The sequence below is a fragment of the Legionella rowbothamii genome (assembly GCF_900639985.1).
Classification (GTDB): Bacteria; Pseudomonadota; Gammaproteobacteria; order Legionellales; family Legionellaceae; genus Legionella; species Legionella rowbothamii.
This window is the reverse complement of the sequence record NZ_CAAAIM010000013.1, coordinates 1-45,245: the sequence shown is the minus strand read 5'-3', so window position 1 is coordinate 45,245 and position 45,245 is coordinate 1. Positions and strand designations below refer to the sequence as shown.

The following is a 45,245-nucleotide window of genomic DNA, read 5'->3' as shown; positions in this document are numbered from 1 at the left end:
ATTGTTCCAATTAAACCACTAGGCCCATAACCCCAGTCTTTACTGTAATTCCACCGAGGAAGACCACCTATAAGGAGTAAAATTAACAGAATTATCAATACCGTACTTAACATAGTAACCTCCAAAGATAGGGTTGATTGCTCCTGAGGAGCAATCAACTTATAGTTATATTTGGTAATATTGAGTGATTGTTTGTGTCACATTACGATCGGCGAAATTGGGCCAGTGGTCTTTATCAAATCCTGGGGCATTTTTTAGACGTTCTTTATCAATGTTTAAAATAAAGCAATCGTCCTGTGTATCGTAGGAAAATGCATTCCAAGGGACTGCAAAAAATTTATTTCCAAAACCCAGGAATCCCCCAAAATCTAAAACCAGATAATTAACTTGCCCTGATATTTTATCGAGGACAACCTCGTTAATATCGCCAATATCTTCTCCAGAAGTATTCTGAACTTTGACGCCAGTTATTTCACTGGCTTTTACTACATTACGATTTTCCATTTTTAATCCTCCATGATGGCATCCATTGGGGTTAGTCTTTTGCTTCGCATGTTATTTTGGTGCAATCTCGGCAGTTTTTAGCAGCAAAATCAAAACTGGATGCGGCTGAATTATGGCTTTTTTCCATTTGTTCATCGGCAGCCTTATCCGAGGCGACATCACTGCTACTTGCGTTGGTGGTGCATACCCAATTTGTGGTCATATCTGTGGTTGACGCCGCAAAGACGGTGGAAGTACCGAGTACAAGCAAAACCATTAGTAATTTTTTCATTTATTGCTCCTTAATAAGTAGAATTATTTGTCCTGAAAATCTTTAACTACTTTCTCTACTTCCTCTTTGGTGTAGCCATAATGTTTTTGTAATTTCCCATAGAGCTCTTGATGATTTCCTTCAATTTCTTTGTAATCATCATCTGTAAGCTTACCCCAGGCTTGTTTCATTTTGCCTTTTACCTCTTCCCACTTTCCTTGAAAGATATCCTTGTTCATAATAAATACTCCTTTGGGTTTGTGAGACAAATAAGTTTCGTGCATAGCAATAGCACTGCTCATATATTTAGAATATGCGCGCAAATAACCACACAAGAATGAGAATGCTAATCGGGACACCTAATAACCAGGCAATGATATATTTCATGACTTCCTCCATGAGCATCATAAAATGTAATGTAAGTATAGGGCAAATTTTTTACTCTTGCTATTTTTGTCTTCTCAGGACAAATAAATTACGAAGTCTCACCCACACTGAAAATGTCCTCCGTGTAAGATAAACTCGCTAGGGGCAAGTCGGTTCGGGTTCTTTAGGAACCCCAAAACTAAAAACCAATCATTTTTTATTTTGATCTCTAAGTTTCCAAGTTTCAGTCAGTATTAGAGCTAACGGACCATAATTCCACATAAATCTATTTTCTGGTAACATTACATTTTTTAGTCAAAAATTATTATATATGGAGCATATGTGCCATTATTTACCTCCAAAGATCTCGTGCCCTTGGCTAAAAGTAATGTAGGTTTAAGACTCACAGGGAATACAAATGAGGCTAAATTAGGTGGATTAGGCGATGCAATACCGTTATCTCATCTAGGTGGAGCTAAAGATATTATAGAATTTGTAACGTTGTCTCTTCTTCCTGAACCGCTAAAAGACCAAATGGAGAATATCTATAATCGATACAAGGAAATTGAGATCTACTCAAATGATTGTATGCCTCGACTGATACTACATTATGCTGCAAAGAATAATATTGGCGATGCCAAGGAACGGTTATCTTATCAAAAATATGATGTAATCACAGCGTTTTATTTTAAATTGGAACTTATGTCGATTGAGTCTGAAGCTAAAAAGCTAGTTTCTTTTTATACCGCCACATCAACGACAGCTCCTCTAGAAGTTATTACAAGCAAATGTCCTTATTTAGCCCAAGAATTAGCTCATAATTTTAATGAAAAATTTCTGTTACGCTTGAAGATAAATTGGGATGCATATGCAACTAGTGATGACATGGATTATCTATTTTTATCAGACAATTTTCAGGTCCGAAACTATGGCGAAGGCTACGATTTTAATAATTATCCTTTGGGAAAAGTAGGCCGCCATCAATTTGATGCTGCAAATGTTGTAGAGCAGGTAATGTTTTTAGGTGGTGAAAATCGTACTCCTAATGCTGAAAAGACATTAGCTCAACGTATTTTTAATTCTATAAAAAGTATCATGAAAAATGATTTATATAATTCATTACATCAGCTTCATCAAAATATCGAAACAAAATTATCACAACATCTAGACTATCCTATTGATTTTAAAAAGGCTTGTAATGAGATGATTGCGTTAGTTGCTAAATTACAAGAAAATGAACAGCTTTCATCTGAAGAGGCGATTGATTTGATGAAAAGGACAGAAAGCTTAATTGATAATCCAGCAGAATATAAAACATTTCTTACTGCAGCGAAAGATTATCGTATGGTTTCTGGAGGAGAATTATCAGCATATATGATGTTGATTGCTGGTTGGGCTGCTAAGATTATGACAATAAACTGTATTGGCGATGCTTGGATTCAGCTTGCAACTGAAAAGCTTGAGTTAATCTCAACATCTCAAGAACTTGCTAATGTCAGCCAATCCTACTCAACCAGTCTATAAGATAGGCTTGTTTTTCTAATTTGGATTTATGGGTTGAATTTGTGAAATGCGGTCAACTCTCATTGTCAGTGGTTGTATTTGATCCGCCGAACCCAATTAGCGAAATTTTAGTTTTTATAGAATACAGAGGTATAATAGCTGCAAATAAAATATCGAAATATTCGGTTAAAAGCCAACCACGGCAAGCTCAAACGCCTGAGAAAACTCGTTCGAAGATTTGAAATCATGGGCATGTTTCAAAAAGGACCGTTCACTATTTGAATGTATAGAACACGTTCCGAAGTATCTCATCAATGAACAATTCCGCTTATACAGTTGAGATCTGCCCAAATCTTAAATTTTTGTGAATTGAGTCTTTATTGCAAAGGAACCATTGTAAGGCATATCGAGTTTGTTGTAATCGCGTCGGTAAGCATCAATAAATTCTTTATCATCATGCGTCAGTGTTACAGGATATTTTGCGTAGGGCTGGTATGGCTCATTAGTAAAAAATCAACTAGCATGAGGCCTCATAAAACGCTCGTTTGTTAAGAAGAAAATTTTATTGGCTTAATAGCAATGCAAGTGTATCATCTACCCATCTTATGAAACAAAGTATTATTTTCCCGATTTATCATCAAATTATGATGAAAATAACATGCCAAAATTAGTAGGATATGCTCGTGTTAGCACGAATGACCAGGATGTTCAATTGCAACGTGCAGCAGCAGGTTGCGCTAAAAATAAAATATTCATCGACAGAATTTCTGGAGTACGCACTGAGCGGCCTGGATTAGATAAATGTAGAGCTGAATTGAACGCTGGTGACACTTTATGGGTGTAGCGATTAGATCGATTGGGTCACTCCATGGCGCATTTAGTTATTTTAGTTGAAGATTTAGGAAAAAAAGGCATTGGATTTCGATCGCTCTGCGATGGTGCTATAGATACAACTACCGCTTCAGAAGAGCTAATTTTTAATATTTTTTCTTCTCTAGCTCAATTTGAACGCCGCCTAATGCAGGAAAGAACAAAGGCTGGATTAGTAGCTGCAGGCGCCAGTTTTTATCGATACATAACTCTATGAAAAAATTTATTGTTCAGATTTTACTTTATGCCGCTTTTGGTTTTCTAACAATGCCAATCTGGGCTAAGACTACAGAAACTGAAACGACTTCAATTTCTTTACCCTATCCTACGATGACAGGCCCACTTGTTGCCAATTCTAATCCATTTGATATTGAGGCTGGTTCTCTGGGAAAGATTTATATCAACGGCGTCATAAGCGGCCTTGGCCTGTCGCAGAATAATCCTGTAAGGCGAAATCCAAATTCACTGCTCGATGTAGATAATGTCCAGCTATTTATCCAGAATAACAAAGGTTTGCTGCAGTTTTATGTTCAGGCAGGTGGATATTCTTTGCCAGCTCTAGGCACTCCTTATTTGCGCATGGACGATATGACTCGCGATTTTTTTGGCCCCGTTCCAATAGCTTTTATTAAATTAGCTCCTAGTGATAATTTTTCGATAATGGCGGGCAAATTATTCACTCTCATCGGCAATGAAAATAACTTTACCTTCCAAAATTTTAATATTGAGCGGGGCCTACTATGGAATCAGACTAATGATCTTAATCGTGGCGTGCAAATGAATTACACCCATGGGGCCTTCAGTGGCTCAGTTGCTTTAAGCGATGGTTTTTATTCCGGACAGCTTAACTGGCTCTCTGGGTTGGTGACCTATACTATTAATTCAAAACATAGCTTAAGCGTAGTAGCTTCCGGCAACATCAAACATGACAAGGTATCCAGTCTTGTGACTCCACTGGCACAGAATAACAGTCAAATTTATGACTTAATCTATTCTTATAATTTCGGACGATTGACGGTAAGCCCTACATTACAATTTACTCATGTCCCCAAAGATCCAAGCGTCGGTCTACTGGACTTCGCATCGACTTATGGCGTTGCTCTAGCGACAAAATTTGCTTTCAATACCTATTGGAGCATCGCTGGTCGTGCCGAATATATTGATACAGCAGGGGGAACCAATGTAGCTTATGGTCATGGGAGTAACGCTTGGTCGCTAACACTAACACCAACTTATCAGCGAGGAATCTTTTTTGCACGCGGTGAAGCTTCCCTCGTGCAGGCAAACAATATTACTGCGGGCTCGGCCTTTGGTCTGGAGGGTATAAAACGCTCACAAGAGCGGTTGCTTATTGAATCAGGTGTATTGTTCTAGCATTCGCCTAAATTATAGTCTTCCGTATATATATATTTAGCACATAAAAAATGTATTTGGCTCAAGTTCCTTTGCTTTTTATTCTAGCCAAGAAACCCATCTCACTTCATTTGAGTGATTTCCTAAAAAACAATATACAGGGGAAATACAGGCTTTCTAAACGATCACTCTGCAATATCTTTCAACGCAAAGTTTATTTTGATACATTTCTTGAGCTTAGGAAGATCTTTAAAATTGAGAGGAGTAAACAGCAATGAAATTTATTGGCAAAGCAAACGATGTCACCCTTGAGTTGAAAGAACTTGATATTTCAAATACTGATAAAATTCAAAATTTGCTTAATATAGCCGCGGATGAGGCGATAATTTGTGCGGTGAATAGGAGTGGGTTGGAGGGTAGAACGGAGCTCTATGTATGCGAATCCATGGAAGATATGCAGGAATTTGAAAATAAATTAAATTTAGGTGAAGTTATAGAGGTGAGGTGGTATACCGCAAAGAAAAATCCAACGCCAATTTCCAAAGTCGATATTTCTGGGTTAGATAAAGGGGCGATTCTAGTCGCGTTAGTTAATAATGCCAAAACAAGCCGGAGCGTAAGCTATATTTTGTCTCAATTTTCTTCTCAGGATTTAAAGGATTCATTTACTATCAACGAAGCAAATGAATTATTGAAAAAAAATAAACGCATCGATTATGTAGGTCCAGTGGGTATAAAAATGAATTTTGAGGAAGACACTCTGTTTGTTAAAGAATATGATAAAAGGCATTGCCTTCCCGGCAGCAAATGTTTAAGCGCTTATGAAGTCATAAACAAGTTAAGAAATGACGCTCAACCAGCTGAGACAATTTTAAATCAATTTTCTTTTTTGAGTTTATCTAATAAAACTAAAACTCAAAAACCAGACTCTACTGCTAATACAAACGAGTTTGGATTTAAAAAAGGATTTTTAAATTGATTTAAATGAAGCAAATGTTTCGTTGAGATGCCTTTAGGTCTGATAAATTTTAAAAATGATATAAGAGAGAGGGCCGGTTTCTCTCTCAAATAGCCCCATTAAGTCTGATTAATCAGAATGAAATTGCCATGTGGTTTGTTGTAGCATACAATGCTTCCCCAAACTCCAAGCACTTCCTTTGTTTTGGCCATGACATAGGCCTTTTTTCCTTTATAGACGTTATTTTCTTTAGCTCGAGTAATGCCTTATAGTTGGTTGTTCTCGGCGTAAATTTGTTTCAAACTCAGCAAATACACCCACGATATCCAGAAACATTTTTCCATTTTAAACTAATTCCGTTTTTGCAACAGAGCCAACAAATTCATTTAATTATCTATTGTTATGTTTGCCATATAATAAATAGCTTCTTTTATCGCTTTGTCAGAGCAATTTTTATGCGGTATATCAGCTTCTTTACATAAACCTCCATGAGGCATTAATCCTTTTCCAATACTTGCTTTATAGAATAAATAATCCATTGCTGTTTTGAATTGTTCTGGGTGGTCTTTCAATTCCATTTCAGCTTTATTAAATCTGATACTCCAGGCTTTTTTATCAAAGGCAGCAGGAGCATGCATCCCTTTAGCAAAGGGAGGAGCATGGCAAGTTTTGCATGTTATTTCATAGGTCTGCTTACCCAAATCACTGGCTATCAAGGGCGTAGTAAATGCAATCAGAAGAATAAATAGTCTATTTTTCATTCTATGTCCTTTAGAAAAAGTAATATGACCTATAAAATCGGAGCTAGTTTTCAATTCTAACATTTTGCTGCGGAAAAATCTTATTGGATTTTCTTTCATATTATGAATTAAGATGCAGAATATAATTCGCTGATTCACGAAGTATTTATGAAAATTTCTTTTTTTAGCACACAAAGATATCAACGGCCCATTTTTGATCAAGTAAATCAACTCCATCATCATGAAATTAATTATTATGGTTTCGATCTGAATTCAGAAAATATCGGGGCAGTTCCTCCAACAGATGTGGTATGCTGTTTTGTGAATGATTTCATTAATAGGCGAGGTGTGCAGCTAATCACTTTACCCTCGGCAGGATATAACTACATTAGAGAATATAAATAACTTTGAGAAAAAACAGGCCCAATTTATTTGGTCATGACAACATTATAAAATCTAGATTTTTATGAACAGCATAGCGAACAAAATTGATCATTTAATAAATGAAGCTAAATTATACCTTAATGAGACTCAATCTTTATTAAGTAAACTTTTGCAAGTAACAACTGATAGTGACGATGACGGCTCTTCTGATGAAGATGTAATACTCAAAATTCAATTAACGCTGCAATATCGTTTAAGCTGCGAAGATGCTTTGAGCTTTTTATTAAGTCTTGATCATAATTTGTTGTATTATCTTGGAATTCAACCGCAGCAGTCAGCTAAAATGAATATAGATCGATTAGCCTATGCAGTAGGCAATGAAGATTTAAAACAGATCCTAAATATTTTAGCCATATTAACTGGTTATCTGTCTAAAATTATTGAGCGATATAAAAATACCCATACTTCTTTTGCATTACGGGATAGACGGTCTCAAAAACATCACCTTATAACAAAAGAATTCTCCAGACTACTGGACAAACAAAATCAGTTTTTAGACGTAGTACACAAGCTTGATTCGGAAATGGAACAGATTATAAAATTACAAGCGGGAGAGCCTATTTTGGATTACATTGCGGCCTTAAGGGGACCTATTTCACATTTTCACCAAGCCATCATGAATGGTCTTGAGCAGGGAAAACAGCTCTACCTCCAAGTAAATAAAAAACCTTTGCTTGACTACCAACTCAATAATTTGCTTAAAGAAACCGAACAAGTACTTCACCTAATGCCTAGTGTCTATAACCCAAACCCCAATTACTCTATTAAACAGTTTGATAACCCAGGAACATCTGAACAATTAGAAAAACGTGCTGCCGCAAAACGATTACGGCCTTTTTTTGGATAACTAATTTATACTTCTTAATGACTTGAAAATAGATTGTCCGCTTCATTTATTGGGTTGAATTAATTTTTTTATGGAGCTAAAAAAGAACAACTATTTACCTTTTCCTAAAGACATTAAATCAAATGTTAGAACATTTTTTTAAAGAATCGACTGATAGGCATGGGCTCCACAGCTGCGGATATTAAGGAAGAAAAAGATAAATTTATCGTTGTTGCAGACATTTCTGGGATGAATAAAGAAGATATCAAAGTTTCATTAACCAATACTGTATTAACTATTCATGGTCAAAGGCACTTTGAAAAGTCTGAGAATGAAGACACTTATTCATGCATGGAGAGAGTGTAAGGACAATTATATCGTCGTTTTAGCCTGCCTCAATCTGTTGATGAATCAAAAATTGAGGCTCTTATAAACATGGAGTTCTTAACGTTTGTAATTCCTAAAAAAGAATCAAATGTTGAAAAACAAATCGAGGTAAAAATATCATAATTGAAAGGTCATCTTAAGGATGACCTTAGTTACTTCGCTAAGCTTGCGTTTTGAGTATGAACTACCTTGGAGTCCCATTTCCATGTTCTAATTTCCGGTAAGTCTTGCCCATGTTGCCTTATGTAGCTCTCGTGCTCCAATAATTTTAATTTAATGTGCTCAATTAGTTTTTGCTCTTTGTAACCTGTGGCAGGTAAACAATTAAGAACATCGAGAACCAAGTGAAAGCGGTCTAATTTGTTTAATACAGTCATATCAAAAGGGGTGGTGATTGTACCCTCTTCTCTATATCCTCTGACATGTATGTTTCTGTGATTTGACCGATTACTGGTCAATCGATGAATGAGCCATGGATATCCATGATATGCAAAAATGATGGGTTTATCCTCAAGAAACAAACAATTGTACTCTTCATCATTTAATCCATGTGGGTGTTCATAATCGGGTTGCAATTTCATTAAATCAACGACATTAATAACACGAATTTTTATATCGGGTAATTCAGCACGTAAAATAGAAACTGCAGCTAATGTTTCAAGAGTAGGAACATCTCCTGCACAAGCCATAATGACATCAGGAGATTTTCCATTATTGTGACTTGCCCATTCCCAAACACCTATTCCATTGGCACAATGTTGCTTTGCTTCATCGAAGGAAAGCCATTGTGGTGCTGGATGTTTTCCTGCAATGACTACATTGACGTAATGTTTACTCTGTAAACAATGATGCATGATAGATAATAAACAATTTGCATCCGGTGGAAGGTAGACGCGAATTATTTCTGCTTTCTTATTAATTACATGATCAATAAACCCTGGATCTTGGTGAGAAAATCCATTGTGGTCTTGCCGCCAAACATGAGAGGTCAGCAAGTAATTAAGGGAAGCGATTTTTTTACGCCAAGGAATAGATGATGTAACTTTTAACCATTTGGCATGTTGGTTAAACATAGAACTAATAATGTGGATGAAGGCTTCATAACAGTTAAAAAGACCATGGCGACCAGTTAATAAGTATCCCTCCAACCACCCCTCACATTGATGCTCACTTAATACTTCCAGTACTCTGCCTTGTGTGGATAAAAAATTGTCATTAGGCAGAGTTTGAGTATCCCATTGACGTTTGGTCGCTTCAAATACCGCTTCTAAGCCATTGGATATGGTTTCGTCTGGTCCAAATACACGGAAATTGTTTGAATTTAACCGAATTATATCCCTCAAGTATGCCCCAAAAACACGTGTATCACCTATTCCTTGCATGCCGCGTTCTGAGATTGTTACAGAATAATCACCTGGATCAGGTAAATTAAGTGTCTTTAATAACAAACCACCATTAGTATGAGGATTAGCACTCATCCGCTTTTCATTCTCAGGGGCAATAACTCTTAACTCATTGAATAATTTACCCTGCTCATCAAATAAAACTTCGGGTTGATAACTTTTAAGCCATTGTTCCAAGATTTTTAAATGCCCCATGTCACTAGAGCAATTAGAAACGGGTACTTGATGAGAACGAAAGGTTCCTTCAATCTGGACCCCATCTACCATCTTAGGAGCCGTCCAACCCTTAGGAGTCTTTAAAATAATCATGGGCCAACGTGGGCGTTGCGTACTCTTATTAGAACGCGCATCATATTGAATAAGTTTAATCTGCTCGATGACTTGCTCAAGAATGGAAGCCATCTTCTCATGCATCACGTGAGGATCATCTCCCTCCACCCAATACGGGGTCCAACCATAGCCATAAAACAATTGTTCCAGCTCTTCATTCGTAATACGAGCCAAGATGGTTGGATTCGCTATTTTATATCCATTTAAGTGAAGAATGGGTAATACCACTCCGTCGGTTACTGGACATATAAATTTATTGGAATGCCATGCGGTTGAAAGAGCCCCGGTTTCTGCTTCCCCATCTCCAATAACACAAGCAACAAATAAATCTGGATTATCAAATACAGCCCCAAAAGCATGACTTAAAGAGTAACCTAATTCACCCCCTTCATGGATAGAGCCTGGGCATTCTGGGGATGCATGGCTTGGAATCCCGCCTGGGAATGAAAATTGAGCAAATAACTTGCGTACCCCTTCTTCGTCTTGGGTAATTTCAGGATATAGCTCACTATATGTGCCTTCAAGGTATGCATTCGCTACAACTGCAGGACCACCATGGCCTGGTCCTGAAATGTACATCATGTTTAAATCATATTTTTTTATAATATGATTTAAGTGGGCATAAATAAAATTTTGACCTGGAGTGGTTCCCCAATGGCCTAATAATCTGGGCTTAATATCTGAAAAAACTAACTCGCGCTTAAGTAGTGGATTATCACGCAAATAAATTTGACCTACTGATAAGTAATTAGCTGCACGCCAATACCTATCTATCTTGTTAAGAACATCTTGGGCAAGCATTTCTTTCTCATTTTAAAATAGGTACACCTAATTTGAATAGGTATTATATAGAACTCATAATTTGCTTAAAATACTAATGTGAATAAATTAAAGAAGTGGGCAATTATGGCTAATAATGCAGACAGTATGCTAGATTTTTAATCTAGGTTCATTAAGTATAATTCTAATTATCTTCTAAGTCATGATTTACAATCTAATCAAAGTCTTATTTTCGAATGTGATTTCTTAACAGGTAATATTCCAAAGCTCCCGCTAGAGAGTGCACATGAGGCCTTATTGGCTGAATCAGATAAACCGTAAATGGAATATGATAGCCGTTTGCCTTTATTTTTACAGGAGGTGTCGGAGAAAATTCCATTTTGGTTCGAGAAAATATTCAAAAATATCTTTCATTTTTACCGCCCTTGAGACCACGTTATAAACCAATGAAGAGTGGATTATGGCAAAACACGCGCTCAAACCTCTTAAGTCAATATCCAAGTTGGATCGATGTTCTTATTTTTGTTACATTAGCATCCAAATCATCTCAAGGGTAATTATGAATCACGAACAATCAAAATTCCTTCCAACAATAGGCGTCTATCTAGGATCCCACATGGGAAGCAATCCATCTTTTAAAAATGCCATAATCTCTTTAGGGAAAGGAGTTGCTGAACGTGGATATACTGTAGTCTATGGTGGAGGTGGGACAGGATTAATGGGACTCCTTGCTGAAACTGTTAAATTATATGGTGGAACCGTTATCGGGATAACTACTGAGCACCTTGCTGAAATAGAAAAACCCTGTGACTTTCTAGATGAATTGCATGTAGTGGGTTCAATGTACGAACGAAAACGTTTAATTCATGAAAAATCATCGCAGTTGATAACGATGCCAGGAGGAATAGGCACATTTGATGAGCTATTCGAAACATGGTGTGCTATAAAAATAGGCGTGATTAAAAAACCGTTTGGACTGATTAATATAGATGGATATTTTAACTCCATGATTGAATTTGTTTCTTCTTGTACTAACTATGATTTTTTAAACGAACAAGATATAAAAATTCCGACTATCTATGACGAGGTTTCCTCATACATAAACTATTTAGAAGAAGAGCGCAAAAGTAAATTTATCGAAGCCCACATCAGTAATAAACAAAATAATGATAGAAGACATCCAGTAGCTGTTTAAATCTTACATCCAGGATAGGGCGTCAAAAGGAGGGCCTCTCCTGTAGGTAGTTCTCTGTGTAACAATCTGCAAACGAGCAAGATTTGAACTAGCCAATTGCAAAGCAGGTTAATGCCTAACTCGGTTGGCCGTTCCCTTACTCCCCAAGCCCAATATATAAAAAATTTATTTTCCTTGAGCTTGAAGAGGTATCAATTGATTCATACTGCTTAAGCTATGAAGGGAAATCGAGTGGGCAAGTGCGTATTGGCGGAGCCACTTATTATCTATGGCGTGCTGTGGATGATGAGGGTTATGAACTGGATGTGTTTCTGCAAAAGCGACGTAATAAAAAGGCGGCCATCCGCTTTCTGTCTCGTCTATTGAACACCTATCCAAAGCCTCGGGTGATTGTAATCGATAAGCTCAGGAGCTCCACAAAACTAATTCGTCAGATGGGCAAAGGAGTCGAGCATCGCTCGCATAAAGGGCTTAATAATCGGGTTGAAAATGCTCATCAACCCACACGCAGAAAAGAAAAGTGCCTCATTCGTTTCAAATCACCTGCAGGGGCACAAACCGTCATCGCGCTCATGGGGGAAACGCGTAATCTCTTTGCTGTGGCCGTCGGGCGCTATACCCATTCAGCCTCTCATGGAAGAGACCAATTTCAAAAGGCCAAAGAAATTTGGTGGTCTGCTGCAACCGAGATTCTTTGCGCCTGAAATTAGGCTCCGGCTCCTTTTTACATCACTAATAGTTTACTTGACGGTGCCATACGAAATTATCGTTGAATAAACATCTATTGTGAGCTAATATTTTACACTTTGATTTTTGGATTACATCGATGAGATTAACTAGACAGCAAAACAAAAAGACTGGAAACCAAGTTGCTCCTTTCAATTCATTAATAATGCGAATGGAAGGGTGCAATATAAAAGCAGATGCTGATAAACGCACTTACATTTTCTACAGCAAACAGTTAAAAGACAAAGGGCTGGATGAGGTCACCTCGTTATTGACTGAGATGCTGGATAAGCATATTTTCCCTAATACGGTAATTCTAAATCAACTCATTAAACGCCTGTCTCAATTACATAAACCTCAGTATTCTTTGCTGGTACATAAGATGGCTGTAACCAAGGGCTTGGCTGATGCCATTACCTACAACAGCACCATCGATACGATTGCCAAGAGCAAGGAGCCGGATGCCGCGCGGGCGGTGCAGTTACTGCAGGAAGCCAAGAAGGCAAACTTGGCTGATGCCATTACCTACAACAGCACCCTAGAGGCGATTGCCAAGAGTAAGGAGCCGGATGCCCAGCGGGCAGTGCAGTTACTGCAGGAAGCCAAGAAGGCACACTTGGCTGATGCCATTACCTACAACAGCACCTTAGATGCGATTGCCAAGAGTAAGGAGCCGGATGCCCAGCGGGCAGTGCAGTTACTGCAGGAAGCCAAGAAGGCACACTTGGCTGATGCCATTACCTACAACAGCACCTTAGATGCGATTGCCAAGAGTAAGGAGCCGGATGCCGAGCGGGCGGTGCAGTTACTGCAGGAAGCCAAGCAGGCACACTTGGCTGATGCCATTACCTACAACAGCACCTTAGATGCGATTGCCAAGAGTAAGGAGCCGGATGCCGAGCGGGCGGTGCAGTTACTGCAGGAAGCCAAGCAGGCACACTTGGCTGATGCCATTACCTACGCCAGTACCTTAGATGCGATTGCCAAGAGTAAGGAGCCGGATGCGCAGCGTGCGGTGCAGTTACTGCAGGAAGCCAAGAAGGCAAACTTGGCTGATGCCATTACCTACAACAGCGCCATCGATGCGATTGCCAAGAGTAAGGCGCCGGATGCCGAGCGGGCGGTGCAGTTACTGCAGGAAGCCAAGAAGGCAAACTGGGCTGATGCCATTACCTACAACAGCACCCTAGAGGCGATTGCCAAGAGCAAGGAGCCGGATGTCGAGCGGGCGGTGCAGTTACTGCAGGAAGCCAAGAAGGCAAACTTGGCTGATGCCATTACCTACAACAGCACCATCGATGCGATTGCCAAGAGAAAGGAGCCGAATGCCGAGCGGGCGATGCAGTTACTGCAGGAAGCCAAGAAGGCAAACTTGGCCAATGCCATTACCTACAACAGCACCATCGATGCGATTGCCAAGAGTAAGGAGCCGAATGCCGAGCGGGCGATGCAGTTACTGCAGGAAGCCAAGCAGGCAAACTGGGCTGATGCCATTACCTACGCCAACACCATCGATGCAATTGCCAAGAGTAAGGAGCCGGACGCCGAGCGGGCGGTGCAGTTACTGCAGGAAGCCAAGCAGGCAAACTTGGCCAATGCCATTACCTACAACAGCACCTTAGATGCGATTGCCAAGAGTAAGGAGCCGGATGCCCAGCGGGCGGTGCAGTTACTGCAGGAAGCCAAGAAGGCAAACTGGGCTGATGCCATTACCTACGCCAGCACCATCGATGCGATTGCCAAGAGTAAGGAGCCGGATACCGAGCGGGCGGTGCAGTTACTGCAGGAAGCCAAGAAGGCAAACTTGGCTGATGCCATTACCTACGCCAGCACCATCGATGCGATTGCCAAGAGTAAGCAGCCGGATGCCGAACTGGCAGAAGTCTTGATTAATGAGGCCATAGAGCAATTTAAGCTGGGTGATATGAAGAAGGGGGCAAGACTAAACTTGCATGGAATGTCATTTGGCATGGTCTATTTCGGACTCAAAAGTCGTGTGCAGCAGGAGATGAAGGCAACGGACTCTATTTCAGCGCTTACTTTAATCTATGGGAAAGGGCTGCATAGTAGTTGTTCAGGGGAAGAGATTCATCCGGTCAAACAGGCCGTATTGCGCGTGGTCGATGAACTCTCAGACCAAGGGGTTTCTGGTCAAGAAAATAGAACTAATCAGGGGGTATTTAAGCTGTCTATTCAACCCCGCCAGGTTCAATCCAATACCTTCAACCCCAACCATTTTTTTGCTCCAGGACTCAATCCGCATTCCAAACCCTTTGTATTTAAATCCCTGGGTGGTACACAACCTCGGTTTTAGGCATCTCCCTGGAGTAATACTGCAAGAGCCCGGAGCTCGGGCTCTCTTTTTTCTTTACTTCACCTGCGACTGCCGTCATGCTTTCGCGTCTTTTTTAACTATCCGGGGTTTCGGCCAGCAATTTACCATTTTGGCGGGTCTAGAGCTAACTCTATGAATCCAAACATTTTTTATTCAGACCAAAAATTACGATTTTATTCAAAAACAACCCACGTTTAGCCTAAAAATTAGTCGCATAATAGGTTGTATGTGAATAAATAAGAGGTTTTCTCTTGTATTATGTGAAACAACTAGCCTAATTAACGCAGGGGTTGATTATCCGCTTAATACATACAGTTAGGTTACGATTAAGCCTGAGTAGTTAATATCAGTATCTCTTTTTTATGGGCAAAATAAAGTCATTTGTTATTCACATAATATGCCACCGGCTAAAATGGTAACTTGCTGCCCGAAACCCCGAGTAGAATACAAGCGCTTAGTGTAGCACGGAACACGACAAGTCGCAGGCCTGTGCGCCTACGGCGCCTTGATATTCAGTAGACATAAAACAGACTTTGAGCATGGGGTTAAGAGCATAATTTCAAAAATGACTTGCTTTGCAGGTTTTTGCAAAGCTAAGTCAAAAGAAAAGGAACGCACGGGTTAAAAGGTTAACGCTCGAGAACATCTAACCCCAAACCCATTGGACTTAACCAGAGTGAGAAACTGATGGCTGCCACTACTAGTGAAGGATTCATACCACGCGCCGTTCTGCGGATTGTTCGCATACTCGGTGGAACTCCAGTAATTGCCTGCAAGGCAATCTGCGCCAGTAGGAGGAGAACACGAAATACTGGGGGTTGCTGAGCTTGGGTCTCCAAGCAAGAATGCAAGACTGGCCACCATGCTTTGTTCTCCAGTAAGACACGTGGTAAAAACATTCACCGCATCCATTTCACAAACAGCAGGCAAATACCAATCGGAATATGCATTAATGGTTGCCGTGCATAAGCCCGCAGCATAATATGTTCGGTTTGTTGGTCCAGCAGAAAGCGTATAAGGACTGCCACCAATACCATAACCTGTTTTATAAGCATCATAAAGTGCTAAAATATTACCGCTATTGCACTGCCCCTCGCTTGCTCCATTACAAATAGCAAACGCACTTGATGCCGGAAAGGGAAAAAAGCTTGTATTGGAGTACGTTGCGTTGTACGTTGTTTGTGCGTTGGCATATGAATCGTTTGGCGTAGAACTGTCAGCGATTAATGGAATAATATCATTACTGCCGTTTGCGCTTGCCCCCCCGCTTCCATTGGAACTCCAAATAATACTCGTGGCTTGAGGGCCGGAACTAATATAAGGTGCGGCTTGGTCTACCAATGATGCCACTTTACCGGCAATGTTGCTTGTAGTGGTGGTCGTGTCATCTATCGAATAAATAAAACCACCTTGATACAGACAGCCATAGCTCAATACCACAACATCGCTCGTTACAGCGGTGGTAACATTAGTGGCACTAACTGTAATGGTATCAGGTGTTGGCGCAATCCCTGTGTTGCAGTTGGAGGTGGGGTTAGCGCCTGGCGTAACTGTAATCGTGCATGTAGCACCTGCAGCCAGAGTAGAACCACAAGTTGATGATGCCGTAGTTGCAGGTGTTCCCCCCGGCCAAGTCGGGTAGGTAATGTTTAAGCCTATAGCATCATTTATTCCGGTATTTTGAATTGTAATCTGTCTTGGATTTCCAGTTAATGCCGGATTGAGTGTTGTGTCGTTAACTGAGAGAGCTAAAGTTGATGGCGTAGCACTCAATGTTGTTTGTCCTGGTTGACATTGCACTGCATTAATGTTGAAAAACGTTGTATTTGTATTTGTTCCTTTGACCACTACATTAGGTACTAGAAATGGACTGGTTGCACTGGAAATAAAGGAGATAGTGCAACTTGCTTTTGGATTTAATATTTGTGGGCAACTATTATTTTGAGACACAAAACTTATGAAGTTTGTATCGGTAGATGATGCGGTTATGTTTTTGGCGCTGATTAGGGAGTTATTGGTCACGGTAATGAAGCCAGGGGGATTCAAACAAGTAAGGCTACTGATATTTACGGTGCATTTTTGCACAAAGTTAGAACAGGCCACCGCACTGTGCTCCTCAGACTTTAGCGCGATCTCTGCAATATGAACTGAATTATTTTTTGGTGGTATTTCTATCAAAAGTGATTTTCCAGCGGAGGCTTGTTGCGCAAGCAGCAACAATGCCAATAATCCTTTTTTTAACATGATAACTTCCTTAGTTGAATGTTGTTTTACTACTAAAGAAAACTGTAACAAAGGAATAATTTAAAGACAAAATAAAGCGTAAGAACTCTATAGATATTTTCCAGATATGGTAAATAGGTTGATTAAATCCAGTATGGATATTGATGGCATCGTCAATTTAACTTTTGCACTAGCCTGTATTTTATTTAGAGGCCGAGCGTGATGTTGGAAAATAAGCCTAAAAGATACCGTTACCCCGCACAGCTTATCAGCATTGCAGTGTGGAGTTACCATCGATTTAATGACAGCTATCGAGATGTTTTGGAGCGCTTATTATATCGAGGGATTGACGTCAGTTACGAGACGATACGTCAATGGTGCATTAAAGTTGGTACCCAGTTTAAGAGTGTCATTAAGAAAAGAGCGCCCAGACGCTCGGATAAATGGCATTTGGATGAGCAGCAAGTGCGTATTCGCGGAGCCACTTATTATGAGTGTGTTCATTTAACTTTGGGGCTTAGATAAGCAATGAGGTGACACAGTTAAATGAACACACTCAATAGAAAGTATATTTGAAGTTACTGTATCAGTTGTTGTGGTTAAATCTAACTATGTCACCTCTTTTATTTGTACAAATTATAATAAATTCAAAGAGGTGACATAGTTATTTAAACACTACCTTCAACTGCCAGGAGAAAATTTGGTATCTTCTTCCGACGCAGGCTCCTCATTCTTGGGGCGCTGAGAGATAAATAGCTTATATTCTTTAGCAACGCCTTTTCCAAATGTATCTGCATGAGTATTAAATAGCTCATTAGGCCACTTTTTTGTTGCCCACATGACTAGAACCCCAGGTAAAACACCAGTGGCTATCGTTGCAGCAACTACAGCAATTCCCAAAACGAATTTAGCAGCAGAACGGGTGTTATCATTTTTAATAGACTGCAGATTATCCTCTTCATTTAATTTTTGATAAAAGTTATCAATGCAATCAAAAGACAGATAATATATACTCTCTAATTTTGCCTTTAACTCCTTCGCTAAAGCATAATTTTTATGTTCAGAATTTAACGTACTCAGATAGGTTGTGGTTAGGTCTTGTAATCGTGCGCGAATTTTTTGGCATTGTGGCTCTGCCGTAACTTTCTTTAAATCCTGATACACTTTCTCTATACGATCTGTGAGGTAAGTGAAATATTTCTCTTCTGTATGATTATTTTTACCTAATAATAATCGATCCTCAAGCGAATAGTCGAGATGTTTCAAGGAAGATAAACACTCTTCTAACGTACTTTTCACTTTCGCTGTCTGTGTTGACGAGTTTTCCAATTCTCGCTTAACCTGTTCGATATTTTTTTTAACTGCGGCATCAAGCGCAGTATACAAAGACATTTTTTTATCGAATAACTCAGTTATATTTGCATTATCTAAGCATGTAGTTGCTTGTTTGATTGTTTCAGCGATTGCATTTTTCTCTTCTGGAGTTAGAGCAAGCTCTTGTACCTTTAATAATATCTGTGATAGGGATTGAATCTCTTGGGTTAAGGCCTTAAGTTTGTATTGTTCTATCTCTAAGGCTCGTTCTACACTTACAGGCTGGGTATTTTCACCTAAGATTGGATCGAGCAGTTCATCTAAACTAGCTTTTATATCGTAGCTTTGCATAACGATAGTTTTTAAATGTGGGTCATCTTTTTTTAATGTCATCATTTCTGCATGGTTGAAACCATGACAACCATCCTCGCCATTTATTAATCTTAAGGTATTAATACAACCCTCTTTAACGATTGCTGTTATCTCGTTTACCGAATGCCCATCTAATACTGAGGGCTTATCAAAAATGACTGGCGGTAGTCCTGCGTGCATGAGGCAAAAACACAACATAGTATTTACAAACGTACGGCTATTTCCATCTGGAAAAGGATGAAGTTGTTCACAGCGCTGAATGTAATCCACTATGGTGTGAATCACTTCATCTACATTCCCTTCATTTTTAACTGCTTCAAACTGCTTAATAAAGTTCTGGGTATAACCTTCCATTATCTGAGCGTAGTTATTATCCTCTACATCTAAGTCGTTCCCACTAGTGCGAAAAAAACCGCCTCCAAAACGAAGCGTGGTGTAAAATCGATCTATTTCTTCTTCTGTATACGATTGATTAAGGCAGTCTTCTTTATTGACAAAGTCTAATTGTCGTGAGTTTGGATTTAAAGTATAGCGATAAGCGGTCTCTAGTGGATCGGCACTGCGTTGTAACAATTGTTTTAAGCCTTCTTTAGACATATTATTTTGGCTCATTCCAAAACCACCTGAACCATCCATGCAACCTGCATACACAGCATCGTAAAATCCGTCATTTTTATGCATGATTCGAAAATGAATTTTTTTAAGCAATTCGTTAGGAATCTCCAATGCCTTCTGCTCTTGGCCTATTCCATGTTGAATAGGGGCTAGCAAACCTTGTAGCGCTTTTAGTATTTCATTTTCATTATTCCTTGAGCCATTCTCAGTTTCATAGCGCCGATCATAACGCATCGGTCCTTCTTCATGCTTCAATTTGTCCCCATCCACATACAGACGATAGAGTTGTTCTGTAGGGATGTTTCTAAGATGTGTTAAGCCTTGTTGAAAATTACCGAGCTGTAATTTAGGTTCTGTATTTTGAGGTTGAGTTTGAGGTGCCATATTTTATGTCTCTGTCAAATAAGTAAAAAGTTACCTTAGGAATAAATGCAGCTTACCTAGATGTTTAATTTGCGCTCTTAATGAGCAAAATATAACACATATGGTTGTTATTTTCCATGTATTTGGAAAAAACAATTTAATCCAAATGTTTATTAATGAAAAAGAAAAGAGCCTTTGAACTCGAAATGGACTGCATGAAGTATAGTGGTAATTTGTTAATTTAGGGGTTTTATCAGTTCTGTTGTGGTGGATAATTGCTCTGATATTAATCTTATTAGAGTGTAAAAAATATTAAATTTACCCCGTGCAATTCCACTCTCAATAATCCTTTAAATAGTAATTCAATATGAGCGACTCTTACTTTTTGATTTTGCATCACAGCGCAAGTTGCGGAGTCTTAGGCCGAAATACACACTATTATAATATAAAATTATAATATAAATTTTGAAATTTTTATTAGGAGATCTTAAATGTTTACTCTATTTAGTGTTAAAAATGATACCGTACAAACCATTGTAACGAGACTTACTGCTAATGATCCTTCTTTAGAAGTAGTTAAATGCGGTCAGCTTCGTTTAGATTCAGAATCTTCAAGAGAGATATTCAGTGCTCTTAAATATAGTACTCATGTTAAAAAACTCGAATTTCTTGGTAATAACTCGAAAGGGGCTATTAAATTTTTAGGAGAATCGATAAGAAGGCATCAATCTCTAGAAGAAATCTATTTGGGAACTAACGGGTTAGATGATGAAGATTTTTTTTACCTTTTAAATTCTCTAAAAGAAAATCTCTCTTCCGTTCAATTATTGGACGTTAATACTAATGAGGGAATAACCGATGTAAGCGCCTTTCATATTGCCGAATTGATAGGAAAATCTACTCGTATTAAAAAAATGGATATTTCCTTTACTAGCATTACAGACAAGGGGTTACAAGAAATTTTAGATACACTAGAAAAAAGTCCTGAATCTTCTCTATTGGAATTATGTGAACCAGATATTCTTAACTATGGACTTCTTACACAAAATGAACATCTTACTCAAAAATTAAGTGATTTTTTTAGTACAAAGAAAAATAGTATGAACACGAATATCATCTAATTTGATGAAAAATATGGCCCAAGCCTCATTGCCAGTTTGGGCTTGGTAACACCCACTATTTTTATGAAGCTTTTAAAAATGGATTAGTGTAGATAATTCAGACTTAAATGACCACGTCACGGTGCTCTGGTGGGCTGTGGGAAATAAGCAATGGGCCTTGGTCAGCGAGCTGCTTAAACTCCCAGGGGTTAATGTTAACGCAAGCCCTGACGAAGGGGCTGACAAAGGCAAAACAGTGCTAGCGATTCTCGCCGAAGCAGGCCAGTGGGAGCTGGTGTTTTTTGTTTTGGAATCAAGAGCTGCTGCAGAAATATTGGATGACTCCATTACTAAGCCCTACCAGGAAAATAAAGACTCTATTTTAGCGATGGCCTTTCGTGAGTTCGAGCCAACAATAAGAGAACGGTGTCTATTTGATTTGTGGGTAAGAGATTTGCTCAAAGGACCACCGCAAATGTTGAATCAGGAAGAGCTTGAGCAAAGGCTTATGGCGCAATTAGACACCATCATGAATCCATAGCGGCAGTTTTTAATGACTCGTATTTAAGCCGTTTTAATCAGCCAAATTACCTGATGAATTACGTTTAATGATTGCCGACCTTGCTGTAATTAATGCGCATCCCTTTTTGCCTCACTATGCACCAAAGTTAAATGAGAGCTTGATAATCGACATTTGCCGTAGAAATCCTCCTGAACAAATAAAAATAGAAGCTGAAGCCCTGGTCTTTCATCGCGACATTTGTCATAAAGTTGCCACCTTAGCTTTGAGTAAATGGCGACAATGTCAATCAAGAGAATTTCAGAACAGGTTGATAGCTGAGGCTTAAAGGTAAATGGAAAACAGTTAGGTTGCATTGCAACAATTACGCAAGACAACAGCCCACTCAAAATATTTTATGTTAAGACCTATTCGAATGGTACATCTAGTGAAGATAGATTCTCCAAAAAATCCAAACCACGACTTAACGAATTACTCATTTATAAAACTTTAGAATATACTGGATTTGGACCAAAATGCCAGTTTATATCACAAGAGAATGATTATTTCGTAGCCACACAAGATCTGAAATACTCTAAAAAACCACAGATGGAAACAAACAATTTACGTTATTTAGTGAAGAGGTTCCTAAAAAACGTATGGACAAATTAGTAAAAGATCTAATCTCTCTAAGCTTGATTTGTCGTATTATGGGACTTTCTGATTTGCATGCAGAAAATATTGGCTACTCATGTTCAATATTAGATAGTGAACAAGGTGGTGAAAAGCGCAAAGTGTACCTTTTCGACTTTTGCCCACCGGAACAATTTGACTCTGCACTCGGTGCACAAATCGTAGCATATAAAGAAGAGCTTTTAATTTGGAGAAATATGTCTGTCTTACACCCATCATGGAGAAATATCCGCAATTCCCATACGTAAAAGATTTACCAGGAAATTTTAGTTTCTTCTTGGAGGAAGCTATTTCAACTTTACAGATCGGGCAAAGCAATCGACCGTTAAAATTGAATTTTATGGACTCATTATGTCGAGCCAAGGAAGAGGTTCTCAGTATCAATCATTATACCAATGATGAAAGAGATGCTCTAGTTAACTATTTTAATTTAATACAAAATAATTTTATAAATTTAGGTTCTTTTTTAATAGAATTAAATGCCATCGCTCTACAGCAAGATATATAGAGAAAGCGGCTCGCATTTATAATTGCATTGACCCGAATTGATCATCAAAAGTGGGATTACAATCTTTCAGGCTCCGTTGCAAAAACGAACAGTAGTTTATACGTCTAGCTAAAACTATTAACTGAGATCTCAAATGCGCTCAATGAAACCTGCCGCATTTAAATGGCGTCATTTTCATGGTGAAGTAATATTGCACTGTGTGCGTTGGTAGTGTAAATACGGGATTAGTTACAGGGATTTGGAAGAAATGATGGCAGAGCGTGGTCTTTCTATAGAGCACACTACGCTTTATCGCTGGGTTCAATATTATGCCCCGGAATTAAAAAAACGACTGGAGTGGCGTAAGAAACGCTATGCTAGTCGCTGGCACCTTAATGAAACATATATCAAGATAAAAGGTGAATGGAAATACCTGTATCGAGCAATGGATGAACAAGGCAATACGATTGATTTTTACCTTTCCCACCACAGGAATGCGAAAGCTGCGAAACGCTTCCTGAAGAAGCTACTCAAATCGAACCCAACCTGTGATGTCAGTGTGATCAATACCGATAAAAATCCAGCCTATGGCCAGGCCATTAAAGAACTAAAGCAGGAAGGAAATCTGGCCTATCATGTAAGCCATCTGCAGATAAAATACCGCAATAATCGGCTTGAAACAGACCACGGAAAGCTTAAGGGTCTTATCAATCCGGTCAGAGGGTTTCACTCCATGAAAACTGCTTATGCAACCATCAGGGGCTTTGAAATTATGCGCCTGTTTAAAAAAGGACAGTTCAATATCTGGATGTATGGCAATCGGACTGCGGTCTCATTTATTAATGAACAATTTGGAATCTATAGCTGAGATCTATCCAGAAGCTTTATTTTTGTACAGGGTTTTGTTTTTGCAACGGAGCCAAATTTCGTACCTTTTTGAAGACCTCTCCTTAAAAATACCCCGCAAAAAAAGAGACATTGTGACCAATTCAAAGATAGCAAAGGAAATCCATTGAATCTATTATCATTGGGCATTACGCCTAACGCGGCATATAACCCCCAAAAAGGATTTTTCAATGTGAGGGGGTGGGGTTAAAAAATAGACAATTAGATCTTGTATGGTTATAATGCGACATTTTAAAGCCAATGTGAGAATAAAATGATTATAAATGAGGTACCTTTCACACCAATTCAATATAAGGTCTATAACCTTATTAACGGAAACGAGCATGCACAAGTCGAAAAATATCGTGAGGAAAATGTAATCTCGGCAGTTGAAATTGCAAGACTATATATGATAGCAAATAATCTCAAAAAAGTTGAGGAATACCGCACTCAGCACAATATTTCAGTGAATACAATAGCTCAGTGGTATGCCAAGGTCGGCCATCACGAAAAAGTCGAGGAGTACCGCAGCCAGTATGGGGCCTCTCTAACCTCTATTATCCAAGGATATATTAGAGCAAAAAAATACGATAAGGTCGAAGAATACCGCGCTCAGCACAATATTTCAGTGAATACAATAGTTTATTGGTATGCCCAGGTCGGCAATCACGAAAAAGTCGAGGAGTACCGCAGCCAGTATGGGGCCTCTCTAAACTCTATTATCCAAGGATACATTAATGCAAAAAATTACGATAAGGTCGAAGAATACCGCGCTCAGCACAATATTTCAGTGAATACAATAGTTTATTGGTATGCCCAGGTCGGCAATCACGAAAAAGTCGAGGAGTACCGCACTCAGCACAATATTTCAGTGAATACAATAGTTCATTGGTATGCCCAGCTCGGCAATCACGAAAAAGTCGAGGAGTACCGCAGCCAGTATGGGGCCTCTCTAAACGATATTATCCAAGGATACATTAATGCAAAAAATTACGATAAGGTCGAAGAATACCGCGCTGCGCACAATATTTCAGAGCATGACATAGCTGTTGGGTATGCCATTATCGGCAATCACGAAAAAGTCGAGGAGTACCGCAGTCAATATGGGGCCTCTCTAAACCATATTATCCAAGGATACATTAATGCAAAAAATTACGATAAGGTCGAAGAATACCGCGCTGTGCACAATATTTCAGAGCATGACATAGCTCGTTGGTATGCCCTGGTCGGCAATCACGAAAAAGTCGAGGAGTACCGAAGCCAGTATGGGGCATCTCCAAGTTTTATTATCCAAGGATATATTAAAGCAAAAAATTACGATAAGGTCGAAGAATACCGCACTCGTTATAATGCTTCGGTAAATGAAATTGCATGTGGATACGCTGCTGCAAATAACCACAAAAAAGTAGAGGAATACTTCACTCAACATCATGCCTCAGCCGAGACGATAATCAAAGGCTATACATTCACAAATAACCAAGAAAAAGTTAAAGAGTACCAAAGCCGGGCTAATGTACACGCAGAAAGCCAAATAAAAGGCGGTATTCATTCAAAATATATAGCAGGTCCACTTTCTCGCCTGCCCCAACCTTTGCATTCATCTACAACACCTCCTCGTCCTGTCACCGAGTGTTCTTTTGAGCAAATCAGTAACCTTCCCTCCATGAGCTTTTCCCATAATATTACAACTATTGATCTCAACATTAAGACGCTTGAGGCGTCTTTTATCACGTTAAACCAAACCACGCCCGAGGTTGTGCAGTGGACATTTATTTGTGCTGGCAGAAAAACTAATGCGCTTATTCCGCTTCCCCACAACAAAGGAGGCTGTGTATTAATTTGTACCGAGGACGAATCTAAAGAATTAAAACCTTATGTATCCCCAAACCTTCATTTGCTGGTTATTAAACGCCTTGATAGCAAGTATTATGGACACTATGAGTCATTGGGAAGCATTACCGCACGGCGTATTGCACTATTCCTGTATGCTCATCATTTCAAGCTTGAGGAATTCGTTATGCTGGATGACAACATCCAAAAAATATCATGGAACCCCAGCTTAATTAACGGAAATACCTGGGATGACGCCTTTACTTTTTTACAAACTGAGCTCGGCCCAAAAGGTTGCATCAGTGTTGCTACGATGAACGGACGTTCTAAAAATACCGGGGAACTTGGCTCCAAGTTATTTATGATTAATATGAAGCTCATCCGTGAAGTACTTATCGATAATGAAGACATTTTTTTATTATTTCCAGATGCTTCTCATGGAGCAGCGTGGGGAGAAGACTATTATTTTCAAATTTTTCTCCACCATCTGCTGAAAGAAAAAAAGTGTCCTGGCTATGAAATAATGCCAACTGCCAATATTGGCCTTTTTCGCTCCCAGAAAAACAAAAATGCATTTGCTGCCACGGGTAAAAAAGCGGAAAAAATTAATGGCATCGCCTTTATAGATGGAATCACTGAACAATTGTTGGAACTTGTAGAAAAAACTAAGGTTACATTTAATGGACTTATTGAGAGCAACTATAAAAGATATGCACAACAAGCAGAGTTTATCCAAAATACCGATCTTTTAAGCCTCCATGCACAAGCAAATAATCGCTTAAGGACATCCACGGTTACCGCATCAGCTTCTGAAAATAATGGCCAGAATTTTAAAGAACGGTTTTACACATTAATTAATGAATACGATTTTAACACCAGTGTGCTACGCCCCTATCAAGTAGAAGCGGTGCATAACGTTCCTATACTCGATAAACCCGTCTCCCGCCTCGTAATGGCCACCGGAAGTGGAAAAAGTATTATTCAAGCCACCTTAGCCCTTTTTGCCTACCATGCGTCCGCACCCAATCAACATGTATTTATTATCACGCCCCAGATCGATCTGGTTATTCAGTTTTATGAGGATTTAATGAAATATAATCAGTCTTTGACTGATAAACATAATTCGCTAAGTATACCTGCTCAAGCAATAGTGACTGTTTCCAGCCATGCTCAGAGCTTAAGTGCCAAATCCCTATTAACAAATAATCATTTCAGACAACAAAGATCAATTACTATCTGTTGTGCGGACAGTTTCTCCAAGCTCATGGAAGAGAAAGATGGCGCTTTAGTACGTAGTGCCTCATTAATTCTTCTGGATGAATATCATGAGTATGCATCTATGGTAGAAAAGGTACGTAAGCTGGGTGGCCCACAACTTATCGCCAGCAGCGCCACTCCTCCCAAAGATGATATTATAAAAGATACCGTCTATTCCTTTACTTTGGAAGATGCACTGAATGGTGAGTTTCATGCAGGAATTATTACAGGCAAATTTAATCGAGATTACTCCACAGAAAACGTGAAGTATGTAATCAAATGCTTACCACAGATCCTAAAGACTGAATATCATCCAGGATTTGGAGATAGTGGTCCTTTAGCGAAAAGTAAAGGAATTATTTATCTCGAATCGATTGAATTGTGTGACTATGTTAAAAAAGTGCTTGATCAACAGGGTATTACCGCATACGCCATTCATAGCAGCAATGGTTTAGCCTCGACGGAGGTAAAAAACTTTATTGCGAGTACGAATCCGGGCGTTTTACTTGCGGTAAGAAAACTACGCTTTGGTTTTGACTGCCCAGATCTGGCCTGGCAAATCATTGCTCGTAAACCGTCGCAAAAAGAACCGCAAAAAGATATTGAGCAAATGCTCGGGCGAGTAATCAGGCGCTATGAGGACAAGATTGGTTATGTGTTAACTTTTAACGACATTTATAAAAAGTATCTTAGTCCATTAATTAGCAAACAAAACAAAGTTCTGGCCGTTGAGCCTGATTTTTTAGCCCATGACTTGCTATATCGAATTAATGCGCTAGGTTTTTGTCAAGTAATTGATATGGATGTCGAAGCACCACCGGAATCAACGTCCATAGGATTTTTCTCAACGCGCAAGAGAAAGCATGAAGAAGACCGCGAAGAAGACTTTGTTCGCCTCCGAAAAAGAAGTCGACGGTAATAATCTCCTGCTTGCAGGAATTAGTACAAAACACGAACCAGCCAGCTAATAGAATAGCTGCTGGTTCCTAAATAAGTGCTCATGCAACTGCAACAAGGATTATGCCAAGGCAGCTGTCATCACATTGGTGATCACTCCACACCCCACAATGCTTATAATCTCTCCAGGATAGCAGTATCTTTTCGGCTTCTTTGATAGCATTTTTTCATTCGGTAACTAAACTTCAGTGAGCTCAAAATTTAGTTGAGGAGGCTCGCTCTGCCTCTAAATAAAATACAGTCTAGCGCAATAGTTTAGTTGACGGTGCCCTAGCCAGAAATCAAGATTGCGGTCTGGTTATTTAATGCAGAGAGCAAAATAGATAACCGGTCATAGTGGTAGAGTTCGAAAGCGGGTAGTTCTTTGTTCTCAAAGGGCGTCGAGTTCGAATTAAGAGTTTGTCTATTAACTACCTTCAATTTCTTTTGGGATGATTGAATCATTAAGGTGGAATTATAAGCGCGAAATCATTTTGCTTTTACGCCTCGCTTCCGCTGCGCGTAAAAAAATACGCGCTATTTTTCGCGCTATTCGCTCTTCTAAAACCAAATTCTCCTCGGAGTTTTGCTTCTTTTCATTGCTCCACCATTTTTGAAAGGTACCTTTCCATAAGTTCGTTCAAATCACTTTAATAGGGTGTGGCCAATAAATAGGCAGGCGCGTAAGCCTAGTATTGCAATGATGATGTGCTCTAAATGGTATGTTTTTAAAAAAAGGTGCCAGGCATTTTTTAATTGTTCCGCGTGAATGGGCTCCCCACCATACTCCATTGGGCTCTGTTGCAAAAAAAGCATTGATTCAAAAAAACTTGTATTTTGGGCAGATCTCAGCCGTATAGACCAAACTGCTCATTAATGAATGATACTTCAGTTCGGGTACCATACATCCATGATCCTCTTATAAAGATTACGGTAAAATCAGGGGGCCCGCATATAGCTTCGCTCACATTCTTTAAAAAGTCAGAACAAGGCTGAATTTTATAACCTGTTGCCAAAGCGCCTTAACATATGCTCGATTTCGATACGATTAACCCGCTTTTTTTCCTTGGCCTCGCTCATACCACCCGAATCCAGAGTCACGGTTTTACCTTGATAAATACAACCACAATAAATCGTTTCGAATGATTCTGAAATAATTGCTGCACTATTTTTTAGACTGAGCAAACGAACTGGGTGACTCAGCCCATACCAATTTGACTTAGACACAGTAGGCTATAGGGCATCGTCAAGTTAACTTAGTGCTAAAATTAATGCTCTGGAATCATCCTTTATAGTAGCCTATAAATCCAATTGATTACAATATGGGCTGGCGGTATAATTATTAGCTCATATAGTTTACGGAGGTTCATTTTGCACACAAATAGTCTTTATCGAGTGATCGAAGCAGGGTTAAACTTTACGACTATCTCTAATGTAGTAAATGTGGTTCAGAAGAAGAATAAAGATTTTTATATTTTTGAATTAGGGGTTACCCAGGACATCCAAGTTGGGAAGTATAAACTTTCTGCGCATCATATTAGCGCCTATAAGGATCATGAATTTGGCATAAATTCGGATAGTCAGTATCATTACACCGCTTATTTCACAGATGAGCAACATCATGAATATTGTCTCCATGCTTATTATTCATCCAATGACGCATTAATCGTTAAGCCCCTACTCTCAAAGAAAGTGGGTGAGCAATACGAGATTATAAATTCCGACGACCTTGAAGTGGAATTTAAACATATTGCTAATCTATATGTTCGAGACTGGGTTAGTTCAGTGCGTAACTCCCAGAAACAGTTAATTGCCAAACTTAAAAAAGAGTATGAGCAATGTGATGCTTACTCCACGGCATTATCAATTGATTTTCAACAAAATAAAGAAGCCTATTTAGACTCTTTAGATGGACAAATTAAGAAATTGGAAGAACAAATGCTCTACGTTAATGATCCACATCCTTTAAAAAGAACAGGACAACTTTTAAAAGATATCATGGATTCAATTAGTAATAACGTTCAAACCGAGGATGATTTGGAAATACCAGTCAACGAAGAGCCTCCACACGAACCAGATGATATCATCAGGTTTTTCTCGGCATCAGCCCAGAAAAAAAGCAAAGTCCCGCAGAAAAAGCTTACTTTTCCTCACGAACTTACAAAATTACAACAGGCTTTTGAAAAACTACCTGTAATCGATCAAGAATTAATAAATGCTTTACCGGAACTTTATAGAGAAATTTTAACACTGCAACTCTATTTACATACTTACAAAACTTCCTATGAAGAGATCAAGCAACTTCAATCACTCACCAAACAAGTTGAATCAGCAGGTCATAAACTACTAGAAAGAGTGTTATTACGTAACGAGTTTACAGCGGTTCGTCAGTTAAATGTATTTCATAATAATGTCTCTAAAAGCATTATTAATCTTGCTTTAACGCAAAGACCCTTGTTGTTGGATTGTTTACTTGAAGAGCGCATTCTTCCTTCAGATTTTAGTAATTTTACTGTTTCAAAGCAGGAGTATAAATCCTTTTTAGATTACTGTTTTAAAAATGCGAGTAATAAGACTACTAATTTATTTGAGGTGATCATTAAGCATAATCCTTTATTATTGCTTGATAGAGATGCCAATCAATTACCCTATGCGGCAACCCTCCTTCTCCAACAAGAAAACCATGTATTCTGGAGGGTATTAGAAAAACATAGTGCAAAAACCATTGAGAATACTGCGTTTTTAAGAAGGCTTAATCAAATTATATTACAACAGAGTAACCAAGCTAATTGCCCCAAGAAAATCTGTTCGCAAATTAACAAATTAGTGAGTGAAAATCTTCAGCGTATTAAGAAACTGGAAAAAAAACCAATGTTTGACTCCCTAGTCCAAATTGCTCGTGCAAAAGTTCAGACAAAAACAAAGAAGAAAATAAACGGTCTGGTGTCTAGATTAGAGAATGAAAAGAAAAAAATAGATTCTATGTTTGCTGATTCAATCGAAGAATTAGAGAAGCAAATTATTCAAGAAACCGAAGAGATTGATCGGCTAGAGAATTTATTTCGGATAGGCTCACACAATAAAAATCGCCGCCACACAAAGGACCATCAAGAAGCTTTCAATTTTAACGTTAGGTTCTAAAATAAGTAGCGAGCTATATAGTTCCTCCCACGGTCAAGTCCATGGGAGGCAGCAATTTATTTTATTATTTTAATTAGTGATTTTGCGTACACATCGTACACCCATTGGAAAACTCCTATTAGCATTAAATTGGGTATCCCCACTAGCTAGCAATGTTTGTGGCATCGTCTAAGAGAAAGCGCGAAGAAGATTTTGCCCCCCCGAAAAATAATCCGACAGTAATAATCTCCTGCTTGCAGGAATTAGTACAAAACACGAACCAGCCAGCTGATAGAATAGCTGCTGGTTCCTAAATAAGTGCTCATGCAACTGTATCAAGGATTATGCCAAGGGAGCTGTCATCACATCGGTGATAACTTCACATCCCCATGCTGATAATCTCTACAAGATAGCAGTATCTTTTTGGCTTCTTTGATAGCATTTTTTCATTCGGTAACTAAACTTCAGTGTAGCTCAAAATTTAGTCGAGGAGGCTCGCTCTGCCTCTAAATAATACAGTCTAGCGCAAAAGTTTAGTTGACGGTGCCCTAGCTTATCCGTTTCGTTCTCCAGCCATTTTTCCATAGTTTCTCGGAACTCATTCTGGTATTTTTCTGGCTTCCATGGATGGCTCATGTAGTTAATCAAGGTTTGGGCCATTTTAATTTCTTTATCCGTTATATCTTGTATGTTTTAATCTCTTCCTTAAGCACATTAAGTTCATCTTCTTCGCTAATTTCATCAGCAAAATGGGTAAGGTAAAGTAATAGAGCATGTTCGTGAGGAATGATAAGGCTCAACGATTCTTTGGTTCGGATAATGACCGTTGCAACCCCCACTTTATTCGATTTCTTCAAGGCTTCACGCAATAAAACATAGGCTTTTTTATTTTTACTTTCGGGTTGCAAATAATAGGGTTTAGAATAGTAAAGGCTGTCTATTTGGTTGAGGTCTACAAATTCCTCGATATCAATGAGCTTAAATAAGTCGGGGCTTGCTTTTTCTAGTACCTTCTCAATTACTATAATATAGCTTCCTTTTTCATACTCCCATCCTTTAACAATATCATTCCAAGGTACTTCCTTCTCTGTCTCTTCGCTGACTCGTTGATAGCGAACGCGAGATTTAGTTTTTGAGTCTAGAAGATGGAATCTGAGTTCATTGTTTTCTTCTACGGATGGATGGTTACTTAATTCTAGACTGTTCAAAACAATAAGAAGTATTGCCATTGGTTTGTACTTTCAAATGAGGAGATGAGTAGCGTTCGTATCACTTCACTTTGGATATGAGTAAGCAAAAAGGGACGCGGATGTTGCCCAAAAGAGGGGGTTAGTGCCTACAGTCCTATAAAATAAGAAATATCTTACATCTCATTAAGTAGCTTACTTATGGCTAATTCTAATGGTTTTTCTATAATGAAACTCGTTTGGTGCAGCTCAATCGACAGGATGTCGACCTTGAGTCCTTTATTGGATTCTGAGGTGTATTGTAGCTGCACACAAGCACGTCAAACGAATAATATAAATTTTTTCTCGTACGTTTTTATTGCAAACAGAGTTAGCATCCATAGTTAAAAAAAGGCTGCTAATTTCTAAAGTGCTAAATTGTTTACTTAATCATCTATATCACTATGCTCCATATGGATTTTTTTATTCCGATCAATTTTAATGCCAAAAGAGCCAGATGCTTTACGCTTTTTAAATCGCTCACACTGACATCACAGGTTGGGTTAGATTTGATTAGCTTCTTCAGGGAGCGTTTCGCAGCCTTCGCATTCCTGCGGTGGGAAAGGTAAAAATCCATCGTATTTCCATTCACCCTTTATCTTGATATAGGTTTCATCGAGGTGCCAGCGACTAGTGGATTTCACCGATTGCCTGGTCACACATTGCATTCACTGGTAAGTACAATTTTAAAAAGAGCAATGGCGATATTGATGTGAATGCTATGGTTAGCGAGCTTGAAAAGCATTTAAAACGGTACTTCTGGAAGGCTGCCTAACCCAGAACGAACACTTTTGGGGGGTCTTCCACAGGACCCGAACCAGTGTTATCTGGATAAACCCCCTTAGAGATGCAAGTTTCCCGTGACAAACTTGCATAAAGCCTCCTTCCACTCCAATCCGTACGTTGGGACGCGCAGGCGACAGCCAGCCAGTTTTGGTTCATGATCAGGTCTGGGAAAAAAAGCGAATTCGATGACCATCTGGGTCGCAGGTTACAAACGTGTAACCAAACTCCATCGGTGTTGGTTCTTGTATCATTTTAAAGTTCTTAGTTTGATAATTTCTAAAAAGTTCATCAACAGCTTGCTCATCGGGAACCACAATAGCGAGTTCGCTACCGCCACCCAATGCAGTTGGTGCAGGTAACGCAGAATTTTGAAACCATAATCCCAATCGCAAACCGGATTTTAATAGAAACATGGCGTAATCAGGCTGAGTGTGGATAGGCTGAGCATTGAGCAATTCTGAGTAAAAATGAGTACTGTTTTCTATATTGCTCACATAAAATAGAACTAAATTGGGGTCGAATGTCATGATTTATCCTGTTTTTTATTTCGTTAAATTCATTGGAGAATATAAAACAGAGTCATGACAGTTTTTGTCAGCATCATTCAATAGGATTGGGGAATGTTATGTAGGGTGTGCCACTTCTTTAAGAAGGTTGAAGGGCACCGTCAATTTATCTATTACGGTTCGTTTTATCTTGGGGTTAATTCCATATAGCGCTGGTTTATCAGAACGACCCTCTATAACCCTTATGCAGCAAGGCTTATAGAGCCAGCATTGATGGTTTCATCGTCTAACAGTAATTTCCCAACCCCAAGCATATCAAAATGTTGCCAAGCGACTGGTGATAATCGTTTAATTTCATTGCATAACGCCTCGTCACCACGTTGTTTGGCGTGATCTAAAAGATCAGGATAAGGCTGTGTTGTAATAGATCATGCAACAAACCAAGATTTTATTATACTGATTATTAATTTCTAGCATTTTGTCAGTTTTCCTAACAATTGCTTGCCACTGATTTTGAGTATGGCTGAACGTAGCTGATGAAATGCTTCACCCCTATTTAATGTACGGTGAACACAACGTCGGGTTTAATTACAGGATTGGGGTAAATGCGAATTACAAGTCATTAAATAGCCTATAATTCAACCAAATTTGGCTAAATAAAAAAATTTATCTCACGTAAAATCATACTGGTTTATGGCTATCAGCCCATATTCTATATGATGTAAATCCTTTCAACTTACGTCAAAACTAATCGTATAAGAAGCATTATGCGATTAAAATAGAACTAACTCATCGAGTAATTAGTATTTTTACTATACATTATTAACCTAAAATCTAATCGTATAAAAAACAATGAATTATATTAATTAATATTGACCTTTATTTGTGCGGAACAAACGTCACGCGGTGTTTGATTATGTTCTATTGGATTGCGAAATAATAATACAAGCGGGCACCGAGTATTGATATCATGCTTATGCGATTAGTTTTGACGTAAGTTGAAAGGATTTACACCATTATAGAATGGGAACTATGAGTCATTTTACTGGTCGAGTTTATAAAATATAATTTTTTTGATTCATATCTTTTTGGTTAATTTATAGGCTATTTTAGGGTTGTAATTCGCATTTGCCCCAATCCTGTAATAACACCCATTTTTGAAAAAAAGACGAAGTAATCTCGTTAGTTGATGCGAATGGGTTTTGGAAGCGCGATTTGAGTGGTGTAATTCATCATCTGTCTGGAAGATAGTTTAAAGAGTAGGTAGGACAGTCGCATGGCGTGTTTACAGAGGATGCAGTCGAGAAGATTGTTCCCCGATTGGTGTTTGACCCGCAAAGCCCAGGAGTGTTGTTTTGGGTTGGTATGTGCTGAAAAAGGGTAGAGACGATGGGCAGCAATTGTGAGCGTAAGCGATTGGCAAGAAATCCAAAGTATCGAGTGGGTCGAAATCCTTTTTCAGGCAGGTGCTGAATAAATCGGGTAATAAAATCAAAAGGATGTAGCTCGGTGTATTGAGTTTGCTTGGTGCGATGATTAAGAAACTTAAAGAGCGGAGAGGTTCCGTTATAATGAACGAGGCGAGAATTAGTAATGGCTGGTCGTTTGATGTAACGACCTAAGTATTCGATGTCTTTTTTGGGATTTTTGTGGGGTTTGGCGCAATGGACTTGCCAGTATTTGGCGTATTGCTGAGACAGCATGGCGCTCATGGTTTAGTTTCTCATCTCAAGTTTTTTTTTTGAAAAAGAGGCTTTTCCATTGCAGGTCGTTTGTTAATCCGCCCTGAGTTACAGAAACGTGACGATGCACATGCCAGTTGAGGGTTCTGCCAAAGGTATGTAAGGCCATGAAGATACCGAGTTTGAGTCCTCGTGCTTTTAGCCAGTTGATTGAGGATTTTTCCCCTAAGCGTGGGTAGTTGATTCAGTAGATGTCGGTTTACCAGGAATAAATCACTTAAGGCTTTGGGCATGGTAAAGGTAATGTGCTGCCACGGGCAGGGCGGTAGAGAAATCCCGTATAATGGGACTCGACATAGGTGCTATCTGTATAGGGGCCGTATACAGGATCGGTGCCTGCATAATTATCCGTGATGTGTTCTTTTAAATAAACAATATCTACTCCCAAGAATGGCTCTACCTGAATGGGTTTACTAACAGTTATTAGATGCTTTGCAACAAGATTCACATCATCGACGATGAATTTAACTGAACTTCCTGCGGATGTATTTAGTAAGAACTGTTCTGCTGGGCCAAAATAATAAGTTGGACCTACGGAGGTATTGGGTTTATTTGCTGCAAAATATGCATTGCTGTTGCTATTAAAATGCAGTCTAATGCTATTTGATCAACGCAATTAGTAAAATGGTAATCCAACTCTAAATCAAAAGATGCGCGATATCCTGGTTTCACTGTTTGGGGATACCAGTTAGGTGCAGAGAATGGCAACGGAGTAGTGTAGACAGCATATTGAAGATTATTTGCACCAGGCTGTAAAAAAAGACCAGTAATGCTCCCTCCAAAGGGAGATACTTTCATGTCTTTATCTATATAGCTACCAGAAACCGAGGTTGCAGGCAATGAGATGGCTAAGCGACCTCAAGTGCTAATACTTTGTCCATATAGAACAACATATCCTGCTCTTCAATATCCTGAGTAAAATTATATTCCCCATGCAAATTGAAATAATGCCAACTCAGTGGGTGGGATGTTTCATTACATTGGAGTCCCCGCTAGTCCTGCTACTCAAGTGATGTAAATTAGAGTTACGGTTTCTTAGGCTTCATGCTGGTTTTGTGATTGGATTCAGGGATGGTTTTCACCTTTTTAGATTCATTGCTGGTGAAAAAACCAAAGTCCATCTCATTCGCTTTTCTTTTATGGGGATTATTATCGAATAAGCACAGTAGAACCTCTTCTTCCATGATGCATGCGATATCATAAGGGGTAATGCTGAGCGTTTTTTTTGTCGTACACTGATGTTGTTTTATGAATTGCTCCATGTTGTTAATAATGCGTTCAGAGTATTCACTGGTAGCAATTTTCTCAGAACAATGCAGGGCTAGTATCCTAAGGTTTTCTTCCGTTATTTCGCAGACTGAATGCACATTTACTCCTGATTGGATTATCTGATCTAATGCATCAATACAACCATATTGAGCTGCTATAAAAGCAGGGGAGGATCCATTATCTAATGGGGTATTCAAATCCACTCCAAATTGGGCCAAAGTAGCAACGGCTTCCCCCTGATCCATTAGGACGGCAGCATGAAGAGGGGTATGGTCTTTATCATCTCTTAAAGAGGGATCTGCTCCCAGCTTAATCAACAATACCATCGCCTCAATATTATTTCGTTGGGCCGCCATATGCAGCGGTGTTCTTCTGTCGTCATTCCCTAAATTGGGATCAGCCCCCAGGTTAATAAGAACTTTTATTGCTTCGAGGTTATTTTTTTTGGCCGCGACATGAAGGGGAGTAACGCCATTATCATCAGCAATATTAGGGGATACCTTGAGCTTGATAAGAGTAACGATTACTTCAACATGATTTTCTATCGCTGCGGCGTGTAGCGGAGTTGCTCCATCATTATCTCCCAAACAAAGATCTGCTCCAAGTTGCTCAAGTGCCGTGATGGCAAGGGGATGTCCTTTTTTAGCTGCAATATAAACTGGTGTAGCCCCGGTTGTGCAGTTGCCTTTATTGATATCAGCTACTTTCTTGGCAAGGAGCGATATGCAGGCTACATCCCCGTTTCTTGCCGCAAGAAAAAGTGGCGTGTAGCCTGCACTTATGGTATCTACCTCAATTCCATTGACACACAGAAAATCTATAATTTCCAAGTTGCCATACTGAGTTGCCAGATAGATTAATGGATAACCGTCATAATTTTTATTCAGGCTGAGTCCATATTTTAGCGATTCAATAAGAACCCAAATATGCTCGTTTTGAGCGGCAAGATAGACTAAGTCATATCCATTATATTCTCGTTTTAAAATGTCTTCGGTTAAGACTAATTTGTCATTTAATTGATCAAGGGCAGTGGTTACTTTGGCTAACAACTCATTATCGCCCGTAGTAAAAATAGCAGTATTAAAGCCAATATATGGGGAAGCAGGCTCTTCTCCAATCAATGCATTAGCTATTTCTTCAGCCAATGAGGGCGTTTCTTCTTTAGCAAAAGTTAAAGGAGGATATTGTTCTATATCCATGAACTTCCATCCAACTCCGGGGGTATAGGATAGTGCAACAGAATGATCAAATCCGCCTATAATCATTCCCCAGCGTTCTTTTGAGGAAGTATTCGTAGAGCTATCCAGCACATCACCGAGTTTATCAAAATATAGTTTGACTTCTTCTTTTGTATACATTGCCGGGTAGGAATAGATTTTATGTAATCCACCTCGAGAGCGCATTGCATCAGAAGTGATAATATCTGAAACAGATTCAACGTCTGATTGAGTCAGTAGCCTACCAAAAAGAGACGTGTAAGACTCAGGATCTTGTTGTAATTCCATATACTCACAAAAAGCTTTAATATCCAGTAACTTTTTATCTTCTTCGGCTAACTGCTCTTCTGTTTTATCTTGTATCTCCAGGGTTTGATTTATTAACGATAGGCCATAAGAATAAATTTCTTTAACTCGGTTTTCAAATAAGTGTTCTTCACCAACCAAGTACGCTTCAAGCCATCGAACCGCAAATCCATGACAAGAGCTTTCAGGTGAAAGGTGGCCGAATTTTTCTTGTAATAAAATTAATAATGAATTGGTATTTAACGACATATTAATCCTGGGAAAGCAGACTAGTTAAAAAATGATAATTTATGGTTTAATAAGGATCAATAAAATTGACAGTTTATTTAGCCTTACAGGAGGTCAAACTGGAAATTTCTGATGCTTCCGTTTTGACTTCTAAATAGACCTCCGGAGTGAGTAGACCGATTGGATCCCTCCAGAGGTCCATTTGGTTTTTCTATTTGGGGTCCTGTGGAAGAACCCTCTGCAAGCATTTTCTCATAAACCGTATTCAAAATTATAGCGCTGTAAGCAATAATAGAGCTTGCAACAAGCCTTACTGCATGAGGACTGACTTGGAGATGGAGCAATTACACCTGCTATCTCAGTACTTTCAGCGCTCGAAGGGTTAAATATAATATCACCCTCTTTTTGAACACTACATACTACCAGCTGCTGTTACTATTCTTCTTTTTGCTATCCAGTCTACAGGAACATCTAATATCGGGAAGGCATTTGGTCCAGTGATGGCATTGTGGTTTTTAACTATTGGAATATTGGTGCGTGGGGAGTTACTAAGCATCCTTCAATATTGCTTGCAATAAATCCAACGTATGGTTTGACTTATCTCTTCTCAAACGGCACAACCGGATTTCTTATGCTCGGAGGGGTATTTCTTTGTGTCACTGGTGCAGAAGCATTATATGCAGATATGGGACATTTTGGTGCAAGATCAATCCGTCTTGTGTGGTATTGGCTGGTTTTCCCAAGCCTTATACTAAATTATGCAGGGCAAGCAGCACTTGTTCTAGAAGGAGTTGCGACAAAAGATAATATTTTTTATCTGTTATGCCCCAAGGAACTATCTCTACCACTTGTATTGCTTGTTACAGCTGCCACATTATTGCCAGCCAATCTATTATCACAGGCGCATTTTCTATGACTAGACAGGCTATCCAACTGGGTTGGCTGCCAAGACTCCGAGTCACACAAACATCTTCTAAAGGTTATGGACAAATATATGTAGGAGTTGTTAATTGGCTACTCATGTTTGCTACGGTGGGTCTTACCATTGGATTTGGCCAATCTGAAAATTTAGCATCGGCCTATGGCGTTGCAGTATCTGCAACGATGCTCATGACCTCAAAGTTACTTTTCATTGCAATGCGTGAATTATGGAATTGGAGCTTACTTCAAGCAGGGTTCGTGGTGGGTTTATTTGTAGTTATAGATACCCAAATCTTTCAAAGTTTGTGGAAGGTGGCTATGTACCTATTATTTTTTCAGTCATTATCTGTAGCATTATGTATATATGGTATAAGGGGTACAGGCAGTTTCTATACAGCTAAAAGATAAAACCATTTCACTTGATTATTTTATGGAACAAATACTACAAGAGGGTGTGCCACGCGTACCTAGAACAGCAATTTTTCTCACACGAACCGAACAGGATGCGCCTCCTGTTATGATTTGGCATGTAAAGCAAAACCATGTATTGCATAGTCAGATTTTAATTTTGAAGGTTAATACTCGATCTGTTCCATGGTGTAAAGATCCAGATAGGTTAAAAGTTAAAGAAATCGTCCCTAATGTCTGGCGAGCGGTTGCTTATTACGGATTCATGGAGCAACCAAATATACCTAAATTACTTGAGCATGTACATGCTCAGGGGCATAAAATCAATCTCATAGGTGTTACTTATTACGTTGGCCATGAAACTATTATTCCTCGCAGTGATGTGAGGGTAATGCCAAGATACCTCGAGTATATATTTGCTTTCATGCATCGGAATGCGATTCCAATAAGTGATTATTTAAGGCTTCCACCTGATGCGGTGGTTGAGATAGGGAGGCAGATAGAGATTTAAGGGGAAACTTATTGATAAGATTTTATTAATATGCAGCTCAGAACGAACACTTTTCGGGGTTCTCCCACAGTCCTCTATTAGCAGAATTTGATTGTAAATTAATTCGCGAGCCTACCTAGGGATTAAACTCCGCTGGGCACGTGGGTGAAAGGGCAGCAGGCCTAAAGGAATGTCTCCATCTGCAATTGAGAAAGCCGCTATTGCAGATCCACTTTACAAAAGTGGTAGTATTCCAGTTAAAAAATTGGGGAACACTTAGGTATTTCAAAGACGACTTTATAGCTGTACTTAAATATCGAAATATGGGTAGCACGAAAAAAATATGATTTTATGAATGGTGAAATGCGTGGATATGATTAATACTCTCATGAAAAGGCTGTGTTCTCCGTTTATTTTAAAAAAGTATTACAGCCTCCATTCACTAATATCTAACTTTCATGATGAAACAAACGAAATGGCTATGGAAAATTTGCGCAGTAAAAAAAGGAATATTATTTTCATCTACAGTTATTTTTTAGAGTGGGCTGCTTTGCCGGCTTTTCTGAAACCCTATCAAATCCTCATTCTAAAATTTAAAACAATACTTGCCAAACAAATACCTCGGAGTGATTCATTACACACTTAAAATGGTTATTGGGTGATAAAGATGAAACAGATTGCCATGAAAATTAAATTTCCAAATCTAATAAATTTGTTTATCGAACTGAACTGGAAATATTTTTTCTATTTCGTGGTGCTTTCATTCTCTTCATGTGTTTTAGCAGGGCCACCCTTCATAACAGATGATCCAAATCCTGTAAGCTATCAGCACGAAAATTTTTATTTCTTTTCGACTATTGATAAAGTATATAATGGCCAACTAATTACGCTACCGGGGTTTCAATTTGATTATGGTATCGCTCCTAACCTTGAAATAACAACAATCGTTCCGTTTGTGTTTCAAACCAATGGAGAAAATACTCTGAGCTCTCAAGGTTTGGGGGATATCAATCTAGGCTTAAAATATGCACTTCTATTAGAAACAATTAATCGGCCACAATTGGCATTTTCTCCCATCCTCATCATCCCAACAGGCAATGCTAACAAAGGATTAGGCAATGGGGGCAGCCAGCTACATCTTCCTCTCTGGGTACAGAAATCTTGGAATGATTGGATAAGTTATGGCGGAGGGGGTTATGCTTTAAATTCCGCACCAAATATGAGCAATTCTTTCTTTGGTGGCTGTGTATTACAACGACAAATAAATGATAAGCTCATGCTCGGTGGTGAAATATTTAGTCAAAGTGCAATTTCTAATAACTACCATTCTTATCTATTGCTGAGCGTAGGGGGTAGTTATAATATAACGCCAACAATTAGTACTCTTTTTAGTATAAGTCATAACGTAATAGGTATGGAACATTTAGTAGGGTATCTGGGTCTTACTATGACTATATAGAATATTTAATTTTCATGGTAATAAGCAAATTCTATTCTGCCCGTTACATAGGGAGTGCACAACTTTCACAGTAATTTTTTATTACAACCATTTTCGATGCTTAAAATATTTATAAGGCAACCACGCAGCGGATAATATTAGACCAATAGCAAATAAGTACCCATACTTCCATGATAATTCAGGCATGAATTGAAAGTTCATTCCATAGATGCTCGCAACGAGTGTAGGAGGTAGAAAAATAACGGCTGCAACAGAAAAGATCTTAATAATATTGTTCTGCTCAATGCTAATCATGCCTAATGTTGCATCTAACAAAAAATTAACCTTTGTTGAAAGAAAATTGGCATGGTCACTTAACGAGGCAACATCTGTACTTAAGGTTGCTAATCGTAATTTTCCTTCCTTACCAATTTTTGAGTATGCTGTTTGTCCAAAGAATGAAATCAAACGATTGAACGTTACCAGGCTCTCACGTGCTTTCGTGTTAAGATCGCCATGTGCACCAATTTGTTGCATAAGCTGGAGATAATCGAGTTTTTCTGTTGGGTTGTTCTGAGGTCCAAAAATAGTTTTAGAATAATGATCTAATCTGCTTCCAACAAGTTCTAAGATATCTGCCAGGCGATCAACAGTTGCATCTAATAGTTCAATGAGTAAAGTCACAGCATCACGTTGGGTAAAATCCATTTTTTTTACTTTTGAGATAAAGAGTTTAAAGGATTGCGACTCAATATAACGTATAGTAATTAACTGTTTCTGCGTGAGAACAAAGGTAACAGGATCAAGTTGAGGATCAGGCGAATCGGATTGAGCGAGCATCATCGCAGTCATAAAAAGGACATCATTTTCCTTATATAGCCGGCTAGAGAATTCAATTTCGACCATTTCTGCGCGTGTGGGGATATTTCGACCTATGTATTGTTCGACTTGCTCTTCCTCTCCTATTGATGGAGAAAATAAATCGATCCAAATAGAATCTTCAAGTGATACTTGATTTTCCATAGTGATGATTTGTGGAGCGATCATTTTTCGGTTTAAATATGCAAGCATAAGAATCCATTTAAGTTATATTAATTTTTTATGTATTCTTGATTCAAAGATCAATTTTAGTTATTCACCAGTATTAAATGAACAATAGATTATCATATAAAAATGGTCTATTGTTGGATCTTAAATCCGTCTCTCAAAGTACCATAATTTTAGTTTCTGTGTAATTTTTTACAAGCTATTATTTTGCATAGACACTTCGGAAAGATTTATATTTGAAAGAACAGGCATATTTTTCTGATGATAAGCGGATACAATTGTTTTTTCTAAGCGTATTATTTGCTCTTCTAAGGCCCCCTAGCAACCCATCTCCTCAAAGGGCCACCCAAGAATAAACACCTCATTCTTTGCTATGCTTTCAACAAAGTGAGGAGACACTCCATGAAAGAACAACGAGAGAGAATGAAAGCTTCTGTGGAACGCTCAGACCTTTTAATAAAAATATTTCCTGGCTCTACCATAGTAAGCTATGCAAATAAGGGCAACGGCAAACAACTCGGTTGCATTGCCAAGATTCAAGATGCTGGTGGCGCCCAAAAAATATTTTTTGTGAAGACCTATTCGAATGGCACACGCCAAGATGAAACATTTGCTAGATGCTGTAAGCCTCCTCTTCATGAATTGCTCATCTATAAAACGTTAGAACGTTCTGGGTTTGGTCCAAAATGTTTTTTTATTTCGGACCAAAGTGATTATTATGTGGCAACACAAGACATTAAGTATTCAAAAAAGCATCTCGAAGGAGACAAAACATTTACGCTATTTTGCGATAAGGGCTTTCCTCAAAAAAAATTATCGTTCATGCATGATCTGCTGTCTTTAGATTTAATTTGTAAAATTATGGGCTGTACGATTTGAACTCAACAAATTTAGGTTACTCAAATGTTAACGGTCGGCATAAAGTATACTCTAATGATTGTTTATATTATTTCCATGAACCAACTCGCATCACCATCAATCCACTATCTTTGAGCTCACCCATGCGAATATCGATATTGATTCCTCCTCTAGGAATTCCAAGTGATTAGCTGATAAAAATAGTTATAAAATTTAGTATTCAATTCATGTGTTGCTATACTTACTTTTAGCCAGCAGTACAAAATATTTGAACCCCACCTAAACCCAAGGGTTCAAATTTTGTTCTGCTGGATTCTTTCATAGCCTATTTATTACCCTCTTTGTCTGCTAAGTGGAGTTTAATAATCCAATGTTCATTTATACTAATGAACGATTTAATAGACATTCATAGCCTAGCATTAGCCATAAGCTATAATGATAATATCTCTAATTACTATTTAGTGGGGAATGAATGGCTAGCAATTGAGACATGAACAAATTTTCAGCCGTTGTTCACTATTTGAATTCAGGTAAATAGCATTCTGCCTTTATCAGTATTGATTGGAGTACACGCGAGTAATTCGTTTGAACAGCATCATTAACTTAATGTTAAGCTGGTTTTCTAAATCGAGCACGTTCGTTTGATACTTACTCAGAGGGCTCCCCTGTTTTTTTCGAGCAAATAAAATATAATTTCCAGTGTGGGAAAGACCTGCAAATAGTTCGGAAAAATAACGTTGTAAACACTGAATGAAGCGTGAATTATGCTCTGGAAGTTGATGATAGTTTACCACCAGCCATCCATTGTCATCCAAAATGCGAGCGCATTGGAGAATGAATTTTTTTTGCATTTGAAAGGGATTCATGCCATGAGCTTGATACATGTCTGCAAAAATAATCTGAGTGCTTTGTGCATCGCATTGTACTAATGCCTTTTGTGCGTCAGAAATGACGACGTGAATATTGGGCTGGGTTGGCATTAAAAAGAAATTAAGGGCCACTTCATGCACTTTCTTACGGAGCTCAATGGCACGGATAGTGCATTGAGGCATGAGGTAATGAAGTGAGTGAAGAAGACATCCACCGCCCAAACCTAAAAGGGTCACGTGTTTGGGGTGAACAAAAGCCAGAACTAGGAGCATGATTCGAGTGTATTCGTGTGCAGGAATATGTGGCTCATTTAAATTCAAGCAGCTTTGTTCATAAATGGGGTCAAAAGCAAGTACACGCTTCATTTTCCTATCAATGACTAATATATCACCCCAACTGTCTCTGGTGCGATAAATAATGGGATCGCCAAAAAAATCTTTTTCATTTCTATCAGAGCGAGCCAATACTGAAAACATGATATTCCTTCAGGTAGCAGATAGGGAATTATATCATATACCGATATACGATTTAATCACTTCCTGTGAGATTTATAGCCTGCCTTGGGCGTTTGATGGGATGAACCTCCAATATGTGATAACGGAGTAACTGCTATATGGGTTTGTCTAGCTCGCCATAAATCCCAGCTTTGTTGGATATTGAGCCAAAATTCGGGTTCTGTTCCTAATGATTCGGCAAACGATAAGGCAGAGTCTGCAGTGACTCCTCGGCGCATATTAACGATTTCATTAAGGCGGGCATAAGTCCAGCCTAAATGGTCGGCAAACTGCTTTTGTGATAAATTGAGCGGCTCCAGGAACTCTTTTAGTAACACTTCCCCTGGGTGCGCTGGAGCTCTGTTTTTTGGTATCATAGGGCATACTAATGCTAGTATAAATAATAGATTTTATACCCATATAGGGCAACGTCAACTAATCTTTTGGACTAGACTGTACTTTATTTACATAAAAATTTTCATGCTGGAGAAAAAGCCGAAAAGATATCGTTATCCAGTGGAGTTACCATCAGTTGAATGGCAGTTACCGGGATGTTTCGGAGCGTTTATTGTATCATGGGATAGATGTCAATTATGGAACGATAAGAAAGAGGGGCAGCGTCAATTTAACTTTGAGCTAGACTGTAATTTATTTACAGGAAGAACGCGATGCTAGCAAGGAAACCGAAAAGATACCGCTATTCATTAGAGTTAATCAGCATTGTGGTATGGAGTTACCATCGATTCAATGACAGCTACCGGGATGTATCGGAGCG

General features: G+C 38.9%; 34 protein-coding genes and 5 pseudogenes. 22 read left to right on the top strand and 17 right to left on the bottom strand.

The window, feature by feature from the left end:
* The 4 genes from E1P08_RS15915 to E1P08_RS15900 form a co-directional block, all read right to left on the bottom strand.
* On the bottom strand, window positions 1-113 hold a 113-nt coding region (locus E1P08_RS15915; protein ID WP_133137973.1), incomplete at its 3' end, for a DUF3309 family protein.
* A 52-nt stretch (window positions 114-165) separates the two neighbouring features.
* Entirely contained in the window at window positions 166-504 is a 339-nt protein-coding gene (locus E1P08_RS15910) for a PRC-barrel domain-containing protein (RefSeq protein WP_133137972.1), read from the bottom strand.
* Between the two features lie 31 nt (window positions 505-535).
* Window positions 536-775 (bottom strand): hypothetical protein, encoded by a 240-nt coding sequence (locus tag E1P08_RS15905; RefSeq protein ID WP_133137585.1) that lies wholly within the window; start codon window positions 773-775, stop codon window positions 536-538.
* A gap of 23 nt (window positions 776-798) precedes the next feature.
* Window positions 799-993, bottom strand: a complete 195-nt coding sequence (locus E1P08_RS15900; protein ID WP_133137586.1) for a CsbD family protein — start codon at window positions 991-993, stop codon at window positions 799-801.
* Window positions 994-1,462: 469 nt separating this feature from the next.
* On the opposite strand from E1P08_RS15900, the gene E1P08_RS15895 reads away from it, so the two are divergent.
* The 4 genes and pseudogenes from E1P08_RS15895 to E1P08_RS15880 all read left to right on the top strand — a co-directional run bounded on the left by E1P08_RS15895 (window position 1,463) and on the right by E1P08_RS15880 (window position 5,825).
* A complete protein-coding gene (locus E1P08_RS15895) occupies window positions 1,463-2,644 on the top strand; it encodes a hypothetical protein (protein WP_133137971.1) in 1,182 nt (393 codons plus the stop codon).
* A gap of 637 nt (window positions 2,645-3,281) precedes the next feature.
* Window positions 3,282-3,710, top strand: a pseudogene (locus E1P08_RS17555) (recombinase family protein).
* The gene (locus tag E1P08_RS15885) at window positions 3,707-4,867 is read left to right on the top strand and encodes an outer membrane beta-barrel protein (protein ID WP_207387384.1); all 1,161 of its coding nucleotides are present in this window, start codon (window positions 3,707-3,709) and stop codon (window positions 4,865-4,867) included. Before E1P08_RS17555 ends, E1P08_RS15885 begins: the two are co-directional and overlap by 4 nt.
* Window positions 4,868-5,120: 253 nt before the next feature.
* Window positions 5,121-5,825: a hypothetical protein gene (locus E1P08_RS15880; RefSeq protein WP_133137970.1), complete on the top strand. Its 705-nt coding sequence runs from the start codon at window positions 5,121-5,123 to the stop codon at window positions 5,823-5,825.
* A 365-nt stretch (window positions 5,826-6,190) separates the two neighbouring features.
* Here the strand turns inward: E1P08_RS15880 and E1P08_RS15870 are convergent, their stop codons facing one another.
* Window positions 6,191-6,565 carry a c-type cytochrome gene (locus E1P08_RS15870; RefSeq protein WP_133137976.1) on the bottom strand — a complete coding sequence of 125 codons (375 nt, stop codon included), beginning with the start codon at window positions 6,563-6,565 and terminating at the stop codon, window positions 6,191-6,193.
* A 147-nt stretch (window positions 6,566-6,712) separates the two neighbouring features.
* Between E1P08_RS15870 and E1P08_RS15865 the strand changes: the two genes are divergently transcribed.
* From E1P08_RS15865 to E1P08_RS17550, 3 genes and pseudogenes are all read left to right on the top strand, one after another.
* Entirely contained in the window at window positions 6,713-6,949 is a 237-nt protein-coding gene (locus E1P08_RS15865) for a Rossmann-fold NAD(P)-binding domain-containing protein (RefSeq protein ID WP_133137969.1), read from the top strand.
* Between the two features lie 61 nt (window positions 6,950-7,010).
* On the top strand, window positions 7,011-7,835 hold the full coding sequence (locus E1P08_RS15860; RefSeq protein ID WP_133137968.1) for a hypothetical protein: 825 nt from the start codon (window positions 7,011-7,013) through the stop codon (window positions 7,833-7,835).
* Window positions 7,836-7,994: 159 nt separating this feature from the next.
* Window positions 7,995-8,324: pseudogene (locus E1P08_RS17550) on the top strand (Hsp20/alpha crystallin family protein).
* A 29-nt stretch (window positions 8,325-8,353) separates the two neighbouring features.
* On the opposite strand, the gene E1P08_RS15845 reads toward E1P08_RS17550, so the two are convergent.
* On the bottom strand, window positions 8,354-10,735 hold the full coding sequence (locus tag E1P08_RS15845; protein WP_133137966.1) for a phosphoketolase family protein: 2,382 nt from the start codon (window positions 10,733-10,735) through the stop codon (window positions 8,354-8,356).
* Between the two features lie 538 nt (window positions 10,736-11,273).
* On the opposite strand from E1P08_RS15845, the gene E1P08_RS15840 reads away from it, so the two are divergent.
* The 3 genes from E1P08_RS15840 (at window position 11,274) to E1P08_RS15830 (ending at window position 14,949) form a co-directional block, all read left to right on the top strand.
* Window positions 11,274-11,909 (top strand): LOG family protein, encoded by a 636-nt coding sequence (locus E1P08_RS15840; RefSeq protein WP_133137965.1) that lies wholly within the window; start codon window positions 11,274-11,276, stop codon window positions 11,907-11,909.
* Window positions 11,910-12,148: 239 nt separating this feature from the next.
* On the top strand, window positions 12,149-12,613 hold the full coding sequence (locus E1P08_RS15835; protein WP_165485211.1) for a DDE-type integrase/transposase/recombinase: 465 nt from the start codon (window positions 12,149-12,151) through the stop codon (window positions 12,611-12,613).
* Window positions 12,614-12,735: 122 nt separating this feature from the next.
* Entirely contained in the window at window positions 12,736-14,949 is a 2,214-nt protein-coding gene (locus tag E1P08_RS15830) for a pentatricopeptide repeat-containing protein (RefSeq protein WP_133137963.1), read from the top strand.
* Window positions 14,950-15,591: 642 nt separating this feature from the next.
* Here the strand turns inward: E1P08_RS15830 and E1P08_RS15825 are convergent.
* Complete coding sequence (locus E1P08_RS15825; protein ID WP_133137962.1) at window positions 15,592-17,214, bottom strand: Lcl C-terminal domain-containing protein; 1,623 nt, start codon at window positions 17,212-17,214, stop codon at window positions 15,592-15,594.
* 201 nt (window positions 17,215-17,415) lie between these two features.
* Between E1P08_RS15825 and E1P08_RS15820 the strand changes: the two genes are divergently transcribed.
* Complete coding sequence (locus E1P08_RS15820; protein WP_133137961.1) at window positions 17,416-17,718, top strand: IS6 family transposase; 303 nt, start codon at window positions 17,416-17,418, stop codon at window positions 17,716-17,718.
* Between the two features lie 156 nt (window positions 17,719-17,874).
* On the opposite strand, the gene E1P08_RS15815 is transcribed toward E1P08_RS15820, so the two are convergent.
* Window positions 17,875-19,878, bottom strand: coding sequence for a Fic family protein (locus E1P08_RS15815; RefSeq protein ID WP_133137960.1), 2,004 nt, complete (start codon window positions 19,876-19,878; stop codon window positions 17,875-17,877).
* 470 nt (window positions 19,879-20,348) lie between these two features.
* Between E1P08_RS15815 and E1P08_RS15810 the strand changes: the two genes are divergently transcribed.
* From E1P08_RS15810 to E1P08_RS15790, 5 genes and pseudogenes are all read left to right on the top strand, one after another.
* The gene (locus E1P08_RS15810) at window positions 20,349-20,978 is read left to right on the top strand and encodes a leucine-rich repeat domain-containing protein (protein ID WP_133137959.1); all 630 of its coding nucleotides are present in this window, start codon (window positions 20,349-20,351) and stop codon (window positions 20,976-20,978) included.
* A 136-nt stretch (window positions 20,979-21,114) separates the two neighbouring features.
* Complete coding sequence (locus tag E1P08_RS15805; RefSeq protein WP_133137958.1) at window positions 21,115-21,498, top strand: hypothetical protein; 384 nt, start codon at window positions 21,115-21,117, stop codon at window positions 21,496-21,498.
* 617 nt (window positions 21,499-22,115) lie between these two features.
* The gene (locus tag E1P08_RS15800; protein ID WP_133137957.1) at window positions 22,116-22,397 is read left to right on the top strand and encodes a hypothetical protein; all 282 of its coding nucleotides are present in this window, start codon (window positions 22,116-22,118) and stop codon (window positions 22,395-22,397) included.
* A 393-nt stretch (window positions 22,398-22,790) separates the two neighbouring features.
* Window positions 22,791-23,504: pseudogene (locus E1P08_RS15795) on the top strand (IS6 family transposase).
* A 291-nt stretch (window positions 23,505-23,795) separates the two neighbouring features.
* On the top strand, window positions 23,796-27,527 hold the full coding sequence (locus tag E1P08_RS15790; protein WP_133137956.1) for a DEAD/DEAH box helicase: 3,732 nt from the start codon (window positions 23,796-23,798) through the stop codon (window positions 27,525-27,527).
* Between the two features lie 1,016 nt (window positions 27,528-28,543).
* Here the strand turns inward: E1P08_RS15790 and E1P08_RS15785 are convergent.
* Window positions 28,544-28,771 carry a hypothetical protein gene (locus E1P08_RS15785; protein ID WP_133137955.1) on the bottom strand — a complete coding sequence of 76 codons (228 nt, stop codon included), beginning with the start codon at window positions 28,769-28,771 and terminating at the stop codon, window positions 28,544-28,546.
* 144 nt (window positions 28,772-28,915) lie between these two features.
* Here E1P08_RS15785 and E1P08_RS15780 point away from each other — a divergent pair, with 144 nt between their 5' ends.
* The gene (locus tag E1P08_RS15780) at window positions 28,916-30,685 is read left to right on the top strand and encodes a hypothetical protein (RefSeq protein WP_133137954.1); all 1,770 of its coding nucleotides are present in this window, start codon (window positions 28,916-28,918) and stop codon (window positions 30,683-30,685) included.
* A gap of 656 nt (window positions 30,686-31,341) precedes the next feature.
* Here E1P08_RS15780 and ku read toward each other — a convergent pair.
* From ku to E1P08_RS15740, 5 genes and pseudogenes are all read right to left on the bottom strand, one after another.
* The gene (gene ku / locus E1P08_RS15775) at window positions 31,342-31,893 is read right to left on the bottom strand and encodes a non-homologous end joining protein Ku (protein WP_242602500.1); all 552 of its coding nucleotides are present in this window, start codon (window positions 31,891-31,893) and stop codon (window positions 31,342-31,344) included.
* Window positions 31,894-32,834: 941 nt separating this feature from the next.
* Window positions 32,835-33,203, bottom strand: a complete 369-nt coding sequence (locus tag E1P08_RS15760) for a VOC family protein (RefSeq protein ID WP_133137953.1) — start codon at window positions 33,201-33,203, stop codon at window positions 32,835-32,837.
* 1,161 nt (window positions 33,204-34,364) lie between these two features.
* Window positions 34,365-35,193: pseudogene (locus E1P08_RS17840) on the bottom strand (IS91 family transposase); the annotation flags it as partial.
* Window positions 35,194-35,455: 262 nt separating this feature from the next.
* A complete protein-coding gene (locus tag E1P08_RS15745; protein WP_133137950.1) occupies window positions 35,456-35,722 on the bottom strand; it encodes a hypothetical protein in 267 nt (88 codons plus the stop codon).
* Between the two features lie 227 nt (window positions 35,723-35,949).
* On the bottom strand, window positions 35,950-37,965 hold the full coding sequence (locus E1P08_RS15740; RefSeq protein WP_133137949.1) for an ankyrin repeat domain-containing protein: 2,016 nt from the start codon (window positions 37,963-37,965) through the stop codon (window positions 35,950-35,952).
* Between the two features lie 322 nt (window positions 37,966-38,287).
* Here E1P08_RS15740 and E1P08_RS17835 point away from each other — a divergent pair, with 322 nt between their 5' ends.
* The 4 genes and pseudogenes from E1P08_RS17835 to E1P08_RS15725 all read left to right on the top strand — a co-directional run bounded on the left by E1P08_RS17835 (window position 38,288) and on the right by E1P08_RS15725 (window position 41,222).
* The gene (locus E1P08_RS17835; protein WP_423202249.1) at window positions 38,288-38,353 is read left to right on the top strand and encodes a hypothetical protein; all 66 of its coding nucleotides are present in this window, start codon (window positions 38,288-38,290) and stop codon (window positions 38,351-38,353) included.
* Between the two features lie 7 nt (window positions 38,354-38,360).
* Window positions 38,361-39,273, top strand: a pseudogene (locus E1P08_RS17830) (KUP/HAK/KT family potassium transporter).
* 22 nt (window positions 39,274-39,295) lie between these two features.
* A complete protein-coding gene (locus E1P08_RS17660; protein WP_278043074.1) occupies window positions 39,296-39,784 on the top strand; it encodes a KUP/HAK/KT family potassium transporter in 489 nt (162 codons plus the stop codon).
* Between the two features lie 646 nt (window positions 39,785-40,430).
* Window positions 40,431-41,222 carry a transporter gene (locus tag E1P08_RS15725; RefSeq protein ID WP_133137948.1) on the top strand — a complete coding sequence of 264 codons (792 nt, stop codon included), beginning with the start codon at window positions 40,431-40,433 and terminating at the stop codon, window positions 41,220-41,222.
* Between the two features lie 81 nt (window positions 41,223-41,303).
* On the opposite strand, the gene corA is transcribed toward E1P08_RS15725, so the two are convergent.
* Entirely contained in the window at window positions 41,304-42,272 is a 969-nt protein-coding gene (corA, locus tag E1P08_RS15720) for a magnesium/cobalt transporter CorA (protein ID WP_207387383.1), read from the bottom strand.
* Between the two features lie 378 nt (window positions 42,273-42,650).
* Between corA and E1P08_RS15715 the strand changes: the two genes are divergently transcribed.
* Window positions 42,651-43,127 (top strand): hypothetical protein, encoded by a 477-nt coding sequence (locus E1P08_RS15715; RefSeq protein ID WP_133137947.1) that lies wholly within the window; start codon window positions 42,651-42,653, stop codon window positions 43,125-43,127.
* A gap of 530 nt (window positions 43,128-43,657) precedes the next feature.
* On the opposite strand, the gene E1P08_RS15710 is transcribed toward E1P08_RS15715, so the two are convergent.
* Together E1P08_RS15710 and E1P08_RS15705 are read right to left on the bottom strand one after the other, a co-directional pair.
* The gene (locus tag E1P08_RS15710; protein WP_133137946.1) at window positions 43,658-44,452 is read right to left on the bottom strand and encodes a spermidine synthase; all 795 of its coding nucleotides are present in this window, start codon (window positions 44,450-44,452) and stop codon (window positions 43,658-43,660) included.
* A 56-nt stretch (window positions 44,453-44,508) separates the two neighbouring features.
* The gene (locus E1P08_RS15705) at window positions 44,509-44,847 is read right to left on the bottom strand and encodes a HigA family addiction module antitoxin (protein WP_133137945.1); all 339 of its coding nucleotides are present in this window, start codon (window positions 44,845-44,847) and stop codon (window positions 44,509-44,511) included.
* Window positions 44,848-45,245: the final 398 nt, after the last annotated feature.

Bases quoted from the DNA above. Each gene is read 5' to 3' on its own strand.
- E1P08_RS15860 (WP_133137968.1), top strand. From the start codon at position 7,011: ATGAACAGCATAGCGAACAAAATTGATCATTTAATAAATGAAGCTAAA.
- E1P08_RS15910 (WP_133137972.1), bottom strand. From the start codon at position 504: ATGGAAAATCGTAATGTAGTAAAAGCCAGTGAAATAACTGGCGTCAAA.
- E1P08_RS15815 (WP_133137960.1), bottom strand. From the start codon at position 19,878: ATGGCACCTCAAACTCAACCTCAAAATACAGAACCTAAATTACAGCTC.
- E1P08_RS15825 (WP_133137962.1), bottom strand. From the start codon at position 17,214: ATGTTAAAAAAAGGATTATTGGCATTGTTGCTGCTTGCGCAACAAGCC.
- E1P08_RS15820 (WP_133137961.1), top strand. From the start codon at position 17,416: ATGTTGGAAAATAAGCCTAAAAGATACCGTTACCCCGCACAGCTTATC.
- E1P08_RS15760 (WP_133137953.1), bottom strand. From the start codon at position 33,203: ATGACATTCGACCCCAATTTAGTTCTATTTTATGTGAGCAATATAGAA.
- E1P08_RS15715 (WP_133137947.1), top strand. From the start codon at position 42,651: ATGAAAGAACAACGAGAGAGAATGAAAGCTTCTGTGGAACGCTCAGAC.
- E1P08_RS15790 (WP_133137956.1), top strand. From the start codon at position 23,796: ATGATTATAAATGAGGTACCTTTCACACCAATTCAATATAAGGTCTAT.
- ku (WP_242602500.1), bottom strand. From the start codon at position 31,893: ATGGCAATACTTCTTATTGTTTTGAACAGTCTAGAATTAAGTAACCAT.
- E1P08_RS15800 (WP_133137957.1), top strand. From the start codon at position 22,116: ATGGACAAATTAGTAAAAGATCTAATCTCTCTAAGCTTGATTTGTCGT.
- E1P08_RS15745 (WP_133137950.1), bottom strand. From the start codon at position 35,722: ATGAAAGTATCTCCCTTTGGAGGGAGCATTACTGGTCTTTTTTTACAG.
- E1P08_RS15905 (WP_133137585.1), bottom strand. From the start codon at position 775: ATGAAAAAATTACTAATGGTTTTGCTTGTACTCGGTACTTCCACCGTC.
- E1P08_RS15710 (WP_133137946.1), bottom strand. From the start codon at position 44,452: ATGTTTTCAGTATTGGCTCGCTCTGATAGAAATGAAAAAGATTTTTTT.
- E1P08_RS15740 (WP_133137949.1), bottom strand. From the start codon at position 37,965: ATGTCGTTAAATACCAATTCATTATTAATTTTATTACAAGAAAAATTC.
- E1P08_RS15725 (WP_133137948.1), top strand. From the start codon at position 40,431: ATGAAACAGATTGCCATGAAAATTAAATTTCCAAATCTAATAAATTTG.
- E1P08_RS15845 (WP_133137966.1), bottom strand. From the start codon at position 10,735: ATGCTTGCCCAAGATGTTCTTAACAAGATAGATAGGTATTGGCGTGCA.
- E1P08_RS15810 (WP_133137959.1), top strand. From the start codon at position 20,349: ATGTTTACTCTATTTAGTGTTAAAAATGATACCGTACAAACCATTGTA.
- E1P08_RS15865 (WP_133137969.1), top strand. From the start codon at position 6,713: ATGAAAATTTCTTTTTTTAGCACACAAAGATATCAACGGCCCATTTTT.
- E1P08_RS15705 (WP_133137945.1), bottom strand. From the start codon at position 44,847: ATGATACCAAAAAACAGAGCTCCAGCGCACCCAGGGGAAGTGTTACTA.
- corA (WP_207387383.1), bottom strand. From the start codon at position 42,272: ATGCTTGCATATTTAAACCGAAAAATGATCGCTCCACAAATCATCACT.
- E1P08_RS15870 (WP_133137976.1), bottom strand. From the start codon at position 6,565: ATGAAAAATAGACTATTTATTCTTCTGATTGCATTTACTACGCCCTTG.
- E1P08_RS15900 (WP_133137586.1), bottom strand. From the start codon at position 993: ATGAACAAGGATATCTTTCAAGGAAAGTGGGAAGAGGTAAAAGGCAAA.
- E1P08_RS17660 (WP_278043074.1), top strand. From the start codon at position 39,296: ATGGAACAAATACTACAAGAGGGTGTGCCACGCGTACCTAGAACAGCA.
- E1P08_RS15830 (WP_133137963.1), top strand. From the start codon at position 12,736: ATGAGATTAACTAGACAGCAAAACAAAAAGACTGGAAACCAAGTTGCT.
- E1P08_RS15840 (WP_133137965.1), top strand. From the start codon at position 11,274: ATGAATCACGAACAATCAAAATTCCTTCCAACAATAGGCGTCTATCTA.
- E1P08_RS15880 (WP_133137970.1), top strand. From the start codon at position 5,121: ATGAAATTTATTGGCAAAGCAAACGATGTCACCCTTGAGTTGAAAGAA.
- E1P08_RS15885 (WP_207387384.1), top strand. From the start codon at position 3,707: ATGAAAAAATTTATTGTTCAGATTTTACTTTATGCCGCTTTTGGTTTT.